Source organism: Rhizobium leguminosarum, assembly GCF_019798305.1.
Classification (GTDB): Bacteria; Pseudomonadota; Alphaproteobacteria; order Rhizobiales; family Rhizobiaceae; genus Rhizobium; species Rhizobium leguminosarum_U.
Map to the genome: position 1 here is coordinate 338820 of NZ_JAAXDD010000001.1, position 56146 is coordinate 394965.

57 protein-coding genes and 1 tRNA gene are annotated in these 56146 nt (G+C 61.3%); 25 read left to right on the top strand and 33 right to left on the bottom strand.

The window, feature by feature from the left end:
• Window positions 1–145 precede the first annotated feature (145 nt).
• Window positions 146–664, top strand: coding sequence for a DUF2937 family protein (locus tag HFO99_RS01585; RefSeq protein WP_222358740.1), 519 nt, complete (start codon window positions 146–148; stop codon window positions 662–664).
• A 157-nt stretch (window positions 665–821) separates the two neighbouring features.
• On the opposite strand, the gene eat is transcribed toward HFO99_RS01585, so the two are convergent.
• The 5 genes from eat to HFO99_RS01610 form a co-directional block, all read right to left on the bottom strand.
• The gene (gene eat, locus HFO99_RS01590) at window positions 822–2186 is read right to left on the bottom strand and encodes an ethanolamine permease (RefSeq protein WP_222358744.1); all 1365 of its coding nucleotides are present in this window, start codon (window positions 2184–2186) and stop codon (window positions 822–824) included.
• Window positions 2187–2216: 30 nt separating this feature from the next.
• Entirely contained in the window at window positions 2217–2963 is a 747-nt protein-coding gene (eutC, locus tag HFO99_RS01595; protein WP_222358746.1) for an ethanolamine ammonia-lyase subunit EutC, read from the bottom strand.
• Window positions 2960–4408, bottom strand: coding sequence for an ethanolamine ammonia-lyase subunit EutB (locus tag HFO99_RS01600; protein ID WP_222358749.1), 1449 nt, complete (start codon window positions 4406–4408; stop codon window positions 2960–2962). The genes eutC and HFO99_RS01600 overlap by 4 nt, the downstream gene beginning before the upstream one ends.
• 564 nt (window positions 4409–4972) lie before the next feature.
• Window positions 4973–5049: transfer RNA gene (locus HFO99_RS01605), tRNA-Arg, on the bottom strand.
• 54 nt (window positions 5050–5103) lie between these two features.
• Complete coding sequence (locus HFO99_RS01610; RefSeq protein WP_222358753.1) at window positions 5104–6267, bottom strand: M20 aminoacylase family protein; 1164 nt, start codon at window positions 6265–6267, stop codon at window positions 5104–5106.
• A 157-nt stretch (window positions 6268–6424) separates the two neighbouring features.
• Between HFO99_RS01610 and HFO99_RS01615 the strand changes: the two genes are divergently transcribed.
• Together HFO99_RS01615 and HFO99_RS01620 are read left to right on the top strand one after the other, a co-directional pair.
• Window positions 6425–7558 (top strand): D-alanyl-D-alanine carboxypeptidase family protein, encoded by a 1134-nt coding sequence (locus HFO99_RS01615; protein ID WP_222358756.1) that lies wholly within the window; start codon window positions 6425–6427, stop codon window positions 7556–7558.
• Between the two features lie 18 nt (window positions 7559–7576).
• Complete coding sequence (locus HFO99_RS01620; RefSeq protein WP_222358759.1) at window positions 7577–8782, top strand: CobW family GTP-binding protein; 1206 nt, start codon at window positions 7577–7579, stop codon at window positions 8780–8782.
• A gap of 31 nt (window positions 8783–8813) precedes the next feature.
• Here the strand turns inward: HFO99_RS01620 and HFO99_RS01625 are convergent, their stop codons facing one another.
• The 9 genes from HFO99_RS01625 to HFO99_RS01665 form a co-directional block, all read right to left on the bottom strand.
• The gene (locus HFO99_RS01625; RefSeq protein ID WP_222336207.1) at window positions 8814–9587 is read right to left on the bottom strand and encodes a FadR/GntR family transcriptional regulator; all 774 of its coding nucleotides are present in this window, start codon (window positions 9585–9587) and stop codon (window positions 8814–8816) included.
• Between the two features lie 9 nt (window positions 9588–9596).
• Window positions 9597–10877, bottom strand: coding sequence for a TRAP transporter large permease (locus tag HFO99_RS01630; RefSeq protein ID WP_222310048.1), 1281 nt, complete (start codon window positions 10875–10877; stop codon window positions 9597–9599).
• 4 nt (window positions 10878–10881) lie between these two features.
• Window positions 10882–11460 (bottom strand): TRAP transporter small permease, encoded by a 579-nt coding sequence (locus HFO99_RS01635; RefSeq protein ID WP_064647636.1) that lies wholly within the window; start codon window positions 11458–11460, stop codon window positions 10882–10884.
• A 146-nt stretch (window positions 11461–11606) separates the two neighbouring features.
• On the bottom strand, window positions 11607–12584 hold the full coding sequence (locus HFO99_RS01640) for a TRAP transporter substrate-binding protein (RefSeq protein ID WP_222336208.1): 978 nt from the start codon (window positions 12582–12584) through the stop codon (window positions 11607–11609).
• A 518-nt stretch (window positions 12585–13102) separates the two neighbouring features.
• Window positions 13103–13327, bottom strand: a complete 225-nt coding sequence (locus HFO99_RS01645; RefSeq protein ID WP_018482755.1) for a sulfurtransferase TusA family protein — start codon at window positions 13325–13327, stop codon at window positions 13103–13105.
• Window positions 13328–13332: 5 nt separating this feature from the next.
• On the bottom strand, window positions 13333–14553 hold the full coding sequence (locus HFO99_RS01650; protein WP_222248832.1) for a murein L,D-transpeptidase family protein: 1221 nt from the start codon (window positions 14551–14553) through the stop codon (window positions 13333–13335).
• 195 nt (window positions 14554–14748) lie between these two features.
• A complete protein-coding gene (locus HFO99_RS01655) occupies window positions 14749–15702 on the bottom strand; it encodes an acetyl-CoA carboxylase carboxyltransferase subunit alpha (RefSeq protein WP_151518078.1) in 954 nt (317 codons plus the stop codon).
• Window positions 15703–15764: 62 nt separating this feature from the next.
• Complete coding sequence (xerD, locus tag HFO99_RS01660; protein ID WP_222336209.1) at window positions 15765–16718, bottom strand: site-specific tyrosine recombinase XerD; 954 nt, start codon at window positions 16716–16718, stop codon at window positions 15765–15767.
• A 5-nt stretch (window positions 16719–16723) separates the two neighbouring features.
• On the bottom strand, window positions 16724–16900 hold the full coding sequence (locus HFO99_RS01665; RefSeq protein ID WP_003543363.1) for a hypothetical protein: 177 nt from the start codon (window positions 16898–16900) through the stop codon (window positions 16724–16726).
• 148 nt (window positions 16901–17048) lie between these two features.
• Here HFO99_RS01665 and HFO99_RS01670 point away from each other — a divergent pair, with 148 nt between their 5' ends.
• The 3 genes from HFO99_RS01670 to HFO99_RS01680 are packed head-to-tail and all read left to right on the top strand — an operon-like array spanning window position 17049 to window position 20076.
• The gene (locus HFO99_RS01670; RefSeq protein WP_018482758.1) at window positions 17049–17639 is read left to right on the top strand and encodes a shikimate kinase; all 591 of its coding nucleotides are present in this window, start codon (window positions 17049–17051) and stop codon (window positions 17637–17639) included.
• On the top strand, window positions 17636–18766 hold the full coding sequence (aroB, locus tag HFO99_RS01675) for a 3-dehydroquinate synthase (protein WP_222358761.1): 1131 nt from the start codon (window positions 17636–17638) through the stop codon (window positions 18764–18766). Before HFO99_RS01670 ends, aroB begins: the two co-directional genes overlap by 4 nt.
• The gene (locus tag HFO99_RS01680) at window positions 18766–20076 is read left to right on the top strand and encodes an HlyC/CorC family transporter (RefSeq protein WP_222248825.1); all 1311 of its coding nucleotides are present in this window, start codon (window positions 18766–18768) and stop codon (window positions 20074–20076) included. Before aroB ends, HFO99_RS01680 begins: the two co-directional genes overlap by 1 nt.
• Before the next feature lie 48 nt (window positions 20077–20124).
• On the opposite strand, the gene HFO99_RS01685 is transcribed toward HFO99_RS01680, so the two are convergent.
• A complete protein-coding gene (locus HFO99_RS01685) occupies window positions 20125–20409 on the bottom strand; it encodes a BolA family protein (RefSeq protein WP_017966329.1) in 285 nt (94 codons plus the stop codon).
• Window positions 20410–20510: 101 nt separating this feature from the next.
• On the opposite strand from HFO99_RS01685, the gene HFO99_RS01690 reads away from it, so the two are divergent.
• The 5 genes from HFO99_RS01690 (at window position 20511) to HFO99_RS01710 (ending at window position 26003) form a co-directional block, all read left to right on the top strand.
• Window positions 20511–21128, top strand: coding sequence for a J domain-containing protein (locus tag HFO99_RS01690; protein WP_222358764.1), 618 nt, complete (start codon window positions 20511–20513; stop codon window positions 21126–21128).
• A 310-nt stretch (window positions 21129–21438) separates the two neighbouring features.
• Entirely contained in the window at window positions 21439–22431 is a 993-nt protein-coding gene (gene cobS, locus HFO99_RS01695) for a cobaltochelatase subunit CobS (RefSeq protein WP_011653731.1), read from the top strand.
• Window positions 22432–22443: 12 nt separating this feature from the next.
• Entirely contained in the window at window positions 22444–24345 is a 1902-nt protein-coding gene (cobT, locus tag HFO99_RS01700) for a cobaltochelatase subunit CobT (RefSeq protein WP_222358767.1), read from the top strand.
• A gap of 13 nt (window positions 24346–24358) precedes the next feature.
• A complete protein-coding gene (locus HFO99_RS01705) occupies window positions 24359–25378 on the top strand; it encodes an esterase-like activity of phytase family protein (protein ID WP_222358770.1) in 1020 nt (339 codons plus the stop codon).
• 58 nt (window positions 25379–25436) lie between these two features.
• Entirely contained in the window at window positions 25437–26003 is a 567-nt protein-coding gene (locus tag HFO99_RS01710; RefSeq protein WP_222336213.1) for an adenylate kinase, read from the top strand.
• Between the two features lie 108 nt (window positions 26004–26111).
• Here HFO99_RS01710 and HFO99_RS01715 read toward each other — a convergent pair whose 3' ends face one another.
• Together HFO99_RS01715 and rpmB are read right to left on the bottom strand one after the other, a co-directional pair.
• Window positions 26112–26747: a VUT family protein gene (locus tag HFO99_RS01715; protein WP_222358773.1), complete on the bottom strand. Its 636-nt coding sequence runs from the start codon at window positions 26745–26747 to the stop codon at window positions 26112–26114.
• 112 nt (window positions 26748–26859) lie between these two features.
• Window positions 26860–27156, bottom strand: a complete 297-nt coding sequence (gene rpmB / locus HFO99_RS01720) for a 50S ribosomal protein L28 (RefSeq protein ID WP_003543341.1) — start codon at window positions 27154–27156, stop codon at window positions 26860–26862.
• A gap of 242 nt (window positions 27157–27398) precedes the next feature.
• On the opposite strand from rpmB, the gene HFO99_RS01725 reads away from it, so the two are divergent.
• Window positions 27399–28181 (top strand): DUF3108 domain-containing protein, encoded by a 783-nt coding sequence (locus tag HFO99_RS01725; protein ID WP_222358776.1) that lies wholly within the window; start codon window positions 27399–27401, stop codon window positions 28179–28181.
• A 30-nt stretch (window positions 28182–28211) separates the two neighbouring features.
• On the top strand, window positions 28212–29102 hold the full coding sequence (locus HFO99_RS01730; protein ID WP_222336216.1) for a DMT family transporter: 891 nt from the start codon (window positions 28212–28214) through the stop codon (window positions 29100–29102).
• Window positions 29103–29215: 113 nt separating this feature from the next.
• On the opposite strand, the gene HFO99_RS01735 is transcribed toward HFO99_RS01730, so the two are convergent.
• Both HFO99_RS01735 and gloB read right to left on the bottom strand, forming a co-directional pair.
• Entirely contained in the window at window positions 29216–29638 is a 423-nt protein-coding gene (locus HFO99_RS01735; RefSeq protein WP_222336217.1) for a cupin domain-containing protein, read from the bottom strand.
• On the bottom strand, window positions 29638–30408 hold the full coding sequence (gene gloB / locus HFO99_RS01740) for a hydroxyacylglutathione hydrolase (protein WP_222358779.1): 771 nt from the start codon (window positions 30406–30408) through the stop codon (window positions 29638–29640). Before gloB ends, HFO99_RS01735 begins: the two co-directional genes overlap by 1 nt.
• 53 nt (window positions 30409–30461) lie before the next feature.
• Between gloB and HFO99_RS01745 the strand changes: the two genes are divergently transcribed.
• The 4 genes from HFO99_RS01745 to HFO99_RS01760 all read left to right on the top strand — a co-directional run bounded on the left by HFO99_RS01745 (window position 30462) and on the right by HFO99_RS01760 (window position 33922).
• The gene (locus HFO99_RS01745) at window positions 30462–31274 is read left to right on the top strand and encodes a class I SAM-dependent methyltransferase (RefSeq protein ID WP_222358782.1); all 813 of its coding nucleotides are present in this window, start codon (window positions 30462–30464) and stop codon (window positions 31272–31274) included.
• A gap of 202 nt (window positions 31275–31476) precedes the next feature.
• Complete coding sequence (hisC, locus tag HFO99_RS01750; RefSeq protein WP_222358784.1) at window positions 31477–32574, top strand: histidinol-phosphate transaminase; 1098 nt, start codon at window positions 31477–31479, stop codon at window positions 32572–32574.
• A complete protein-coding gene (locus HFO99_RS01755; protein WP_018482773.1) occupies window positions 32571–33494 on the top strand; it encodes a prephenate/arogenate dehydrogenase family protein in 924 nt (307 codons plus the stop codon). The genes hisC and HFO99_RS01755 overlap by 4 nt, the downstream gene beginning before the upstream one ends.
• A gap of 8 nt (window positions 33495–33502) precedes the next feature.
• Window positions 33503–33922, top strand: a complete 420-nt coding sequence (locus HFO99_RS01760) for a GNAT family N-acetyltransferase (RefSeq protein ID WP_222358786.1) — start codon at window positions 33503–33505, stop codon at window positions 33920–33922.
• Window positions 33923–34021: 99 nt separating this feature from the next.
• Here the strand turns inward: HFO99_RS01760 and HFO99_RS01765 are convergent, their stop codons facing one another.
• A complete protein-coding gene (locus HFO99_RS01765) occupies window positions 34022–35038 on the bottom strand; it encodes a DUF2125 domain-containing protein (RefSeq protein ID WP_222358788.1) in 1017 nt (338 codons plus the stop codon).
• Window positions 35039–35088: 50 nt separating this feature from the next.
• Between HFO99_RS01765 and HFO99_RS01770 the strand changes: the two genes are divergently transcribed.
• Window positions 35089–35619: a gamma-glutamylcyclotransferase gene (locus tag HFO99_RS01770; RefSeq protein WP_222358790.1), complete on the top strand. Its 531-nt coding sequence runs from the start codon at window positions 35089–35091 to the stop codon at window positions 35617–35619.
• A 2-nt stretch (window positions 35620–35621) separates the two neighbouring features.
• Here the strand turns inward: HFO99_RS01770 and HFO99_RS01775 are convergent, their stop codons facing one another.
• The 4 genes from HFO99_RS01775 to ftsE form a co-directional block, all read right to left on the bottom strand.
• Window positions 35622–36419 (bottom strand): lysophospholipid acyltransferase family protein, encoded by a 798-nt coding sequence (locus HFO99_RS01775; RefSeq protein ID WP_222358793.1) that lies wholly within the window; start codon window positions 36417–36419, stop codon window positions 35622–35624.
• Between the two features lie 88 nt (window positions 36420–36507).
• Window positions 36508–37218: a YdcF family protein gene (locus HFO99_RS01780; RefSeq protein WP_222359235.1), complete on the bottom strand. Its 711-nt coding sequence runs from the start codon at window positions 37216–37218 to the stop codon at window positions 36508–36510.
• A gap of 73 nt (window positions 37219–37291) precedes the next feature.
• Window positions 37292–38305, bottom strand: a complete 1014-nt coding sequence (locus tag HFO99_RS01785; RefSeq protein ID WP_064247704.1) for a cell division protein FtsX — start codon at window positions 38303–38305, stop codon at window positions 37292–37294.
• The gene (ftsE, locus tag HFO99_RS01790) at window positions 38298–38957 is read right to left on the bottom strand and encodes a cell division ATP-binding protein FtsE (RefSeq protein WP_003543317.1); all 660 of its coding nucleotides are present in this window, start codon (window positions 38955–38957) and stop codon (window positions 38298–38300) included. The genes HFO99_RS01785 and ftsE overlap by 8 nt, the downstream gene beginning before the upstream one ends.
• Window positions 38958–39162: 205 nt before the next feature.
• Between ftsE and HFO99_RS01795 the strand changes: the two genes are divergently transcribed.
• The 3 genes from HFO99_RS01795 to HFO99_RS01805 all read left to right on the top strand — a co-directional run bounded on the left by HFO99_RS01795 (window position 39163) and on the right by HFO99_RS01805 (window position 41068).
• A complete protein-coding gene (locus HFO99_RS01795; protein WP_222359237.1) occupies window positions 39163–39813 on the top strand; it encodes a hypothetical protein in 651 nt (216 codons plus the stop codon).
• 133 nt (window positions 39814–39946) lie between these two features.
• Window positions 39947–40489, top strand: a complete 543-nt coding sequence (gene hpt, locus HFO99_RS01800) for a hypoxanthine phosphoribosyltransferase (protein ID WP_003543314.1) — start codon at window positions 39947–39949, stop codon at window positions 40487–40489.
• Between the two features lie 219 nt (window positions 40490–40708).
• Complete coding sequence (locus tag HFO99_RS01805; RefSeq protein ID WP_003543311.1) at window positions 40709–41068, top strand: response regulator; 360 nt, start codon at window positions 40709–40711, stop codon at window positions 41066–41068.
• Window positions 41069–41202: 134 nt separating this feature from the next.
• Here HFO99_RS01805 and HFO99_RS01810 read toward each other — a convergent pair whose 3' ends face one another.
• From HFO99_RS01810 to argH, 4 genes are all read right to left on the bottom strand, one after another.
• On the bottom strand, window positions 41203–43857 hold the full coding sequence (locus tag HFO99_RS01810; RefSeq protein WP_222358795.1) for a TIGR02302 family protein: 2655 nt from the start codon (window positions 43855–43857) through the stop codon (window positions 41203–41205).
• 165 nt (window positions 43858–44022) lie between these two features.
• Window positions 44023–45291, bottom strand: a complete 1269-nt coding sequence (gene lysA / locus HFO99_RS01815) for a diaminopimelate decarboxylase (RefSeq protein WP_222358797.1) — start codon at window positions 45289–45291, stop codon at window positions 44023–44025.
• A gap of 11 nt (window positions 45292–45302) precedes the next feature.
• Window positions 45303–45515, bottom strand: coding sequence for an LPS translocon maturation chaperone LptM (lptM, locus tag HFO99_RS01820; RefSeq protein WP_064247706.1), 213 nt, complete (start codon window positions 45513–45515; stop codon window positions 45303–45305).
• 112 nt (window positions 45516–45627) lie between these two features.
• A complete protein-coding gene (gene argH, locus HFO99_RS01825) occupies window positions 45628–47031 on the bottom strand; it encodes an argininosuccinate lyase (RefSeq protein ID WP_222336227.1) in 1404 nt (467 codons plus the stop codon).
• 39 nt (window positions 47032–47070) lie between these two features.
• Between argH and tlpA the strand changes: the two genes are divergently transcribed.
• On the top strand, window positions 47071–47730 hold the full coding sequence (gene tlpA, locus HFO99_RS01830; protein WP_222358799.1) for a thiol:disulfide interchange protein TlpA: 660 nt from the start codon (window positions 47071–47073) through the stop codon (window positions 47728–47730).
• A 178-nt stretch (window positions 47731–47908) separates the two neighbouring features.
• Here the strand turns inward: tlpA and HFO99_RS01835 are convergent, their stop codons facing one another.
• The 5 genes from HFO99_RS01835 to HFO99_RS01855 form a co-directional block, all read right to left on the bottom strand.
• The gene (locus HFO99_RS01835) at window positions 47909–48790 is read right to left on the bottom strand and encodes a 3-hydroxybutyryl-CoA dehydrogenase (protein WP_222253629.1); all 882 of its coding nucleotides are present in this window, start codon (window positions 48788–48790) and stop codon (window positions 47909–47911) included.
• A gap of 148 nt (window positions 48791–48938) precedes the next feature.
• Window positions 48939–49868, bottom strand: a complete 930-nt coding sequence (locus tag HFO99_RS01840; RefSeq protein ID WP_222358801.1) for an electron transfer flavoprotein subunit alpha/FixB family protein — start codon at window positions 49866–49868, stop codon at window positions 48939–48941.
• A gap of 25 nt (window positions 49869–49893) precedes the next feature.
• Complete coding sequence (locus HFO99_RS01845; protein WP_222358803.1) at window positions 49894–50655, bottom strand: electron transfer flavoprotein subunit beta/FixA family protein; 762 nt, start codon at window positions 50653–50655, stop codon at window positions 49894–49896.
• Window positions 50656–50672: 17 nt separating this feature from the next.
• Entirely contained in the window at window positions 50673–51278 is a 606-nt protein-coding gene (locus HFO99_RS01850) for a dimethylsulfoniopropionate lyase (protein ID WP_222358805.1), read from the bottom strand.
• A gap of 48 nt (window positions 51279–51326) precedes the next feature.
• A complete protein-coding gene (locus HFO99_RS01855) occupies window positions 51327–53363 on the bottom strand; it encodes an NADH:flavin oxidoreductase (RefSeq protein WP_222358807.1) in 2037 nt (678 codons plus the stop codon).
• Window positions 53364–53509: 146 nt separating this feature from the next.
• On the opposite strand from HFO99_RS01855, the gene HFO99_RS01860 reads away from it, so the two are divergent.
• The 3 genes from HFO99_RS01860 to HFO99_RS01870 all read left to right on the top strand — a co-directional run bounded on the left by HFO99_RS01860 (window position 53510) and on the right by HFO99_RS01870 (window position 56014).
• Window positions 53510–54139, top strand: coding sequence for a TetR/AcrR family transcriptional regulator (locus HFO99_RS01860; RefSeq protein ID WP_222301692.1), 630 nt, complete (start codon window positions 53510–53512; stop codon window positions 54137–54139).
• Between the two features lie 11 nt (window positions 54140–54150).
• Window positions 54151–54945: a pyrroline-5-carboxylate reductase family protein gene (locus HFO99_RS01865; RefSeq protein ID WP_222247444.1), complete on the top strand. Its 795-nt coding sequence runs from the start codon at window positions 54151–54153 to the stop codon at window positions 54943–54945.
• A 67-nt stretch (window positions 54946–55012) separates the two neighbouring features.
• Window positions 55013–56014: an ABC transporter substrate-binding protein gene (locus HFO99_RS01870; protein ID WP_222358809.1), complete on the top strand. Its 1002-nt coding sequence runs from the start codon at window positions 55013–55015 to the stop codon at window positions 56012–56014.
• Window positions 56015–56146: the final 132 nt, after the last annotated feature.

The window sequence follows — 56146 nt, forward strand, 5'->3', positions numbered from 1 at the left end:
CTGAATTGGTCAGGGCATCAACTCGCCGGAAGCGACGCTGGTTCAATCACATAGGGTTACCGATTGTGTCGACGGCAGAAACCTTTGCGGCTGCGGATCGTTAGCGCTGGGGATAGCCGGAGGCATCAATGGGACTGATGGGATCATGGGACCGATTGTAAGGATCATCGCCATTGTGGCCGGGCTTGCCGGCGGCACGATTTTTTCGCAGGCGCCGGAATTTGCGCAGCAATACCGCCAGCGGATCGGCGGAGCGATCGACGAATTGCGGGTCATCGTCGAGGATTTCAACCGCCAAGCCGCCGAGCACCATCTCGATCGCCAGCAGGCGCTGAGCGCCTATGCCCAATCATCCGACGATTTCCTGCGCGACCGCGGCGTCTCGATGCAGAGCACGATCACGCGCTACGAAACGCTGCTCTCCCAGCAGCTCCACCTCGGCACCGCCGCCCCAGTCGCCAAACCCTTTGTTCTGCTGGGGAATGCCGATGACGTCGTTTTCGCCAATACCTGGCGCGACTTCGTGCCCGGCGTCCCCGTCAGCTTTGCGGGTCTCGTCTGGGGCGCGATTGGTTTTCTCGGTGGCTGGGCCGTGGCGGCGTTGCTGGGATTGGGGGCGCGGCGGGTCACGAGGACACGGCGCGTCCATCGTCAGGTGCGGTGAACCAATCGGTGGCGAACGTGGCACTGGCCCCGGAACGTGATGATATCAGTCAAGCTTTGCGCTGAAATGACCCCCGCCACACTTCGCGGGGGTCGTCGATATTGATCGGAACCGGTTCGTCCGGTTGCCTTCCTGGTGATCGGGTCAGAGAGCCTTCTTACGTGGACGCTGCCGCTTCCTTGATGATGCCACCTGAAAGCAAACGCCAAATGCCGAATGCCACCACGCCCATCGCGAGGAAGATCAAAAAGATCAGAAAGTTGTAGTAGATCATTGCCGCCAGCGCGACGAGGGCGAGCCCGAGGGCAATGGCTGGCACCACGGGATAACCCCAGGCCCTGAAGGGTCGGGCGAGTTCAGGTTCGGCCTGACGCAGCTTGAACAGCGACGCCATCGAGACGATGTACATGATGATCGCGCCGAACACCGACATGGTGACAATATTGGCGGTCAGCGGCAAACCGCCGATCTGGATCAGGCTGTCGGAAAAGATGGCTGCGATGCCGACGGCGCCACCTGCAAGGACTGCGAGATAAGGTGTGCGGAATTTCGGATGGATTTTTGCAAGGACTTCCGGGAGGTAGCCGGCGCGGCCCAGCGCAAAAATCTGCCTGGAATAGCCCATGATGATGCCGTGAAAGGAAGCAATCAGGCCGAACAGGCCGATCCAGACCAGCATATGCAGCCAACCGGAGGATTCGCCCACCACTGCCTTCATCGCCTGCGGTAGCGGATCGTTGATGTTGGACAGCGTGCGCCAATCGCCGACGCCACCGGCGAAGATCATGGTGCCGAAGGCGAGGAAGACGAGTGTCAGAATACCCGCAATATAGGCAATGGGAACGGTGCGGGTGGGGTTCTTGGTCTCCTCAGCTGCCATCGCCGCGCCTTCGATCGCCAGGAAAAACCAGATGGCAAATGGAATGGCGGCAAAGATGCCTCCAATGGCACCGACCGAGAAATCAGGGGCGCCAGCCCAGCCATTGGCCGCGAAATTGGCAAAAGAGAAGCCTGGCGCGACGACACCCATAAAGATCAGCAGTTCGGCAATCGCCAGAATGGTGATGAAGAGTTCGAAGGTTGCCGCGATGGTGACTCCGACGATATTGAGCGCCATGAAAATGATATAGGCGCCGACAGCTGCCACTTTCGGATCGAGCCCCGGGAACTGCACATTGAGATAGGCGCCGATGGCCAGCGCGATGGCCGGAGGGGCGAAGACGAATTCAACCAATGTCGCAAAGCCCGCAACGAAACCGCCGAGCGGGCCGAAAGCTCTGAGCGCATAGGCAAAAGGGCCGCCGGCATGGGGGATGGCCGTCGTCAATTCCGTGAAGGAAAAGATAAAGGTGGTGTACATCACTGCGATCAGGATCGTGGTGATCAAGAAGCCGAGCGTGCCAGCGGCCGCCCAGCCATAGCTCCAGCCGAAATATTCGCCGGAGATGACGAGGCCGACGGCAAGCCCCCATAAGTGCAGCCCAGTCAGGCTCTTGGCGAGCGTCGGTTGAGAATTTGACATGATTGTTCCCCTTTTTTTGTAGATTGAACTTTATGGTTCTTGGTGCGGCAGCGCTTCTATGGCGCCTTCGGCATTTTCCTTGAGATCGACACCGGTCAGCTGCAAGCGAAGCGCCTCCCGGACGATCCAAACGATCTTGTCCGCTGCGACCTCGTAGCTGAGCCCGTCGGCATGAATATTCGAAATGCAGTTGCGCTCGCTGTCGCGCCGTCCCGATTGCGGGCGGAACGTGATGTAGGCGCCGAGGCTGTCAGGCACGCTTAGTCCCGGCCTCTCGCCGATCAGCACGATGGCAACTTCCGCACCAAACGCTGCCGCTGCCTCATCACCAAATGCCACCCGCGCCTGCTCGCCCAATATCACCGGGGCGACGCTGAAGTCGCCGAGACGCTTCATGCATGCGTTAAACAGCGGCACCGCGTGGTGCTCGACTGCCGAGGCCGAAAGTCCGTCTGCGATGATGAAGGCGATATCATAACGATCGCCTGGGCCTGGCAGATCGGCCGCGTTGGTCTGACGGCCGAGATCCGGGCGCGCCAGATAGATCGTACGATCTTTGGCGCGAGACCGAATCCGGACCGTCGGCACGGGAGCAAGCTGCTTGGCAAGGGCGACAAAATCCACCTGCCCATGCACGGCATCCCGCGCCCGGGCATGGGCAAGCTGGAAGTCGAGAATTGCCGATGTCGGCAAGGCGTCGCCCGCCCTGCCAAGCCCGATCCGGGCGCGTGTGGCGTTGCGGAACCGCGCAAACGGATCTCGTTCGAAGGGAGTCATGCCGATGCCTTATAGCTCAGAAGATTGCGGGAGAAGGCGCCCGAGGCGCTGGCCGGTGCAAGACGTCCCGTGTGATCAAGCATGCCCATGCGATGGAGCCAGGCTTCGAATTCTGGGGCGGGCGGACGATTGAACTGGTGCCTGAGGCCGACAATATCGTGGTAGGAAAGGCTCTGATAATTGAGCATGACGTCATCGGCGCCAGGCACCGCGATGAGAAAACTGACGCCCGCGACAGTCAGCAACACCATCAGATTGTCCATATCGTCCTGGTCGGCTTCCGCATGGTTGGTGTAGCAAACGTCGACCCCCATCGGCACACCAAGCAGTTTGCCGCAGAAATGATCTTCGAGCCCGGCGCGGATAATTTGCTTGGCGTCGAAAAGATATTCGGGGCCAATGAAACCAACGACTGTATTGACGAGCAACGGATTGAGTTCACGTGCAACGGCATAGGCCCGCGTCTCAATCGTCTGTTCGTCGACACCGTGATGGGCGTCGGCCGAGAGTGCGCTGCCCTGGCCGGTCTCCAGATACATGACATTGTTTCCGACCGTGCCGCGCTTCATGGAAAGTGCTGCCTGCTGGCCTTCCCTGAGGACGGCGAGATCGACGCCGAAACCCTTGTTGGCAGCCTCCGAGCCGGCGATTGACTGGAACACCAGATCGAGCGGCGCTCCAGCTTCGATCGCCTTGATCGACGTCGTGACATGGGTCAACACGCAGGATTGGGTCGGGATCTCGAACCGTTCGCGCAGTCGGTCGAAAAGAACCATCAACCTTGTGCAGGCCTCGATATTGTCGGTCGCCGGGTTGATGCCGATCACCGCATCGCCGATCCCATAAAGAAGTCCGTCGAGTGTCGAGCCGGCGACGCCTTCAGGATCATCGGTGGGATGATTGGGCTGAAGGCGGCTCGACAGTCGGCCGGGCAGACCGATCGTGGAACGAAAGGCGGTGACCACCCTGCATTTGCCGGCGACGGTGATCAGATCATGGTTGCGCATGATCTTGGAGACCGCCGCGACCATTTCGGGGGTGAGGCCTGGTGCAATGGCAAGCAGTTTTTCGGAGGTCGCGTCATAAGAGAGAAGCCAATCGCGAAACTCACCGACCGTCATATGAGAGACCGACGCGAATGCCATCCAATCATGGCGGTCGACGATCAACCGACTGACCTCGTCGGTCTCGTATGGGATGACGAGGTCCTCCAGGAAAGCCTTGAGAGGCATATCCGCGAGCAGATAGCGGGCGGCCACCCGCCGCTCGTTGGTTGACGCTGCGATCCCGGCCAGCACGTCACCTGATTTCAGCGGCGATGCGCAAGCCAATACCGATTTCAGATCCTGAAAGACATGGCGTTCGCGTCCTAGAACGATCGAATATGTTGTCATCTGCTCCTGGCCGCCGATCAGCCTATTCCAAATGTCCGAGAACTCATCCACCTTCCGGTTGTGAGCATTTGTTGGCTTCCGCCGAGTATGCTCGGCTCTACGCCAAGCAACGCAAGAAGCGTGCCATTCTTTTTAGGCTGGGATGCCGGGGCAGCCGTGCCAAAGACTTCGCATGGCTGGACCATGACGGCCTACGCTACGCGGCCATCGCAGAGATCATTTTCAACTAGGGATAGATAACAGTCGGAGCTGTTTATCCACTTTGCGACGGCATGCGCCGATATGCGCACATTTGCGTCGAGCGCACACTGATCGCGAAGAAATTCGTTGACCGTTCCTGATCTAGTGGTTCTGGCCGACTGCCTTTTCGGTGGGGCAGTCTGTGCTGAGACGCGATCGTCGACGTTGAGCGAACTGACTGTGGATCGACCCCGATGTTGAAAAACTAGCCAGTTGAACGGACCCAATTGATCGTCAATTTCTTCGGCCCGAAGAGCTTGGTCGTGCGGCCTCGCTACTGCCAGTCAAAGGCCAGTTTCTGATGACATCATTATTTCGTTCTTGCATCTCTGCAGGAACGTACGTTCGGTCGACGGAGATAACCATCTGATTGACTGGTGATCCCGGCGCGATTCGAACGCGCGACCCCCAGATTAGGAATCTGGTGCTCTATCCTGCTGAGCTACGGGACCACTTAAGTGCCATGCATACAAAAGGCTTGGCGGGAAGCCAAGCCTTAATTGTTGTCAGAGACCAAGGCGTTGTTCGGCGAGACGGACCCAATAGGAGATGCCGTGGGCGATGGCTTCATCGTTGAAGTCGTAGGCCGGGTTATGGAGGCCGGCGCTGTCGCCGTTGCCGATGAAAATGAAGGCGCCGGGGCGGGCGTTCAGCATATAGGAGAAATCCTCACCGCCCATCATCGGGTCGATTTCCGCGTTGACGTTGCCTTCGCCGGCAATGGCGCTTGCGGTTGCGACCGCATGCTCGGTCTCATCCGGGTGATTGACGGTGACGGGATAGTTGCGATGGAAGCTGATGTCGGCCTCGGCGCCGTGGGCAGCGACCAAGCCCTCGATGATCTGCCGGAACCTCGTCTCGGCGAGCGTGCGCACCTCGGGGTCGAGGGTACGAACCGTACCGGCGAAGGTCGCGTCGTTCGGAATGACGTTATGGGCGAAACCGGCATTGAATTTGGTCACAGAGACGACGACCGAGCGCAGCGGATCGGCGGTGCGCGAGGCGATCATCTGCAGGTTGGCGATGATCTGGGCGCCGATGGCGATCGGATCGATCGTCTTGTGCGGCTGGGCGGCGTGACCGCCACGGCCCTTGACGGTGACGGTGAATTCGTCGGTCGCCGCCATGATCGCGCCCTTGCGGGTGGCGAACTGGCCGACCGGCAGGCCCGGCAGATTGTGCATGCCGTAGACCTCTTCGATAGCGAAGCGCTCCATCATGCCGTCCTTGACCATCAGATTGCCGCCGCCGCCGCCTTCTTCGGCGGGCTGGAAGATGACGGCGACATTGCCGTTGAAGTTGCGGGTCTCGGCCAGGTATTTCGCGGCGCCGAGCAGCATGGCGGTGTGGCCGTCATGGCCGCAGGCGTGCATCTTGCCCGGCGTCTTCGAAGCCCAGGGCTTGCCGGTGATTTCCGTGAGCGGCAGGGCGTCCATGTCGGCGCGCAGGCCGACCGTGCGGCGGCCTTCGCCCTTGCCCCTGATCAGGCCGACGACGCCGGTGCGGCCGATACCGGTGACGATCTCGTCGACGCCGAATTCCTTGAGTTTTTCGGCGACGAAGGCAGCCGTGTTTTCCACCGCGAAGAGGAGTTCGGGCCGGGCGTGGATGTGGCGGCGCCATTCGGCGACCTCGTCCTGCAACTCCGCGGCTCTGTTCAAAATCGGCATATCGGCGTTCCTGTTATGAAATCTCGACAATCTTTCATCGCATCACAAGGGTGTGAGGCTGTGGAAATTACTTAGTCAATGACCTTTGCCATGTCATAGCCATATAGGCTAAATAGGGGAAGATTTCGAGATTTTCCTGATATCTGAAGGACGAACCGTGTCGACGAGCCACTACCGTTTGTTTGCTGCCTTGCGGCCGCTTTCTTTCGTATCAGCGGCGACGGCCGTTTTTCTGGCCTCGGTTCCGCTGGCCCAGGCCAATCCGCACATTCTCGTCGACGTTCAGACCGGCCGCGTACTGGAGCATGAGGAAGCCTTCCGTAAATGGTATCCGGCCTCGCTCACCAAGCTGATGACTGTCTATACCGTGTTCGACGCGATCCGCGCCGGCCACATCAACCTCGATACGCCCATCGTCATCAGCAAGCGCGCCGCCGCGCAGCCTGCCGCCAAGATGTATTTTAAACCGGGCCAGAAGCTGACGCTCGACAGCGCGCTGAAGATCCTGATGGTGAAATCGGCCAACGACATCGCGGTCGCGGTCGCCGAAGCCATCGGCGGCACGCAGGAAGGCTTCGTGACGCGGATGAACGGCGAGGCGCTGAAGCTCGGCATGACGGATTCGCATTTCGTCAATCCGAACGGCCTGCCCGGCAAGGGGCAGTATACGACGGCGCGCGACCTTGCGGTGCTGACGGTGGCGCTGCGCCGCGATTTTCCGCAATATGCCGGCTATTTCTCGCTGGAGGGCTTTACCACCGGCCAGCAGAACGTGCCGAGCCTCAACATGCTGATCGGCCGTTTCGCCGGCGCCGACGGCATGAAGACCGGCTTCATCTGCGCCTCGGGCTTCAACCAGATCGGTTCGGCGACGCGCAACGGCCATACGCTGATCTCGGTCGTGCTCGGCACCGACAGCCTTGCAGCGCGCGCCGATGCGACGGCGAACCTTTTGCAGAAGGGCTTTACCGCGCAGTTTCCCGGCAACGACACGCTGGGTTCGCTGAGGCCCTACGGCCCGGGACAGGACCAGGTAGCCGACATCACCGCCGATATCTGCAGCGCCAAGGGCGCCAAGGTGCGCAGCGAAACGCGGGACGAAGTCGGCCGCATGCGGGTGCAGTCGCCCTACATCCAGCCGATGGACCACGATCCGCAATTCGTCTTTGCCGGCCTCATTCCGGGCCAGGACCCGCAGCCGGCTGCGCAGCCGGAAAAAATGGCGCGGGGCGATACCGCGGGAGCGATCGCCAACGTGCCGGTGCCGATGCCGCGGCCGACATCCTTTTAAGCTTTTAAGGTAGATGACATGAGTGCGCTCAACGACAGGATTCCGGTCACCATCCTGACCGGCTTTCTCGGCGCCGGCAAATCGACGCTGCTCAACCGCATCCTCAAAGATCCCGTGATGAAGGATGCGGCCGTCATCATCAACGAATTCGGTGATGTCGGCATTGACCACCTCCTGGTCGAAAGTTCCGGCGATTCGATCATCGAACTATCAGACGGGTGCCTTTGCTGCACCGTGCGCGGCGAGCTTGTGGATACGCTGGCGAACCTGATGGATGCGGTGCAGACGGGCCGCGTCAAGCCGGTGAAACGCGTCGTCATCGAGACGACGGGCCTTGCCGATCCTTCACCGGTCATGCAGGCGATCATGGGCAATCCCGTCATCGCCACGAATTTCGAGCTCGACGGCGTCGTCACCGTCATCGACGCGGTGAATGGGCTGCAGACGCTCGACAATCACGAGGAAGCGCGCAAGCAGGCGGCGGTCGCCGACCGGCTGATCGTCTCGAAAACGGCGATGGCCGAGGCAACGAACGGGCTGGAAAAGCGCCTGCGGGCGCTCAATCCGCGTGCCGTGATAATGGATGCCGACAGCGCCGAGGCGGGCACTGCCGCGGTGCTGGTCAACGGGCTCTACGATCCGGCGACGAAGATCGCCGATGTCGGCCGCTGGCTGCAGGACGAGGATGCACACGAGGCGCATCACAATCACGACCACGGTCGTGATGGACATCACGATCATGATCATCATGATCATGATCATCATGATCATGATCGTGATCACCACGGCCACCACCACCATGATCATCATGGTCATGCGGATCAGGATCCGCACGACGTCAATCGTCACGATGCTTCGATCCGCTCATTCTCGATCATCGAGGAAAAGCCGATCGATCCGATGGCGCTCGAGATGTTCATCGATCTTCTGCGTTCGGCCCATGGCGAGAAGCTGTTGAGGATGAAGGCGATCGTGTCCGTTTCCGACCGGCCGGATCGGCCGCTGGTGCTGCATGGGGTGCAGAGCATCTTCCATCCGCCGGTGCGGCTTCCCGCCTGGCCGGGGGAAGACCGGCGCACGCGCATGGTGCTGATCACCCGGGATCTGCCGGAAGCCTTCGTGAAGGATCTCTTCGACGCCTTCCTCGGCAAGCCGCGCATCGATATGCCCGATCGTGCGGCGCTGTCGGACAATCCGCTCGCCATCCCCGGCATGCGGATTTAAACCGGTGATTTTTGTTGTTACGCGATCTTCTTCAAGTCTTGCGTTTGAGGATACTTGAAAGCCACATGGCCTGCTGGCCGCTGAGAAGGCTGCGATAGCGCTCCTGGCTTGCCGCCAGATGGGCGCGCATGGCGGCGCGGGCGGCTTCCGGGTCCCCGGCAGAAATCGCCTTCAAAATCGCCAAATGTTCGCGCTGCAGGCCTTCCTGATAGTCACGCGACAGCGTGCTATCTGTACCCCAAGGCGAGGCGACGTCGCAGGGGATGGCCCGCATGCCAAGCGCATCGAGAACTTCGATATAATATGAATTATTGGTGGCAGCCGCGATTTCTCGGTGGAAAGCGAAGTCGCTCTTGCCGGTTGCTTCGCCGCGCTCGAGCAGCCTGTCGAATTCGAAGAATGCTTCCTGAATCTGCGCTTCCTGAGCCGCATTGCGCCGTAGCGCTGCAAGCCCTGCGCTCTCGATTTCCAGCCCCATGCGCACCTCGATGATGTTGAGTGCATGCGAAACCTTGTTGCCGACATCGGCGCTGATCGAACCGAAGGTAATCGTCGGATGGTTCTTGACGAAGACGCCGGCGCCTTGCCGCGCCTCGACGAGGCCGTCGGCGGCAAGGGTTGCAATCGCCTCACGGACAACGGTGCGGCTGACGCCGAAGAGTTCGCCCATCCGGGTCTCCGTCGGCAGCTTCTGGCCGGGCGCATACACCCCGGACACGACCTGAGAGCGGATGGCCGAAACGACGCCTTCGGAGAGTTTCGGCTTTCGCTCGACCCTGAAATCTACCGCTGTGTCGGTCGCCATGTCGCACTCCTATTTGAACACGCTCGGCAGCCACAGCGAAATCGCCGGGATGTAAGTCACCAGCCCGAGCACCACGATGCCCGCACCGTAGAACGGCCAGATCGAGCGCATGGCCTCCCAGACGGAGATCTTGCCGACTGCACAAGCCACGAATTGAACCGCGCCGACAGGAGGCGTGTTCAGACCTATGCCGAAATTCAGGATCATGATCACGCCGAAATGCACCGGGTCGACACCGTAAGCCTGCGCAACCGGCAGGAAGATCGGCGTGCAGATAATGATGGTCGGCCCCATGTCCATAAACGTGCCGAGCACAAGCATGAGGACATTGAGCAGGAGCAGCACCGTCAGCGGATCGTCGGCGACGCTCTTCATCCAGATCACCAGCGAGGCAGGCACCTTCAGGAAGGCCATCAACCAGGAGAAGGCGGCGGCTGTGCCGATAATCAAAAGCACCATTGCCGTCGTGCGCACGGCCCCCTGCGTGGCGTGAACGAAGTCTCTCCAGCTCATCTGCCGGTAGACCAGGAGGGTTATCAGCAATGCGTAGAGCACCGCGATGCAAGAGCTTTCCGTCGCAGTGAAGATGCCGGACCTCACCCCGCCGAAGATGATGGCGATCAGCAGCAGCCCTGGCAGTGCGACAGCGAGCAAATGAGCCACCATGGCAAAGCCGGGAAAGGGCTCCGTCGGATAGCCGCGCGAGCGCGCAACGATGTAGGCCGTCACCATGAGCGCGACCGCAAGCAATATTCCAGGCAATACGCCGGCGGTGAACAGGTCGGCGATGGAGATCTTGCCGCCGGCAGAGATCGAATAGATGATCATGTTGTGGGAGGGCGGCAGGAGCAGCGCGATCAGCGCTGCCATGGACGTGACGTTCACCGCATAATCGGCGCCATAGCCGCGCTGCTTCATCTGCGGGATCATCAGGCCGCCGACGGCTGCTGCTTCTGCCACCGCCGAACCGGAGATGCCGCCGAACAGCGTGGCGGTGACGATGTTGACCTGGCCGAGGCCGCCGCGCACGTGGCCGACCAGTGATGCGGCGAAGGCGACGATGCGGCTGGCAATGCCGCCGCGCACCATCAGGTCGCCGGCGTAGATGAAAAAGGGGATGGCGAGGAGCGAAAATACGCTCATGCCGGAATTCAGCCGCTGGAAGATGACCAGCGGCGGCAGGCCCATGTAGAGCACCGTGGCGAAGCTGGCGACGCCGAGGCAGAAGGCGATCGGCGTGCCTATCAGCATCAAGGTGGTGAAAACACCGAACAGGATCCAGAGTTCCATCGCGCTACACCTTCAATTTGACGTTCGGATCGGCATTGATGTTTTCGATCTCGACGGCGATTTCCGCCGGCAGAATTTCATCCAGCGCATCGTCGATCGGCTCGCCAGCGAGGCGGAGCACGATGCGCTCCAGCGAGAAGATCACGGCAAGCACGCCGCCGCCTGCGAGCGGCAGATAGTCGAACGCGCCGGAAATACCCAGCGACGGCAAGGTCGTGTTCCAGGTCAGGCTCATGAGCGCGCCGCCGTACCAGACCATGCCGGCGCCGAAGGCGAGAATGACGACGTCCGAGATCATGCGCAGAACGCGCTTGCCGGATTTCGGCAGCACATAAAGCAGCACGTCGAAACCAAGATGATTATTCTCCCGGATGCCGACGGCAGCGCCGAGGAAGATGAACCAGCTCATCAGCATGACCGAGCCCGGCTCCGTCCAACTCGGCGAGTCGTTCAGCACATAGCGGCAAAATACCTGCCAGGCGACAAAGACCGTCATCAGCACCAAGCCGGTGCCCGCGAGCCAAAGGGCGGCGTTGCTCAGGCGTGTCAGAAAATTGACGACGGGTGTCAGGTTGTTCGACATCAGGGCCTCGTCGAAATTGGGCGCTCACTCTCCCTTGGCGGGAGGAAACGAGAAAGATGTGCACGAAACGGCGGGTGAACCGGGGTGGCGATAACTGTCCACCCCGTTACCGACGCCGCTTTCGCAAAAAGGAAGGCAAGCTATGGCTATTGCACAGCCTTCACATCCTCGACCATCTTCTTCAGCACGTCGTCTTTCACGTGCTTTTCGTAAACCGGGGCCATGGCGTCGATGAACCCCTGTTTGTCCGGCGTGGTGATCTGGGCGCCGAGCTTTTCGACATTGGTGCGCGACTCAGCGACCTTGGCTGACCACAGCTCGCGCTGCTTGGCGACGCTGTCCTTGGCTGCCTGTTTGAAGACCGCCTGATCCTCCGGCGTCAGCTTGTCGAACGCCGCCTTGTTCATGACGAACACCTCCGGCAGGATCGTATGCTCGTCGAGCGAGTAGTTCTTCGCCACTTCGGCGTGCTTGGCGGTGTCGTAGCTCGGGAAGTTGTTTTCCGCGCCGTCGATAACGCCCGTTTCGATCCCCGAGTAGACCTCTCCATAGGGCATCGGCGTGGCATTGGCGCCGAGGGCCGCCACCATGTCGACGAAGATATCGGACTGGATAACGCGGAACTTCAGACCTTTCATATCGGCAACCGAATTGATCGGCTTCGTTTTGTTGTAGAACGAGCGCGCGCCAGCATCGTAGAAGGCAAGCACCACGAGACCGGCCGGCTCGAACGCCTTCTTGATCTGGTCGCCGATGGCGCCGTCCATGACCTTGTGCATGTGCTCTTCCGAACGGAAGATGTAGGGCAGAGCCGGAACGATCGATTCCTTCACAGTGCCGTTGAAGGGCGCCATTGACACACGGTTGAGCTCGATTACGCCGGAGCGCACCTGCTCGATCGTGTCTTTCTCCTCGCCGAGTTGGGCGGAATGATAGACTTCGAGGGAATAGCGACCCTGCGTGCGCTCCTTCAACAGCTCGCCAAAATATTTGACGCCCTCGACTGTCGGATAGCCGTCCGGATGCGTATCCGACGATTTCAGCACCGTTTGAGCGCTGGCCGCGCCGCTCATGAATGAAGCGGCAACCATAAGACCGGCCGCCAGTTTAACAAAGTTCTTCATGCTCTCCTCCCGTTTTGCATGACGATGAATTCTCAGAGTCGGTATCCCGGCTTTGCGACTTAGAGGAAGGTCCTCTGCACGCTTCGCCTCCTTCCAGCGATATTTCCACGCTCGGGCACTGATGGTCCGGCCCGAAAGGTTGCGCGCGTTGGAAGTGTCTCATCGAGACAACCAACATGGCTCAGCATGCCCATCGGCTCCGATAAGCAGCTGCTGACCTTACACGCGAACATTGTCGCTCTTCTTGTGGAACAGAAGACTTAGATCGATAGCCTCCTCTATTCTTGCCGTTCCTCCGACCGGCTCACTATGGCTAGAACCTGCAAAGTATAATGTCAACATACAAAAGCTGTGTAGTTGTATGATGAATTTTCGCCGCCGCTTGGTCTCCGACCGACAGCTGTGGAAGCGCGGAGCAGGCAAGGTTGGAGACGCGGGCGACAGCCTTACGGTGGAGGCGTGCGCTTCGTAAGAACCCTCAGGCTCATTCAATTAGTTTCAGTTTTGCGCGACGCGCTTTAGCGCTTTCGAATCAGGAAGCGGTGGCCGTTTTCGGTCTTTTCCGTCTCGACCAGTTCGTGGCCATCCTCATTGCAGAAATGCGGCATATCGATCACAGCAAGCGGATCGGTGGTGTCGACGCGAATGAGCGTGCCGCTCGCCATGGCGGCAAGCTTCTTGCGCGTCTTGATCACGGGGAATGGGCATTTCAGGCCGCGAAGATCGTAGAGAACGGGGTTCAAGCCGTTCAGTTCCTCGCCCAGAATTTCCAGAACGGCTTCTTTGCCGTGGCTTCCGCCGTTTCCTGCGGTTCGGGCGCCGCAAAGGCCAGCGGGTTCTGCATCGGCACCGGCACGACAGCAGGTGCCGCGGCAGCGACGGCTTGCGGCTGGGCAGGTGCGACAGGCGTGGCGCCCGGTGCCGTCTTGGCGGCGAGGCCCAGCGCGGTGCGCTTGGCCATCAGGTCTTCGAGTTCGGCGACCTTGACCAAGCGGCCGGCTTCCAGCGAAGTGCCCGTCGGGGCGTAAGCGAGTTCACGGCCCTTGCGCGTCTTGGCGACCACTGCCTTGCGTTCGGCTTCGGACGGGTCGTACCAGGCCATGCCGTCAAATTTGCTCATCGCCTTGGCATAATCGGCATCGTAGGTCTTGCCGTAGGAGGCAAGTGCGGCCGTCAGCGCCGGCGGCGTCGACATAGCAGGGCACTTGCCTGCGGCATTGAAGGCGCTGCCGTCGGTTGCCTGCTGGTTGAAGACGTATTTCTTCTCGCAGACGTTCACCTCAGGTGGGCGCTTCGTCACTTCGAAATTGTCGTAGCCGACCTTCAGCATCTTCCAGAAGTCGTAACTGCTGTCGAGGCGATGCTTCACCATATTTTCCGCCGTCATGCGGAAGGGGAAAGCTTGCAGCTGCACGGTCGACTGGCCGCCCTTGAAGGCGTCGCGGGCGAAGGCGTAGATCTCCAGCACCTGCTGGTCGGTCATCGAATAGCAGCCGGAGGACGAGCAGGCGCCGTGGATCATCAGATCGGAGCCGGTGCGGCCGTTCGCCGCGTCGTAGCGGTTCGGGAAGCCGGTGTTGATCGCCAGATAATATTTCGAATTGGGGTTCAGGTTGGCGCGCGTCAGGTCGTAGAAACCTTCCGGCGCCTGCCGGTCGCCGGTCTTTACCTTCGGGCCGAGACGGCCGGACCAGGCGCAGATCTTATAATCGGCGATCTTGTCGAAACGGTTGTCGGTCTTCGCCTTCCAGATCTCCATGGCACCTTCTTCCTTGAAGATGCGGATCATGATCGGCGAATTGCGGTCCATGCCCTTGGCGGACATCTGAGCGAGGATATGGCTGGGAAGCGGCTGCTCGACCTTGTTCTTGACCTTGGAAAGATCGACCTGCGCGGTTTCCAACGCATCATTGCAGCCGGACAGAGCCAGCGCCATGAGGGAAATATAGGCAAAATGACGTATGCGCATCCCAACTAGCCCATAAAGATAAAGCGACCCGGTCCGCCCATGGAGTCCGGACATCAAACGGAATCATAGACGGCTTATACTTTATAAGTCCTTACCAGCCTATGACGTGCCTGGAACATCCCCGCAAGCGCAATGCTACAGATAACATCAATGTGGCCAAGATTTGGCCCCAATCGGTGAAGAGCCGAATGTCCGCTAGAGATTGCGGCCCATGGCGAGGAATTTCTGGCGGCGGTCGTTGCGCAGCTGCTCGCCGGAGCGGGGTGCCATTTCGGCCAGAGCATTGGCGATCACGTCGCCGGTTGCTGCTATCACGCTGTCGGGATCGCGATGCGCGCCGCCGAGCGGCTCGGAAATGATGCCGTCGATGACGCCGAGCGATTTCAGGTCTTCGGCGGTGATCTTCATGTTGGTCGCCGCTTCACGGGCGCGGGTGGAATCGCGCCAGAGGATGGAGGCTGCCCCTTCCGGCGAGATGACGCTGTAGATCGAATGCTCGAGCATATAGACCTTGTTGCCGGTGGCGATGGCGATCGCGCCGCCCGAGCCGCCTTCGCCGATGACGACGGAGACGAGGGGAACCTTGACGCCCAGGCACATTTCCGTGGAGCGGGCGATCGCCTCGGCCTGACCGCGCTCTTCGGCGCCGACGCCGGGATAGGCGCCTGCCGTGTCCACCAGCGAAATCACCGGCAGACCGAAACGGTCGGCCATTTCAAGGATGCGGATCGCCTTGCGGTAGCCTTCCGGCCGGGGGCTGCCGAAATTGTGCTTCAGGCGGCTCTTGGTGTCATTGCCTTTTTCCTGGCCGATCACGGCGACGGGCTGGCCGCGGAAACGGGCAAGGCCCGCCTGGATTGCGGCATCCTCGGAAAATTTGCGGTCGCCGGCAAGCGGCGTGAATTCCTGGAACAGCGTCTTGGCGTAATCGACGAAATGCGGGCGCTGCGGATGGCGGGCGACCTGCGTCTTTTGCCAGGGATTGAGCTTGGAATAGATTTCGACGATGGCATCGCGGACGCGAACCTCCAGCCGGCCGATCTCATCGGTGGTGTCGATGCTCTCGTCTTCCGTTGCGAGCTTCTTCAGCTCGATGATCTTGCCTTCGAGGTCGGAGATCGGCTTTTCGAAGTCGAGATAATTGTGCATGAGGTGCGTTTCCGTTCCTTGTGCCCGGGGCGTTTTCCTGGCTCCGCCCCTTGTCGCCGGTCCTATTCGTGCTTTTTCGCCTGTTTGGCAAGGGGGTGATGCGTCTGGACAAGCTGCTGCAGCCTCTCTTCGAGGACATGTGTGTAAATCTGCGTGGTCGAAATGTCTGAATGGCCGAGGAGTTCCTGTACGACGCGCAGATCGGCGCCGTTGGCAAGCAGGTGGCTGGCAAAGGCGTGGCGCATGACGTGCGGCGAGATCAGCGACGGCGTCAGGCCGGCGCGGATCGCCAGGTTCTTGAGGTCGCGGGCGAAAACCTGGCGCGGCAGATATCCCTCCTTCGAGGCGGAGGGAAACAGCCAGGGGCTTTCCTGCGGGTCCTTCACTGCTGCATTTTCGGCCGCCAGCCGGCGCCCGTAGGATTTCAGGGCTGATATCGCCGATTGCGACAGCGGCACCAGCCGTTCCTTGTTGCCCTTGCCGCGGATCATCAGGAAACGGCCTTCCTGATCGAGCACACGGGCAGGAAGCGAGACGAGTTCACTGACCCGCATTCCGGTGGCATAGAGCAGCTCCAGCAGTGCCAGCATGCGCAGGCGCTGCAGCTGGCCCGGAGCCGCATCGTCGGCTTCGGCCTCTGCCTGCGAAAGCAATCTGCCGACCTCCTCGACGCCCATCGTCTTCGGCAGCGGACGGCCCTTCTTCGGCGCGTCGAGAATGCCTGTGGGGTCGTCGGTCCTCAGGCCCTCGGCGTAGAGAAACTTATAGAACTGCCGCATGGCGGCAAGCCGGCGCGCCTGGGACGAGGGTTTGAAGCCCTTTCGGGCGAGCGAGGAGAGATAGGCGGCGAGATCGGCGGAGGCGGCTTCGGTCAGCCGTATGCTGCGCTCCGTTAGGAACGAGCGGACGTCGTCGAGATCGCGTTCATAGGATTGCAGCGTGTTGGCGGCAGCACCCCGTTCGGCGCTCATCATCTCCAGGAAGGATTCCACATGGACGCGGCCGAGATCCACCATGCCGGTCACTTCCTGGTCGTGTCGATCGCGCCCGTTGCGGGCGGATTGACCCGCTCGGACGGAATGCGGATCGTCACGTCGCGCGGCTCGGGCTCCACGAAGGTCACAAGCGCCAGCATCGCTCCGTAGACCGTCCCGGCGAGGATCGCGCAGACGAACAGGAAACGGAACAGGGTCGGCATCCAGCAACTCCTTCATGCTCTGCTTCTGTTATAAGAAGCCTATCTGCAAGTGCAAGAAGCGGTATTCAAGCCATGATTCCCTTGTCCGCGACTTGACGCTCCATCTGCATTTGTCGATACCGTTTGCAAACAAAGTGTGAATGGACCGATGAGTGAACAACTGCTGACCGTTGCTGACAGCTTGAAAGACAGAGCTCGCGCCGCGCTCGGTTCACGCAATCTGATCCTTGTCGGCCTGATGGGCGCCGGAAAATCCTCCGTCGGGCGCATCGTCGCCAGCCAACTCGCCATTCCCTTCATCGACAGCGATCTCGAGATCGAGCGGGTTTCGCGCATGACGATCGCCGAGCTTTTCGCCGCCTATGGCGAGCAGGAGTTCCGGGCGCTGGAAGCGCGGGTGATGAAGCGGCTGCTGAAGAGCGGGCCGCGCGTCGTCTCCACCGGAGGCGGCGCCTTCATCAACGACCGGACGCGCAAACATATCAAGAAAGGCGGCCTTTCCGTCTGGCTGAAGGCCGATCTCGACGTGCTCTGGGACCGGGTCGCCAAGCGCGACACGCGGCCGCTGCTCAAGACCGAAAATCCGAAGCAGACGCTCGAGGGCCTGATGAATGCGCGTTATCCGATCTATGCGCAGGCAGATGTCACCGTGCTCTCGCGCGACGTGCGCAAGGAAATCATGGCCGACGAAGTCTTACAGGCCGTGATCGAAGCTCAGAAGGAAAGTGCAGCGTCATGAATGCGATAACCTCCGCCCCCGCCATCCGAACGGTGCATGTGCCGCTCGGCGAGCGCGCCTACGACATTCTGATCGGGCCGGGGTTGATTGCGCGGGCCGGCGCCGAGATCGCCTCGCGGCTCAAGGGCCGCAAGGCGGCTGTCGTCACCGACGAAAATGTCGCGCCTCTCTATCTCAAGGCCCTCGTCGCAAGTCTTGATGAAGCGGGTATCGCCTCGGCTGAGGTCGTCCTGCCGGCCGGCGAGAAGACCAAGAGCTTCGAGCATCTGATCACGGTCTGCGACAAGGTGCTGGAGGCGCGCGTCGAGCGCAACGATTACGTCATCGCGCTCGGTGGCGGCGTCATCGGCGATCTTTCGGGATTTGCGGCCGGCATCGTCCGTCGCGGCGTGCGCTTCGTGCAGGTGCCGACCTCGCTCTTGTCGCAGGTCGATTCCTCCGTCGGCGGCAAGACCGGGATCAATTCCCGTCACGGCAAGAATCTGATCGGCGTCTTCCACCAGCCGGACCTGGTTCTGGCCGATACGGATGTGCTGAATTCGCTGAGCGAGCGCGAATTCCGCGCAGGCTACGCCGAGGTCGCGAAATACGGGCTGATCGACAAGCCGAAATTCTTTGCCTGGCTGGAAGCGAACTGGAAGGCGGTTTTTACAGGCGGCTCCGCGCGCATCGAGGCGATTGCCGCGAGCTGCCAGGCGAAGGCCGACGTCGTCGTTGCCGACGAGCGCGAGAACGGTCCGCGGGCGCTGCTCAATCTCGGCCATACCTTCGGCCACGCGCTGGAAGCGGCGACTGCTTATGACAGCTCCCGCCTCGTGCATGGCGAGGGCGTTTCGATCGGCATGGTGCTGGCGCACGAATTCTCCGCACGAATGAACCTTGCAAGCCCGGACGATGCGCAGCGTGTCGAGCAACATCTGAAGGAGGTCGGCCTGCCGACCCGCATGTCCGACATTCCGGGCGACCTGCCGCCAGCCGAAACGCTGATGGACGCGATCGCCCAGGACAAAAAGGTCAAGAGCGGTAAGCTCACCTTCATCCTGACGCGGGGCATCGGCCAGTCCTTCGTCGCCGACGATGTTCCGGCGTCCGAAGTGATCAGCTTCCTCCGGGAAAAACACGCCTGATGACGGTCGAAGGCGCTCTGGCATTTCTCGCGACATACTGGCCGGAGATCCTTTCGATCACGGCGCTGGTGCTCATGTCCGCCTTCTTTTCCGGTTCCGAGACCGCGCTCACCGCCGTTTCGCGCAGCCGTATCCATACGCTCGAGGTCAATGGCGACGAACGTGCTGGTCTCGTTCGGCAATTGATCGAGCGGCGCGACCGGCTGATCGGCGCGCTGCTCATCGGCAATAATCTCGCCAATATCCTGTCCTCCTCGATCGCCACCAGCCTCTTCCTCGGGCTGTTCGGCAGTTCCGGCGTGGCGCTGGCGACGCTCGCGATGACCGTCATCCTGGTCATCTTCGCCGAAGTGCTGCCGAAGAGCTGGGCGATTTCAGCGCCTGAGCGCTTCGCACTCGCCATCGCACTGCCGGCCAAGCTCTTCGTCACCGTCGTCGGCCCGGTTTCCTCCTTCGTCAATGCGATCGTGCGGCAGATTCTTTCGCTGTTCGGCATCAATCTCTCACGCGAGATATCGATGCTGACGGCGCACGAGGAGCTGCGCGGCGCCGTCGATCTGCTGCACCGCGAGGGATCGGTGGTGAAGGCCGACCGCGACCGCCTCGGCGGCGTGCTCGATCTCGGTGAGCTGGAACTCTCCGACATCATGGTCCACCGCACCGCGATGCGGGCGATCAACGCCGACGATCCGCCGGAAGCGGTGGTGCGCGTCATCCTCGAAAGTCCCTATACGCGCATGCCGTTGTGGCGCGGCACGATCGACAACATCATCGGCGTCGTCCACGCCAAGGATCTGCTGCGGGCGCTTGCCGAGCCGAACATGGAGCCGCAGAACCTCGATATCGTAAAGATCGCGCAGAAGCCGTGGTTCGTGCCCGACAGCACCAACCTCGAGGACCAGCTCAACGCCTTCCTGCGGCGCAAGCAGCATTTCGCCGTCGTCGTCGACGAATATGGCGAGGTGCAGGGCATCGTCACGCTGGAGGATATTCTCGAGGAAATCGTCGGCGACATTTCCGACGAGCACGACATCGAGATACAGGGCGTGCGTCAGGAGGCCGACGGTTCCGTCGTCGTCGATGGCGGTGTGCCGATCCGCGACCTGAACCGGGCGCTCGACTGGAATCTGCCCGACGAGGAGGCGACGACGATCGCCGGCCTCGTCATCCACGAATCAATGACCATCCCGGAAGAGCGCCAAGCCTTCACCTTCTACGGCAAGCGTTTCGTCGTCATGAAGCGGGAAAAGAATCGCATCACCAAGCTGCGCATCCGCCCGGCCGGAGAAGACGGCGCAAAGCCAGGCTGATTCCGCTTGGATCTTGGACGGCCAACGCCTATATGGGCTTGCGTGCCGCTACCAGCGGGTCGGTTCATCAGGTGCAGCCGGTTCGACGGCCAGCGCATGCAGGCCGGCATCGAGCTCCGGTTTCAACAGGTCGGTGATTGCCCGGTGGCGCGCCAGCCGCGACATGCCGGCGAATTTTCCGGAAACGATCCTCACCCGCATATGGGTTTCGCCGGTGCCCGTGATATCAGGCTGGTGGCCGGCATGCAGATGGCTTTCGTCGATGACGCTCAGGCGTTCGGGCGCGAAGGCTTTGATAAGTTTTTCTTCGATGCGGGTTCGCAGGGTCATCATCCGGTCTTGCTGGTTCGCGAAAAGGGTTCCTACCAAGCCTGCAACATTCCCGTTTGTCAATTCTTGTTGTCGCTTCGCGACAGCCCCATAATTAGCCCGTCATGAGACTTGATTCCAAATATTTCGATCGCATCCGAACACGCCGCAAACGCGAGCCGGAGACAGAGCAGGCGCCGCCTACCTGTCAATGGGACGGGTGCGACAAGAAGGGGGCGCATCGCGCTCCGGTCGGCCGCAATGCGGAAGGCCAGTTCTTCTTGTTCTGCTTCGAGCACGTCAAGGAATACAACAAGGGCTACAATTATTTCTCCGGTCTTTCGGACGGCGAGATCGCGCGATACCAGAAAGAGGCGATCACCGGCCACCGGCCGACATGGACGGTCGGCGTCAACAAGGCGGCGAAGGACAGTCCGCTGCATTCGGAGATCCGCTCCGGCGCCTATACGCGTGTTCGCGATCCCTTCGGCTTCGTCAAGGAAGGCGGCAAGGGCAGCGGACCGCGTTTTCCCCAGGCGCGCAAGCTGAAAACGCTGGAGACCAAGGCCTTCGAAACGATGGGCCTCGACGCCAATGCGACATCGGCGGAGATCAAGAGCCGCTACAAGGAACTGGTGAAGAAACACCATCCGGATGCCAATGGCGGCGATCGCGGCTCGGAGGAGCGTTTCCGCGCCGTCATCCAGGCCTATCAATTGTTGAAGCAGAACGGTTTTTGTTAATTCCCGTCCTTGCTCTTAAGCTTCAATCGGGTATGGTCCAACTCGGCTGAGGCCGCAGGCAAACGCGGCTCATATTTGTGCGTTTTCCCGACATCGCCTCCGCCGACCTTCCGGACGCGGCGTTTCTTGTCCGGGACTCTTTCAAAAATGCTCGCACGCGGTCATTTTCCCGCCGAGGTTTCGTTTCAGTCCCGGAGAAGCATCGCCGACGTTCCGACCCGGACGGGCGCGGAATAAAAAACGCGGCGTCTGGGTTGCGACATGGCCTGAGACAGTATGGTCGGGTGGCAGCACCCGCCTTGGAGACATGATGAGCAAGATCGACCTGGATATATCAGAACTGCCCGATACCACCGTTTCGGTCCGCGAGGCCTTCGGTATCGATTCCGACATCCGCGTTCCCGCCTACAGCAAGGGCGACGCCTATGTGCCGGATCTCGATACGGACTACCTTTTCGACCGCGACACGACGCTCGCCATTCTCGCAGGCTTCGCCCATAACCGCCGCGTGATGATCTCCGGCTATCACGGCACGGGCAAGTCGTCGCATATCGAGCAGGTGGCGGCGCGCCTCAACTGGCCCTGCGTGCGCATCAACCTCGACAGCCATGTCAGCCGTATCGATCTGGTCGGCAAGGATGCGATCGTCGTCAAGGACGGGCTGCAGGTCACCGAATTCAAGGACGGCATCCTGCCCTGGGCCTATCAGCACAATGTCGCGCTCGTCTTCGACGAATATGATGCCGGCCGTCCCGATGTGATGTTCGTCATCCAGCGCGTGCTCGAATCCTCCGGCCGCCTGACGCTGCTCGATCAGAGCCGCGTCATCCGGCCGCACCCGGCCTTCCGCCTGTTTGCGACCGCCAATACGATCGGCCTCGGCGACACGACCGGCCTCTATCACGGCACGCAGCAGATCAACCAGGCGCAGATGGACCGCTGGTCGATCGTCACGACGCTGAATTACCTGCCGCATGATCACGAAGTGAATATCGTCGCCGCCAAGGTGAAGAGCTTCGGCAAGGACAAGGGCGGCCGTGAGACGGTTTCGAAGATGGTTCGCGTCGCCGACCTGACGCGCGCCGCCTTCATGAACGGCGATCTTTCGACGGTCATGAGCCCGCGCACGGTCATCACCTGGGCCGAAAACGCCGAGATCTTCGGCGATCTCGCCTTCGCCTTCCGCGTCACCTTCCTCAACAAGTGCGACGAGCTGGAACGCCCGTTGGTCGCCGAGCACTATCAGCGCGCCTTCGGCGTCGAGCTGAAGGAAAGTGCCGCCAACATCGTTCTCGGAGCTTGAGACCGACCGATCATGGCAGCTCGCGGTGACAATTCGAAAGCAAAACCCGGCGCGCCTGTCGACGTCGAGCCACTGCGCCGGGCGATAACCGGCTGCGTGCGCTCGATCGCCGGCGACGGTGATGTCGAGGTGACCTTCGCCAATGAACGGCCGGGGATGACCGGCGAGCGCATCCGGCTGCCGGAACTTTCCAAGCGGCCGACGGCGCATGAGCTGGCGGTCACCCGCGGTCTCGGCGATTCGATGGCGCTGCGCCTTGCCTGCCATGACGAGAAGGTGCATGCGACGATGGCGCCGCAGGGCTCGGACGCCCGGGCGATCTTCGATGTGGTCGAGCAGGCGCGTGTCGAATCGATCGGCGCGTTGCGCATGGAGGGTATGGCGTCGAACCTGCGCTCCATGACGGAGGAGAAATATTCCAAGGCGAATTTCACCGGCATCGAGCGTCAGGAAGACGCACCGGTCGGCGAAGCCGTTGCGATGATGGTGCGCGAGAAGCTGACCGGCCAGCGCCCGCCGGCCTCCGCCGGCAAGGTGCTCGACCTCTGGCGCGACTTTATCGAGGACAAGGCAGGGTCCGAACTCGACAACCTGTCGAACGCGATCAACGACCAGCAGGCCTTCGCCAAGGTCATCCGCAACATGCTGTCGGCCATGGAAATGGCCGAGGAATACGGCGACGACGACAGCGATGCCGACAATGACGACCAGTCGGAGCAGGAAGACCAGTCGAGCGGCGACGAGCAGGACCAGGACGAGGTCGACGAGGATGCCGGCACGGATGCCGCCCCCGTCGAGGACAGCGAGGTCGCCGACGAGCAGATGGAGGACGGCGAGACCGAAGGCGCCGAAATCTCCGACGACGATATGATGGAAGAAGGCGAGGATGATTCGGAAACGCCGGGCGAGACCCGCCGTCCAAACACGCCCTTCGCCGATTTCAACGAGAAGGTCGACTATCACGTCTTTACCGAAGAGTTCGACGAGATCATCACCGCCGAGGAACTTTGCGACGCTGCCGAGCTGGAGCGCCTGCGCGCCTTCCTCGACAAGCAGCTGGCGCATCTGCAGGGCGCGGTCGGCCGTCTTGCCAACCGGCTGCAGCGCCGCCTGATGGCGCAGCAGAACCGCTCCTGGGATTTCGATCTGGAAGAGGGCTATCTCGATCCGGCCCGGCTGCAGCGCATCATCATCGATCCGATGCAGGCGCTTTCCTTCAAGATGGAACGCGACACCCAGTTCCGCGACACCGTCGTCACCCTGCTCATCGACAATTCCGGGTCGATGCGCGGCCGGCCGATCACGGTTGCCGCCACCTGCGCCGACATTCTCGCCCGCACGCTGGAACGCTGCGGCGTCAAGGTCGAGATCCTAGGTTTTACGACGAAAGCCTGGAAGGGCGGGCAGGCGCGTGAAAACTGGCTTGCCGGCGGCAAGCCGCAGACGCCGGGACGCCTCAACGACTTGCGCCACATCATCTATAAGTCGGCCGACGCGCCGTGGCGGCGCGCGCGCGCCAATCTCGGGCTGATGATGCGCGAGGGTCTGCTCAAGGAAAATATCGACGGCGAGGCGCTGATCTGGGCGCATAATCGCCTGCTCGCGCGCCGCGAGCAGCGCCGCATCCTGATGATGATCTCGGACGGCGCGCCGGTCGACGATTCGACACTGTCGGTCAATCCGGGCAATTATCTGGAGCGGCACCTGCGCGCCGTCATCGAGCAGATCGAGACGCGTTCGCCTGTGGAGTTGCTTGCAATCGGCATCGGTCACGACGTGACGCGCTACTATCGCCGCGCCGTGACGATCGTCGATGCGGACGAGCTTGCCGGTGCGATGACCGAGCAGCTTGCCTCGCTGTTCGAGGACCAATCCGTCCAGCCGCGCGGCGGCCGGATACGCCGTGCCGGCTGACGCCGCTGGAAGAATGACGGTCAAGCGCCTCTGCCGTGCGGCGTCGATCGTTCTCGGCATCGCAGCCGGCGCTTCCTCGTCATGGGCCGGCGACGTGCCGGTCATTAGCCGGCAAATCTCCGATTTCAGGATCGGCTCTTCGGAGACCAAATTCGGATCGCTGGAATTTCTCGGCGGGCTGGAGATGGTTTACAGCAGAGCACTGTTCGGCTCGCTCTCCGCTATCCGTTTCCGGCAGGACCAGAAACATTTCGTCGTCGTGCTCGATACCGGCCAGTGGCTGACTGGCAGCATCGAACGTGACGTCAAGGGCAGGCTTTCGGGTCTCTCGGATGTCGAGATCACGCCAATGAAGAACGGCGACGGGCGTAGCTTCGAGGGCAAGGGACATATGGATGCCGAGGGCCTGACGCTCGATGGCGACCGGATCCTGGTCTCCTTCGAGCAGGATCATCGTGTCGATGTCTATTCCGATCCTGGCTTCGCCGATTCGGGAGCGATCGCCACCCTGCCGATCCTCATCCCGCGGGATATGCTGAGCTACAACCGCGGCATCGAGACCATCACCGTGGCGCCGGCATCGAGCCCACTCAAGGGTGGGGTGGTCATCGTCTCCGAGCGCGGTCTCGACAGCGATGGCAACCGGTTGGCGGCCATTCTCAGCGGACCGCTGAAAGGGCGCTTCTCGGTCGAGCGGGACGGCAGCTTCGACATCACCGATGGTGCTTTCCTGCCGAACGGCGACCTGTTGCTGCTGGAGCGCCGCTTCAACATGGCCGAAGGCATCGGCATGCGTCTTCGGCGCATCAAGGGTGCCGATATCAGGCCCGGCGCCATTGTTGACGGCGAATTGCTGCTGGAAGGCAATTTCAACTCGCAGATCGACAATATGGAAGGGCTCGATGCCTTTCAGGCCGCCGACGGCACGACCCATATCATCCTGGTGTCGGACGACAATCATTCGATCCTGCAGCGCAATCTGATGCTGGAGTTCCGGCTTTCCGAACAGGCCGAACACAAGGCGTCAAACTGATGTCATAGGTTTCGGCTATCCCGCCCGCGGCATCGGTGGCTGGCCTGCGGAGGAAATCATGGTGCATATTCATGTCATGGGCGCGTCCGGTTCCGGCACGACATCGCTCGGCCTTGTGCTCGCCGAGAAGCTCGATATTGCCCATCTCGACACCGACGATTTCTTCTGGCTGCCGACCGATCCGCCGTTCACGACGCCGAGGGATGCCGACGACCGCATCAGGCTGCTGCTCGATGAGGTCGCGCGGCATGAAGGTTGGGTTCTCTCCGGATCGGCACTGAAATGGGGAAGGCCGATTGAGCCGTTCTACGATCTGATCGTGTTCCTCAGGATCGATCCGGAGCTTAGAATGACGCGCATCCTTGCGCGGGAGATTGCGCGATACGGAAAAAGAATCAGGCCCGGCGGCGACATGGCCGTCAAGAGCGGGGAGTTTCTGGAATGGGCGGCGAGCTATGACACGGCCGGTCCCGAACGCCGCAGCCTTGCGGCACATGAGCAATGGCTGGAAACGCAGACTGTGCCGGTGCTGCGGCTCGATTCATCGCTAGGTATTGACGATCTGGCGGCAGAGGTGCTGCTTCATCCGGTCATTGCCGCCAGAGCGGTCCGGCGGCGTCGGTAACTTCAGCTAGAGCGGTTCAGCTTTTAACGGAAACGCAGGACCGCTCTAGCCTTTTGTTTTTACGCAATTCCGGACGGAAAACCGCTTCGCACTTTTCCTGGAATTGCTCTAGCTGGCGCGAGCGGCCTGCATCGGCCGCAGCACGTTCATCAGCGCGCCATAGGGTAGCAGCATGACGAGGCCGACGATCATCTTCACGGCGAAATCGCCGATCGCCCAGGAAATCCAGCGCGGAGCCTCCGCGGCAAAGATGCCGAGGACCGGGGCTGCTTCGAGCGCAAAGGGATCGTTGGGGCCGAGGAAGACAAAAAACGCGGCGAAGGACAACGAAAAGAACATCACCGTATCGAGCGCCGAGCCGATCAGCGAACCGACCAACGGCGCGCGCCACCAGGCCTGACGGCGAAGGCGGTTGAAGACGGCGATATCGAGCAGCTGGCCGGCGAGATAGGCCGAGCCGGAAGCGATGGCGATGCGCGGCACCGAAGTGAAGAAGGAGAGCGTCACGCCGACGACGAAGCCGGCAAAGACGACCTTGCGGGCTGCCCGCGGGCCGAACTGACGATTGGTCAGATCGGTGATCAGGAAAGCGATCGGATAGGAGAAGGCGCCCCAGGTCAGGATGTCGGCGAGGTTGATGCCGGCAACTTCGGCGTTCAGCGGAAACTGGACGAGGAAGTTCGAGGCGACGACGACGAGCGTCATCAGCGCGACGTAGGCAATGGTATAGCGGGTCTTCAGCATTTTTTTATCCTGGGTGATGCCACCAGTTGGAGAGACGGACCGGCAAAGCAAAAGGCTTGTCCGGTATTATCCGTTCAAGCCTTTTGAAGCCGTATGAAAGAAGGGCAGAAGCTTACGCAGCAGCGGCTTCAGCGGTCTTCTTGGCGATCTGACGGCGCAGCAGGCGGGCGCGCATCGACAGTTCGTTTTCGCTGGCCTTCAGCAGGAAGGCATCGAGGCCGCCACGATGCTCGACGGTGCGAAGAGCGGCAGCCGACACACGAAGACGGTAACGCTGGTTGAGAGCGTCGGAAATCAGCGTTACCTGGCACAGGTTCGGCAGGAACCGGCGCTTGGTCTTGTTGTTGGCATGGCTGACATTGTTACCAGTCAGGACGGCTTTGCCGGTCAGTTCGCACACGCGGGACATGGAACACCTATTCTTGTTTTTCTCGGGCCATCGAATTGCCATTCCCGGCAAAGCCAGGCGCGCAATCCAACGGGCATGATTGGAAAGTTGCGGTTCTATAGTCAGACAGGTTGCTCGCGTCAAGCCAAACCTTGGCCTTTCCCGCAATTCTGTCAAAAAGCTGCTGTTTTCTTCCCTTCGCGGCAGGAGTATAGAGCGCTTAACAAGAGCTGCCAGCGCGCGACAAGACAAGGCTTTTTTCCATGGCTCATTCGGGCAGACGGATTTTCATTTCGGGCATTGCCGCGCTCCTTGCCATACCGGCATCGGCGGCCGAAATCCAGCATCGAACGGAATACCGGGTGGCGCTCGCCGGCCTGCCGATCGCGCGCGCCGCGTTCCTGACGCAGATCGAGGACGATCACAGTTACAAGATAGCTGGCGACATCAACTCCGCCGGTCTTGCCGATCTCGTCACCAGGATTTCGGCGAAGACCAGCGTCACCGGTGTCGTGCGCAAGAACAGGCTGCAGGCGCAGAAATATTCGCTCTACTACAAGAGCGGCAAGAAGAAGGCCCGCGTCTACGAGGTCAGCTACCGCAACGGCAACATCATCTCGGCGACGACGACACCGGCGCCGAAGCATCCGAAGAACTGGATCGACGTCACGCCGCGCGACATGCGCTCGGTGCTCGATCCGATCTCGGGCCTGGTGTTCACCGGCGATACAAAGGTCTGCTCGCAGACGCTGCCGATCTTCGACGGCGAGACGCGTATGGATCTGGTGCTGTCGCCGAAGGGCGACGAGGATTTTTCCACCAACGGCTTCAAGGGCAAGGCGATCGTCTGCAGCGTGCGCTTCGTGCCGCGCTCGGGCTACAAGAAGGGCCGCAAGGACATCGACTATCTCAGCAAGAGCAACCGGATGGAAATCTGGTTTGCCAAGTCGGACGCGGCAAATGTATACGCTCCTGTCTACGTGCGCATTCCAACCGAATATGGAATGGTGACGATCACTGCCGTCAAATACGGTAGCAACAGTTGACGGGGCTTCTGCTTCCGTGAAGGGGGACAGGTGAAGCTTCGCGCGACGTTGATCGGTTTTACGGCCATTCTGATGTGGTCGTTCCTGGCGTTGTTCACCGCGGCCTCCGGCAAGATGCCGCCGTTCCAGCTTTCGACCATCTGCTTTGCGATCGGCAGCATTCCCGGTCTCGTCGTGCTTATCCTCAAGCCTTCGCGGCTGGCGCTGCTGAAGCAGCCGGCCAAGGTCTGGATTACAGGCATTGTGGGGCTGTTCGGCTATCATTTCCTCTATTTCACCGCGCTCCGGAACGCGCCGGCGGTGGAGGCGGGACTGGTCGCCTATCTCTGGCCGCTGTTGATCGTCGTCGGTTCGGCACTGCTGCCGGGCGAACGGCTGCGCTGGTATCATGTGGCAGGTGCGATTGCCGGGCTTTGCGGCACCTTCCTGATCGTCGGCCGCAACGGCATCGATTTCGACGGCGCCTATGCCATCGGTTACGGTGCTGCCTTTCTCTGCGCCTTCACATGGTCCGGCTATTCGCTGCTCACGCGGCGCTTCGACGCCGTCTCCACGGATGTCGTCACCGGCTTCTGCCTTGCGACCTCCATCCTGTCGCTCTTCTGCCATCTCGGCCTTGAGACGACCGTCTGGCCAGAAACGGTTTTCGAATGGGTCGCCATCGCCGGGCTCGGGCTCTTTCCGGTCGGTGCCGCCTTCTACGCCTGGGATTACGGCGTCAAGAACGGCGATATCCAGATCCTCGGCGCGGCAAGTTATGCAGCACCTCTGCTTTCGACGCTGATTTTGGTGCTGTTCGGATTTGCCGAGCCGAGCTGGCGCATTGCTCTCGCCTGCCTGCTCGTCACCGGCGGGGCGGTGCTGGCCGCCCAGGAGATGTTCCGCCGCAAGATTCCGGCGCAGTCTGCTGCAGCAGAGTAGGTCTTAGAACAGGATGATTTTAGGCCTGGTCGGCCTAAAATCATCCTGTTCTAAATTAGATAGTTTGAGCATGATGTTGCCCGAAAGCTGCTCACACTTTTCGGCATCATGCTCTAGCCGCCGGGCTTCCAACCGGGTGGCGCCATCTCGAAGCTCGAAAATTCGAAGCCCGGCGAGACGGTGCAGCCGACCAGGGTGAAATCGCCGAGGGTTTCGGCCGATTGCCACCAATTGGCGGGAATGAACGCCTGCGGCCGTTCGCCGGCGGACAAGTTCGTTCCGAGCGTCAGGGTCTCGCTTGCCGTTCCGTCTTCCGAGCGGTGCAGCGAGAGCGGCGAGCCGGCGTAATAATGCCAGACCTCCGCCGCGTCATGGACGCGATGCCAGTGCGAACGCTGTCCCCTGGTCAGCAGATAATAGATCGCCGTCGAATGGCCGCGTTCTCCGCCCGCCGTATCGCGAAATGTCTGCACGTACCAGCCACCTTCAGGATGCGGCTGCATGCCGAGTTCGCGGACGATGTCCTCGGGCGACATCAGAAATTGTCCTTGCGCTTGCGGATCTCGGCAAAGACTTCCTCATTCGTCTTGCCTTCCATCAGCAGATTGCGGCGGATCGCCGGATCGGCGGCGCGCAGGAACGGGTTGGTTTCCTTTTCCAGCCCCAATGTCGTCGGGATGGTGAATTTGCCATCGGCGCGCAAGGCCTCGATCTCGGCGGCGCGGCTCTTGAGGCGCTCATTGTCCGGATCGACGGTCAGTGCGAAACGGGCATTGGACAATGTGTATTCATGGCCGAAATAAACGGCGGTTTGATCGGGCAGCACGGCGAGTTTCTGCAGGGAATGCCACATGTCGGCTGCCGGGCGTTCGAACAGCCGGCCGCAGCCGAGCGCAAACAGCGTGTCGGCGGCAAACAGCAGCTTATCGTCGACGAAGTGATAGCAGATGTGGCCGGCGGTGTGGCCGGGCGTCTCGATCACGTTGACCGTGTGATCGCCGAAAAGGAAGCTGTCGCCATCGGCCATCGCCCGATCGAGGCCGGGAATGGCGATGGCCTCGTTGATCGGGCCGATGATCTCGCAGCCGAACTGCTCCTTCAGCGCCAGGTTGGCAGTGACATGGTCGGTGTGATGATGCGTGGTGAAGATATGGGTGATCTTCCAGCCGCGACGTGTCGCCGCTTCCAGGATCGGCGCCTCCTCCGGTGCATCGATCGCCGCAGTAAAGCCTGTCTCCGGATCATGCACGAGAACGCCGAAATTATCGGTGCGGCAGAGAAAAACGTCTAATTCCAAAGGTTTCATCGTTCAATAATCCCTTATCCCAGGAGTCTCGCGGAAATGTAGAGGTTCCGGCCTTGAAGTCCAACCGCCCGCTGATAACATTTGTCGCAATGCACGCCGATATCGTCGACTTACGCCAATTCTATCATTCCGAACTCGGACGTCTTGCCGAGCAGTCGATCGCCATGGCGCTGTCCTCGCTCTGGGTGCGGCTGCCGCAGGAGCGTCTGGTCGGCCTCGGTTATGCCGTGCCCTTCCTCGACCGCTTCCAGGCCGATACCGAGCGTACCTTCGCCTTCATGCCGGCCGGGCAGGGCGCGGTGAACTGGCCGATGGGCTCGCTCTCGACGACGGCGCTGATTTTCGACGAGGAGCTGCCGCTGCCGGATTCCTCGATCGACCGGGTGCTGATGGTGCATTCGCTGGAATTCGCCGAAAGCCCGCGCGAGACGCTGAAGGAGCTCTGGCGGGTGCTGGCGCCGGGCGGACGGCTGGTCATCGTCGTGCCGAACCGGCGCGGCGTCTGGGCACGGATGGAACATACGCCCTTCGGTTCGGGCCGGCCCTATTCCCGCGGTCAGCTGACAAGTCTGCTGCGCGAGACGAATTTCACGCCGGGCGCGACGGCTGAAGCGCTTTTCTTCCCGCCCTCGAAGCTCAGGACCATATTGCGCCTTCGCCGCGCCTTCGAGCGGATCGGCCGAACGCTATGGCCGGCCTTCTCAGGCGTCATTATCGTCGAGGCGCAGAAGCGGCTTTATCAGGGGCTGCCGGTTGCGGCGCGGGCCTCCCGCCGCGTCTTCGTGCCGGTTCTCGCACCGCATGGTGTTCCGACCACACGCACGACAGCGCCGCGCGTCTTTTCAGACGCGCAAAGGACGCTGTAGCACTTTGAATGCTGCATAATTTTATCCTTAAATCGATTCCGATTTAAGGAATTATGCAGGAGCTGACGCCGCTCCCGGCGTTCCCCAACTGCTCGTGTCACGCCCATGGCTCTCGACAACAATCGCATTCCGCTTTAATGCCACTTGGTGTTTTTCAGCCCGGATTTCCGGCAATTCCAAGGTCGAACCCATGAGCGTTGAGATGAGCAAGCCCGTTCCGCGTCCCGGTATTCTCGATATCGCCGCCTATGTGCCGGGCAAGGAACATGCGCCGGGCGTCGCCCGCGTCTACAAGCTTTCGTCCAACGAAACGCCGCTCGGCGCCAGCCCAAAGGCGATCGAAGCCTTCAAGGCGGTTGCCGACAATCTGGGACGTTACCCTGACGGGCAGGCGATCGAGCTGCGCGAGGCAATCGCCGCCGTGCACGGTCTCAATCCGGCAAACATCCTCTGCGGCAACGGTTCCGACGAACTGCTCGGCCTGCTCTGCCATGTCTATCTCGCCGCCGGCGACGAGGGCATCATCACCGAGCACGGCTTCCTCGTCTACAAGATCCAGATCCTCGGCGCGGGCGCCACGCCTGTCGTCGTCAAGGAGAAGGACTATACCGTCGACGTCGATGCGATCCTTGCCGCGGTGACGGAGAAGACGAAGATCGTCTTCATCGCCAATCCCGGCAACCCCACAGGCACCTATGTTTCCGTCAGCGAGATCCGCCGCCTGCAGGCCGGATTGCCGAAACATGTCGTCCTCGTGCTCGATGCCGCCTATGCCGAATATGTGCGCCGCAACGATTATGAAGCCGGCATCGAGATCGTATCTTCCAATGCCAACGTGGTGATGACCCGCACCTTCTCGAAGGCCTATGGTCTTGCGGCGCTGCGCGTCGGCTGGATGTATGCGCCCGCCGAGATCGTCGACGCGCTGAACCGCGTGCGCGCACCATTCAACTTGAACGCGCCGGCCATCGCCGCCGCTGCCGCTGCCATTCGCGACCAGGCCTTCATCCAGCAGGCCGTCTCCTTCAACCAGATGTGGGTGGAGACGCTGACCCAGGCGCTCGAAACGATCGGGCTGAAGGTGACGCCGTCCGTCGCCAATTTCGTCCTCATCCATTTCCCCGAGATCGACGGCAAGCGCGCCGCGGATGCCGACGATTTCCTGACGAGCCGCGGCTACATCCTGCGCGCCGTGCGCGGCTATGGCTTCGCCAACGCGTTGCGCATGAGCGTCGGTCCCGAAGAGGCCAACCGCGGCGTGATTGCCGCACTCGGCGAATTCATGGGACATCAGGCATGAGTGTGCAGTTCGATCGGATCGCGCTGATCGGCATCGGCCTGATCGGCTCTTCGCTTGCCTACGACATCAGGCGGCTTGGTCTTGCAAGGGAGATCGTCGTCGCCACGCGCAGCCCCGATACGCTGAAGCGTGCGGAAGAGCTCGGCCTCGGCGACCGATACACGACATCTTCGCAGGATGCCGTCAAGGATGCCGATCTGGTGATCGTCTCGGTGCCCGTCGGCGCTTCGGAAAGTGTGGCGAAGGAGATCTCGGGAAGCTTGAAGCCCGGGGCTGTTGTCACTGATGTCGGTTCGACCAAGGCGTCGGTCATTGCGCAGATGCTGCCGCATATGCCTGATAATGTGCATTTCATCCCCGGCCATCCGCTGGCCGGCACGGAGAAATCCGGCCCGGATGCCGGCTTCCCCGGCCTCTTCGAAGGCCGCTGGTGCATCTTCACGCCGGTCGCGGATACCGATGAGACAGCGTTGAAGCGGCTGCGCAGCTTCTGGGAAGCGCTGGGCTCGAAGGTCGACGAAATGGATGCCGAGCATCACGACAAGGTGCTCGCCATCGTCTCGCACCTGCCGCATATCATCGCTTACAATATCGTGGGCACAGCCGACGATCTAGAAACGGTGACGGAGTCTGAGGTCATCAAATATTCCGCCTCTGGCTTTCGCGATTTCACCCGCCTCGCTGCCTCCGACCCGACCATGTGGCGCGACGTCTGCCTGCACAACCGCGATGCGATCCTCGAAATGCTGGCGCGCTTCTCGGAGGACCTCGCCTATCTGCAGCGCGCCATCCGCTGGGGCGAGGGCGACAAGATTTTCGAACTCTTCACCCGCACACGCGCCATCCGCCGTTCGATCGTCCAGGCCGGCCAGGATGTCGACGCGCCGGATTTCGGCCGCCACGCGCTGGACAAGAAGTAGCCGCCGCGGTGGTGGAGGTGGCACGAGCCGGCCCGGCGGATATCGACTGGCTGGTGTGCGAGGATGCCAGCGCCGGTAAGGCGTGGGTATCGCGCTGCGTGGCGCTCGGCGAATATCTGGTTGCCAGGGAGGCCGGCGAGATCGTCGGCTTCCTGCGCTTCTCCCATTTCTGGGGCAGGGTTCCCTATATGGAAATGATCCGCGTCCTGCCCGGCCACCGCCGGTCGGGCGTTGGAACGGCGCTGTTTCTCGCCTGGGAAGACGCCATGCGCGGCGACGGCGCCCGTATGCTGATGACGTCGAGTGAATGCGACGAAAGCCGACCCCAGGACTGGCATCGCCGCAACGGTTTTTCCGAAACCGGCGCGATCGAGTTGCCTGGTCTGCAATCGGTGCCGGAAGTCTTCTTCATCAAGCGAATCGCCTGAAGCGCATCGCGTCGAGTGAATCATGCGCGCTTCTGGCCTTTTCTATTTCCTATGCATCCCGTTGTCCCAAAACCACTGGACACTTTTGGGCGAGATGCATCAGATCGGCGGAATCCGGCCGAGCGGGATGAAACCGCTGACGGTGGCATTGCCGCGATCGACGACGAGATCGACAGAGACCTTGTCGCCGCCGCCGGCAAGCGCCTTCAAGAGCTTCGTTGCCGTGTTGACGGTCGAGGCGATATCCGGAAAGGCCTGTTTCAGACTGTCCCCCCAGGGGCCGAGCTGTTCGATCTCCAGCTTGAATTTTCCCGAGAGGAAGCCCTGCTCGTCGAAGGAGAAGGGGCCGGTGAGCGTCATCACCTTGCCGTCGCCGATGTCGGCGACGATGCGGCGCAGGTCGCCGGTGGCACCATTGAGGCCGTTCCGGTCACTGCCGTCGATCAGGCCGGCCTTGCCGGCGACGGTCAGGTCGATGCTGGCAGACAATTTCGGGAAGATCTGCGGCCAGTCCTTGATCGCCGTATTGGCGTCCTGCACGGAGATCGCTCCGTCGAGATCAGCACCATTCTGGCGCAGATGGATTTCGGTGCGAGCGGCGTCGAAGCTCATGGTCTGGCCGCTGTAGGAGGAGACGGCCATCGCCTTCAGACCCTCGATGACGGTCGAGCTGCGGTCGACGCCCTGCAGCCTGGTCGCAAGACTCGCCTGCAGGTTCGTCCATTGGGCCGAGATCGAAAGGCCGTTGGTGGTGCGGATTTCGGCCGGCGAATCGAGTTCCCAGACGATATTGCCGGGCGCATAGACCTGTGCTGCCGAGCGTAACGCGCCGAAGGTGGCGGAGACGCCGTTGACATTGTCGTCGACGTCGATCTTGGAGCAGAACAGGCCGATACGGAAGGGATAGCCGCGGAATTCGATATCGGAGCATTCACCGCTGACGCCTGCCTGGTCGCGGGGCGCGATCGCCTTCAGCACCGTGGTCTTCAACGCCGACGCCGCATAGAACCAGCCGCCGGTATAAAGCGCGATCGCCAGGAGGACGCCTCCACCCAGCAACCAGAATTTCTTGCCGTTGCCGGATTGGCTGCTGCCGGATTGGCTTGACGCTGCCATGATGTTCTCCAATGGTGAATCGCAAATGTGATTCCGGTCTGGCGTGCGATATGGACGAATTTTGGGTATTTGGCTACGGTTCGCTGATGTGGAATCCGGGCTTCCAGTTCATGGAGCGGGCAGAGGCCCTGGTCTACGGCTACAGGCGTTCGCTCTGCGTCCGCTCCTTTGTCCATCGTGGCACACGCGACAATCCGGGCCTGGTTCTCGGCCTCGACAGGGGTGGCGCCTGCCGCGGCATGGCTTTCCGCATTTCGCCTGAAAAATGGGATGAGGTGATCGATTATCTCCGCGCCCGCGAGTTGGTCACCAATGTCTACCTGGAGCGCCGGGTGCGGCTGCAGCTTGCCGGCCGGCGCCGGGTGGAAGCGGTCGCCTACATCATCGACCGCGAGCATGAGCAATATGCCGGCGCGCTCGATGCGCTTGCCGCGGCACGGGTGGTGAACGAAGCAAAAGGCCAGTCTGGTCCGAATGATGCCTATGTCTTCAACACCCTGACGCATCTGAAGCAGATGGGCATTCGTGACCATTGGCTGGAGCAGGTCGTCAACGAAGTGGAGCGGCTGCGCGCCGCCTGATCTCAGCCAGTTGCCGCGTTCAACTTGCGCAACTCGACCAGTCTTTCGACCGCCGTTGGCGGCAGCGGCAGATGCGGATTTTGCGCGACGGTTTCGAGCAGAAGCTCGTCGCTTGCCCGCTCCGATACCTCGATCAGATGGGAGAAAAAGGCGTCCGGATCCATTCCCGGCATGATCGGCGGCAGGATCTTCACCTTGAAATGGCCGGGATAACGACGAATGCTCCGCCGCGGCCAGAACAGACCGGGATGCATGGCGACCGGAACGACGGGGAGGTGAAGATCGCGGTACATGCGGGCTATGCCGTATTTATAGACCGGCTCTGCGCCTGGCGGGCGGCGGGTGCCCTCGGGATAGATGATGAGCTGGCGGCCGGTCGACAGTTCTTCCTTCGTGCGTTTCAGCACTTCCACCATCACCTTGCCGCGGGCGCCGCGATCGACCGGGATCATGCGCTGCTTCTTCGCATACCAGCCGAAGAACGGAATCCACATCAGTTCGCGTTTCAGGATGTAGACCGGATCCTTCAACCAGGGCAGCAGCGCGTAGGTATCCCAGAAGGACTGGTGCTTCGGCGCCAGGATGTAACTGCCATCAGGCAGGTTCTCCAGGCCCTCGATCTCGAAGGTGGTGCCGACGATCACCCGCATCAGCCAGTGGTTGGAGCGCGCCCAGTTCTTCGGAATCGCATAGGCGATCTTGCGCGGCACCACGAAATAATAGGGCGAGAGCACGATCATCCGGATGATGAGGTTGGCGTAGAAGATCGTGTTGAAGAGAACGGAACGCAGGGCGATCATGAAACTTTCCCGAGGCATGCTCACGCGACCGGCCTACACGATATTGCCCGTCATAAAAAGCGTTTGATGCTGCCTTGATGTAAAAGCTTCAGCCTTGGCCGGACGCATTTGCCGAGCGCAGCCCGGTGTGGCGGCCGAAGCCGGTAATGTTGCGGGCGCCGGTCAGCAGCACTTTCACATATTCGGCAAGCATGACGCGCATCGCATTCGGGTCGGTGAACCAGTTGCGGCTCTTCAAATCCGAGTTGACCACGGGATAAGCGATGAACTCGATGTCCGGATCGACATAGGAGAGTTCGGCGAGGCTTCGCGGCATGTGGTAATTGTTGGTGACGATCAGAACGCTCCGGTATCCCTTGGCGTGGATCCAGTTCGAAGCCTCCTCGGCATTGCCGATCGTGTCGATCGCATCGTAGCCGATATCGACACAGCAGGAGAAGAGATCGGCCGAACCCTGCGTCATCTTGCGGATCTGCGCCGGCGTCGTCGTCGGGTGGACGCCGGAAATCAGCAAACGTTTGCCGGCGCCCTTCTGCAGCAGCTCCACGGCCTGGTCGATGCGCTGGTAGCCACCCGTCAGGACCACGATCGCATCCGCCTTCGGCTCGGCCGGCGGCCTGAGTGTCGTCACCGAATCAGCGAAACGCAGAAAACCGCCGAACACCAGGGCGATTATCAGCAGGCAGCCAAAGCCGCCCCAGCGCAGCAGGCGGCGGATTGGCCCGCGCCGCGGCGGCAGACCCGCCGAGCGATCAAGCTCCGGGTCCTGATGAATCGGGTTGGGTGTCGTATGTCCCATGGTCATGAATCGTGATTATACGCTGATTGCGGCGCGGAACAGACGCTTTCATGGCAAAACGGCACGGTCAGGATCAACTTCCGATGCCGTCGGTGCGTGTCGGGTCCGAGCGTAGTGTATCGATTTCGTAGATCGTCCGCATGACGGTTAGCCGCGCGGTGAAGGTGGTGAGGAGCGCGATGACGATCATCGTTGCGAAGATGCCGGCATAACCAAGCACGCCGACGGAGAAGGTGCCGAAGAGCGCGGTCGCCTGATCCGTTTCCGGGGTGGCGAGGGTGCGGCTTTGCCAGAAACCGGCGGTGGCGAAGAAGAGAGCGGCAAGCGCGCTGCCGATCGCCGAACCCTTGAGGCTGATCTTCAGGAAATGCTTCTGGAATTCGGTGGCGACGAAGGAGCTCTCGGCGCCGACGAAATGCAGCACTTCGACGACATGACGGTTGCCCGACAGCGCGCCGCGCGTGGCGAAGACGACGGTGAGCACCATCGCCGTGAAAACCAGGAGCAGGATGCCGGTGCCGATCATGACCGTCGTGTGCGCCATGGACACCAGCCGGTCGACCCAGGTGCGGTGATCGTCGAGGCTGGCTTGCGGGATACTGTCCTTCAGCAGCGCCCGCATCGAATCGAAATCCGGCGGATTGCTCTCGTCGATGGTGATGATGACTAGGCGGGGAACGGGCAGATCCTTGAGATCGAGACCGGGGCCGAGCCAGGGTTCGAGCAGGCGAGCGGTCGCCGCTTCGTCGACGATCTGGCCGCTCTTGGTGCCGACGAAGGTCAGCGCCAGGTCGCGTGCCTGGGTCAGCGCCTTTTCCATGTCGAGATTGTCGTCCGGCTTGATCTGAATGGTGATCTCGCGAGAAATCTGGCTCTCCCAGCTGGCCGCCGTCGAGCGCACCATGCTGACGCCGCCGAGCGTCAGGCAGGCGAGAAAGGCCATGATCGATATCACCACCATCAACGCACTGCCCTGGATGTTGGAAGGCGGCAGGATCGGCGCGGTCGGACGCACGCGCAATTCCGGCCGCTTCTGCTGGATCTTGGCAGCCGCCTTCTCAGGGCTTCTGGACGGGGGCTCAGTCATAGATATCGAGATGCCCCTCTGAGAGGATCATGCGACGGGCTTCCACCTGTTCCATCAGCGCCAGGTCATGGGTGGCGATCACGACCGCCGTGCCGAGGCGGTTCAGCTCGAGGAAAAGATTGAGCAGGCGCTTGGCCATCGGCGGGTCGACATTGCCTGTGGGTTCGTCGGCCAGCAGCACTTCCGGCCGGTCCATCAACGCCCGGGCGATTGCGGCGCGCTGCTTCTCTCCGCCGGAGAGCACGGGTGGCAGCACGTTGATGCGTTCACCGAGGCCGACCCATTTCAACAGCTCCAGCACGTCGGTCTTGTAGGAGCTCTCATCCTTGCCGCGCACCCGTAGGGGCAAAGCGACATTCTCATAGGTGGTGAGATGGTCGAGCAGGCGGAAATCCTGGAAGACGATGCCGACGCGGCGGCGCAGAAGCGGCAGTTCGGGGCGGGGGATTTCGGAAATGTCGCGCCCGAACATGCGGATCAGGCCGCGTGTCGGCTGCAGCGACATGAAAAGCATCCGCAGCAGCGACGTCTTGCCGGCGCCCGATGGGCCTGTCAGAAACTGAAAGGATTTCTTCGGGATATCGAAGGTCAGGTCCCGGAGGATTTCCGGGCCCATGCCATAGCGCAAACCGACATTCTCGAAGTGGATCAACGGGCAGCTCAGTCTGTTGTGGGTTTCACCGCACGACTTGTTAACCAACACCGTTAACAGCCGGTAAATTTTGCTGGAAAGACGCCCGTTTGATGGCGATCTTTGCGAAGCATTAACCATTAAAATTTACGACTGAGCAGGATTCGTTTCAATGCCAGATTTCTCCTGGCAACGAAACCATGTGGACATCTGCGAGGCAGCCACCATGGAAGCATCCTCCTTCAGTCGCCGGACGCCGGGCCAGGCCTATGATTTCCTGCCGCCGGAACCCGCCAACCGTCGATACCGCTCGGCGCGTCCTGCCGATATCTCCGACGCTGAATTCGTTACCCTCGGCAACGTGCGGCCCAGGGAGTTCAGCTCAAGGATGTATAACGACAACCGCAAGCGCATGGCTGCCGCACACGCCGCGCCGCCACCCATGCCGGCAATGGCTGCTTCCGTTCTGCAGACCATGGAATCCTGGCTGCAGCGCGCGTCGATGCGGAGCTTCGCAGCGTTGGTGCTGGCGCTCGTCGTGCTCGTCTTCGGGCTTGCGGGTGGTTTTTCCGGCCTTACCGGCGAGCGCGCCACTTCCGGAGCGCCGCTGCATTTCACCCACGTAACGGTGACGCCGCGTGATGCAAACGGCATGCGCGTGCTCGTTATCAACGGCATCATCGAAAACGACAGCGGCACGACGCAGACGGGGCATCCGATCCGTGCCGATCTCGTGACCGACGAGCGGCTGACTGCAAGCATCGTCATCGACCCGCCGGCCGATGTCATCTATGGCGGCCAAAGCCGGGGCTTCTCGGCTCGCGTCCAGCATGCCGGCGGAAAGATGCCGGAGGTCCGGCTCTCCTTCCTGCCATAGATGTAACGGACATGGAATGGCCGACTTTCTCGCCATAGGTTGGGCCAATCCCGTTAATTTCATGGCCAGCGAGGCTGTTTCAGGCTCGCATATGTGCTAACGGCTTACCCTTCTTTTCATGGAGCAAGCCCTTATGCCTGTCGTGCGCGGAAAAAACATCGAGCCGCTCTTCACCGCCGAGCAGATCGCCGAGCGCAATCATTCGATGGCGCGGGAGATCGCCAGTGGCCCGACCAAGGACCTGCTCGTCATCGCCGTGCTCAAGGGCTCATTCATTTTCGCCGCCGACCTGATCCGCGCCCTGCATGATAGCGGGCTTGCCCCGGAGGTCGAGTTCATCACACTGTCGAGCTACGGCATCGGCACGGTTTCGCAGGGCGTACGCATCGTCAAGGATATCGACAGCGACGTGCATGGCCGCGACGTCCTGTTGATCGACGATATCCTCGAATCCGGCCGGACACTGCTCTTTGCCAAGGAACTGCTGTTCGAGCGTGGCGCGCGCAACGTCACAATCGCCGTGCTGCTCGACAAGCGCGTCAAGCGCAAGGAAAAGCTGGAGGCCGACTATGTCGGCTTCGAATGCCCTGACTATTTTGTCGTCGGCTACGGCATGGATGTCGCCTATGCCTTTCGTGAACTGCCCTTTGTCGGCGTGGTGACCGGGGACGCCTGAGCTACTGCATAATTCGTTAAATCGGAATCGATTTAAGGATAAGATTATGCAGCAATTAAAAGTGTTACAGCGTCCTTTGCGCGTCTTAAAGACGCGCGGCGCTGTAATGCCTTCGAGACGGGTTGTTAACCATCTCGCCCATCGCTTCGTCATCTTTACCGATCGAAAAGGAAAGTCTGGTGATTTCCGTCGCGGGGCTGACGACGGAGCGATGCACATATGGCAAGAATTCTGATTACGGAAGATGAGGACTCCCTGCGGTCCTTCGTAGCCCGGGCCCTGCGGCTCGATGGCCACGAGACCGATGAGGCCGCTGATGGGGCCGAGGGGCTGGAAAAGCTCAAGGACGGTGTCTACGATCTGCTGCTTTCAGACATCCGCATGCCGGTGATGGACGGCATTGAACTCGCCCATCAGGCAAAAGACGCTTTTCCTGGCTTGAAAATCCTGCTGATGACCGGCTATGCCGAACAGCGCGAACGGGCCGACGATCTTGCCGAAAAGATCATCGACGTCGTCGCCAAGCCATTCGCGCTTCCCGATATCCGCAAGGCGGTCGCCCGGGCGCTTGTCGCTTAGAGCCAAGGATGCCGAAAAGTGTCAGTGCTTTTCGGTCGGCATCCCGCTCTATTTCCAGGTTCAGGTTCTAGGCCGATCCGGTCTAGAATCATTCTTTCCAGTGCGCGTCCTGTCATTGCGCGGAGGCGTAAGGCCTACTGGATGTCCAACAACCGTTCGAGATACCGCCGTTCCATTTCCTGCGGTGGATTGTTGCCAAGCTTTTCGCGAATCGCGTCGAGGATTTCTCGAGCCCGCTGAACGTCGATTTCGTCAGGCACCTTCACGCTGTTATCGCCGAAATCCGGCCCCTGGGGCCGGCGCGGCCGGCCGAGCGGGTCGCGGCCGTTCTGGTCGCCTTGGCCTACCTGGCCGTTCGGACCTTGACCCTGCTGGCCCTGCTGCGCCTGCATCATCTGGTTCATCATGTCGCGGGCGCCCTGGCGAAGCGCTTCCAACGCGCGGCCCTGACCCTCGACGGCCGGTTGCCCGCGGCCCTGGCCGAGTTCACGGCCGGCGCCTTCCATTTCGCGTTGCGCCTGGCCAAAGCCCGGGCCGGGCTTCATTCCCATCTCGCCGAGGCTCTTCTGCAATTCGCCGAGCTGCTTGCCCAGCGCATCCTGCTGGGCGCGCAGCTGTTTCAGCGCCTCACGCAGCTGCTCGGCCGTCATCTGGTCGGAGGGCTGCTGTCCATCCTTGCCTTGCTGGCCCTGCTGCTGATCCTGCGGCTCGCCGTTCTCTCCGGGGTTCATCTCGTCGAGCAGCGGATCGTTCTCGCCCAAGTCGGGCTCGCCGCGCTGCATGCGGTCCCTGAGTTGCTGGTCGAGACGGAAGGTCTGCTCCATCAGCTTTTGCTGGTCGCGCAGGATCTCGCCGAGCTTGTCGATCTGCTTGCGGGCCTCGCTGTTTTCCTGGCTCTGCTGGCTGCGCTGCGGCCGGCCGGCCTGCAGGTTGTTCATCATCCGCTGCAATTCCGACAGCATCTGCTGAGCCGCGTCACGATTGCCGGAGCGGGCGAGATTTTCGATCTGATCCATCATCCGTTCCAGATCCTGCTGGCGCAGAATGTTCTGCGCGTTCTGGTTCGGCTGCATCGGCGCGTTCTGCATGCGTTGGGCGAGCTCGGTCATATAGTCCTGCATCGCCTTGCGCAGCTCGTCCATCAGCTTCTTGATCTCCGCGTCCGGGGCGTTGCGGTCCAACGCGTCGGCGAGGTTCTGCTGGGCCTCGCGCAGCTTGCGCTCAGCCAGAGAAAGATCGCCGTCCTCCATGCCGAGGGCGATCTCCCACAGATATTGAGCCGTATCCTTCAGCGCATCCTCGCCCTTTGCGAGCTTCATACGCGTCAAGGCGGATTCCAAGAGCAGGTAGTTGGTGAGCTTCGGGATGGTCTCCTCGGGGCGGATGGTCAGCGCCTCGTTCAGGGCGATTGCCTGCGGCATCTTGCGCGTATCGAGCGCGAAAACCTGCCGTTCCTCGGCGACGGCCGCGGCAAGCGGTTCATTGAAGGGGCGTGACGGCAGCGTCATCTCATGCGGCGGGCTGCGACCGGTCTGGCCGGCGGCATCCTTGGCGACGAGCGTGATGCGCACACGTTTGCCGGCAAGCGGATGTTCGGTCAGGTTCCGGCTGGTTACAGCCTTGGCGTCGCGGGCGTTGCGGCGGGGAATATCCAGCCGATATTCCGGCAGTGGATAGAGCGGCGTTGCCGTCGGATCGTTTTCCAGAGGAACGATCTCCGCATGCGCCTCCTGGACCCCGTAATCGTCCTTGACGGTGAAGGCGATTTCAAGCGCGCCGTTGACGCTGGGCTTCGGCAGGCCGTCGAAGGCAATCTCTGGCGCCTTATCGGGGAGCACGTCGAAGCTCCAGCGGCGGCCGTTGACCTCAAGTGCACCGTTCTCCTGGAGCTTCATCATATGCGTCTGCGCGACGAGAGCCTGGCTGGTCGGTGCCGTCGTCTGCTGCTCGCTGCCTGATGCCGCCGCCTGCTGCGGCTTGGTATCGGCCTGCACGGCGATATCCTGCGCCTCGCCGTTCGCCTTGCGGAACACGACCTTTTCGGCCGTCTTTCCGCCGCTGACGCGCACGGTGAGGCTTGAAAACTGCGGAATGCCGATCGGCGCCTGCTCGCTCCCGTCAGTCGTCAGGTAAACCGGGGCGCGGCCGGTATAGGAAGGCGGCGTTACCCAGGCGTCGATGCGCACCGCCGGATCGCTGACCACCTGCGCGGGCGCCGCCTGCAACGCGTCGCGGATCGAGCCGCCGTTGATCGACAGCGAATAACCGAAGGCCGTGACGAGCAGCAGCGCCGGGACGGCGCGCAGGGCGAAACGATCATGCGCGGCGATATCAGGTCGTGGCAGTCCGGCATCGAGCGCTGCGATCTTTTCAGCCATGCGCGTCTGGTGCTCGCGCCAGAGCGCCCGGCCGAAGGGCGTATCGAAGGCCGGCTCGTCTTCCTGGACGGTGACCGGCTGGTGCGGCAGTCCGTTGCGCTCTTCCAGCATGCGGTCGGCTTCAGCGATCCTCGGCCAGCGCAAGGTGCGGAAGGGGAGGAGCGAGACGAGAAAAGCGGCAGCAAAGGCGATGAGCAGCAGGATGCGCAGCCAGTCCGGCACGCTACGGAAGAGGCCGAACCAGGAGGCGGAGAGATAAAAGGCGATGACGGACAGTACCGGCATCAGAGGCGGCAGCAACTGCTCGAAAAAGAGCACGATGCGCGCCAGCAGGCGTTTTGTCGTCACCAGCCGGGCAAGCGAGGGACGGAAGGCAAATGCACCTTTCTTCTGCCTCGAGGGGCTTGTCATCGGTCCGGTCTCCGCGATCTGGCGTTCTGGAACAGAGGGCGCTTCCGGCGATTGCGGGGCAATACGCTCATGAACGAAAGGATAACACTCTTTGTGGCGAAGGCGAGGGCGAGCGGCCGGTAATACCGGCTTTTCACGTTTATTCGCCAAAAAGTGATGGCTTGTTCAGTCGAGCCAAGCCGGAACGGAATCGAGGCTGATCAGCTCGGCATAGGTTCTGCGCGGTCGAATCGTATGGAAATCGCTGCCCCTGACCAGAACTTCGGGCACCAGCAGGCGGCTGTTATAAGTGCCGGCCTGGACCGCGCCATAGGCGCCGGCAGTGCTGACGGCCATCAGGTCGCTGGGCTTCGGCATCGCCATCTCGCGGTCGAGCGCCAGATAATCGCCGGTCTCGCAGACGGGGCCGACGACATCGGCGCGGATGCGCGGCGCGTTGGCCGCCGAAATCGTTACCGGGCGAATCTCGTGATAGGCCTCGTAGAGCGTCGGGCGGATGAGATCGTTCATCGCGCCGTCGACGATGACGAAGGTCTTTTCGCCGCCATCCTTCACATAGAGGACCTCGGTCACCAGGATGCCGGCATTGCCGACGATCAGGCGGCCGGGCTCGGTGATGATCTTGCAGTCCAGGCCGCGCAGCTGGTTCTTGACGATTGCCGCATAGGCATCCGGCAGCGGCGGCGGATTGTTATCGTCCTTGTAGGGGATGCCGAGGCCGCCGCCGATATCGACGTGGTGGATAGTGTGGCCGTCGGCGCGGAGCGTCGCGACAAGGTCGTGCAGCAGCTTAAAGGCGTCGTCGAAGGGCTGCAGCTCGGTGATCTGGCTGCCGATATGCATGTCGATGCCGGTGACCTCAATGCCGGGTAACTTTGCGGCATGGGCATAGATGGCGCGGGCGCGCTCCCAGGAGATGCCGAACTTGTTTTCCTTCTTGCCGGTCGAGATCTTGGAATGCGTCTTTGCATCGACATCCGGGTTGATGCGGAATGAGACCGGCGCTTTCTTGCCCGCGCTCACGGCGCGCTGGTTGAGGATCTCGAGTTCGGGCTCGGATTCGACGTTGAAGCAGTAGATGCCGGCCTCAAGCGCGAAATCCATCTCGGACGGCGTCTTGCCGACACCTGAGAACATGATGCGGCTCGCCGGAATGTCGGCAGCAAGCGCGCGGCGCAGTTCGCCTTCAGAGACGACGTCGATGCCGGCACCGAGGCGGCCCAGCGTCTTCAGCACTGCCTGGTTCGAATTCGCCTTCATCGCATAGCAGACCATGGAGTCCACGTCAGCGAAAGCTTCCGAAAAGACGCGGTAATGACGCTCCAGCGTCGCGGTGGAATAGACGTAGAAAGGTGTGCCGACCGCCTTGGCGATCTCGGGAACGGGAACGTTCTCGGCATGAAGGACGCCGTCGCGGTACTCGAAATGGTTCACGGGCTTATGCCTTAAAGAAGAGGATCGAGAAGGAAGGGCTTGTCGACGGTTCCCGGCTGTTTCGTCGGCTTGGAAACGTCGCCTTGCTTGGTTGCCGCAGCGCTCGGCGGATCGAGGTCGCCCTTACGTCCGCATCCGGCAACGGCAAGGCCGATGACGGCGAGAACCGCCGTCAGGCGGACGAGGTGCGGCAAGCTCTTCATGGATATCCTCTTCTGCGGCATTTGATGGACATCTTCATAGCGAAGTTATCCGCCTTGTGCACCCTGATTGTTGGCGGTCTTTGCGCGCCCCGCAGGCAGGGCGCGGCGGCTTTTTCGCCACGCCTGCTATCTCTCAGTTGCGATCGCGCCAGAAGGCGATCTGCCTGCGCACTTCGGACGGCGCCGTGCCGCCGAAGCTCTTGCGGCTGGCGACCGAGGCCTCGACGGTCAGCACATCATAGACCTTGTCGGTGATGTCCGGATGGATCGCCTGCAGATCGGAGAGCGGCAGTTCGGCAAGGTCGCAGCCCTTGCTTTCGGCGAGTGCCACGGCGCGGCCGGTGACGTGATGGGCGTCGCGGAAGGGGAGGCCCGCTTCGCGCACCAGCCAGTCGGCAAGATCGGTCGCCGTCGAATAGCCGGAGCCGGCCGCCGCCTTCATGCGCGCGGTGTTGACAGTCATGTCGCGCACCATGCCGGTCATGGCGGCGATTGCCAGTTCCAGGCTCTCGGCGGCGTCGAAGACCTGTTCCTTGTCTTCCTGCATATCCTTGGAATAGGCGAGCGGCAGACCCTTCATGATCGTCAGCAGCGCCACCAGCGAGCCATTGATGCGGCCGGTCTTGGCGCGCACCAGTTCGGCGGCGTCCGGGTTCTTCTTCTGCGGCATGATCGACGAGCCGGTCGAGAAGGCGTCGGACAGGCGCACGAAACCGAATTGCGGGGTCGACCAGATGACGATCTCCTCCGCCAGACGCGACAGATGCATGCCCGCAATCGCCGCGATCGACAGGAATTCGATGGCGAAATCGCGGTCGGAGACCGTATCGATGGAGTTGCGGGTCGGCTCGCGGAAACCGAGCGCCTTGGCCGTCATGTGGCGGTCGATCGGATAGCCGGTGCCGGCAAGGGCGGCGGCACCGATCGGGCTTTCATCCAGATGCTCGATGGCGTGGCGCACGCGCGAGCGGTCGCGGCCGAACATTTCGACATAGGCCATGCAGTGATGGCCGAAGGTAACGGGCTGGGCGGTCTGCAGATGGGTGAAGCCCGGCATGACGCTTTCGGCATGTTCTTCGGCGCGGTCGAGGAAGGCCGCGATCAGGCCGGTCAGCATCAGCTCGGTTTTCTCAAGCTCTTCCTTCACCCAGAGACGGAAGTCGAGCGCCACCTGATCATTGCGCGAGCGGGCGGTGTGAAGACGGCCGGCGGCCGGTCCGATCAGCGTCGCCAGGCGTGCCTCGACATTCATGTGGATGTCTTCGAGCTGGCGCGAGAATTCGAAATTGCCGCTTTCGATTTCTGACAGGATCGTGTTTAGCCCGTGAACGATCTTGTCCTTATCTTCGGCGGAAATGATCCCCTGATGGGCAAGCATCGTCGCATGGGCGATCGAACCGCGGATATCCTGCGCGAATAGCTTCTTGTCGAAACCGATCGAGGCATTTATCTCCTCCATGATTGCGTCCGGGCCGGAGGCGAAGCGGCCGCCCCACATCTGGTTGGAAGATTTGGTGTCCGTGGTGTCGTCGGCCATGAAGGTGCCCGCCTTGAAATGCATGTCCTGGAGAATGAAATGACGACAAGAAAACCCCTCGGGCTACCATCGCTGAAATGGATTGCGATGGCCGCCGTTGCGGGTGTCGTTGCCGGTGCGGCAGCGGTATACGTGAAGGAGACGGGGATTGGCAATGGCGGTGAAACGGCATCGGCCGAATGCAAGCTCGCTAAAGACCGCATCGCCGGCATTACGCCGCTGATGAGGGGACAGGTGGCCGCCATGGTCGCCGCCAATGAGCCGCGTAGGCTGACCGCCATTTCCTTCAACGGACCGGACGGCAAACCGCTGACCCTCGATCATTTCGCCGGCAAGACCGTGCTTCTCAATCTTTGGGCGACATGGTGCGTCCCCTGCCGCGAGGAGATGCCGGCACTGAATGCGCTCGAGAAGGAAATGGGCAGCGACCGGTTCCAGGTCGTGCCGGTCAATATCGATACCGGCGACGACGAGAAGCCGAAGACTTTCCTCACCGAGATCGGCGTCGATGCGCTGCAGCTCTATCGCGACAATACGATTTCGGTGTTCAACAGCCTGAAGAAGGAAGGCCTCGCTTTCGGGCTGCCGGTGACGCTGCTGATCGATGACAAGGGATGCCTGATCTCCGCCATGAACGGCCCTGCCGCCTGGAACAGCGAGGATGCCAGGGCGCTGATCAAAGGTGCGATCGGGTCGTAAGAACGCCGGTCAGGAGTCTCCGTCTCCTTTTATGAGGAACACACCCGCAAGTCCGATAAGCACGAAGCATTGCAGCAGGAACATCGGAGTTTCGGTCGACATTGCGTTTCCTCGCGTTCACGGCAAGGAAAGCATTTCGCGGGCGCTCGGTCCATTCAGCCTTTCTGATGATGTCTGCTTAGCGCGTCGGGACCGGCACTTCACCGCGATAGTCATAGAAGCCGCGTCCGGACTTGCGCCCAAGCCAGCCGGCCTCGACATACTTCACCAGCAGCGGGCAGGGACGATATTTCGAATCCGCCAAGCCGTCATGCAGGACCTGCATGATCGAGAGGCAGGTGTCGAGGCCGATGAAATCGGCAAGCTGCAACGGTCCCATCGGATGGTTGGCGCCGAGCTTCATCGCCGTATCAATGGCGTCGACGGTGCCGACGCCTTCATAGAGCGTGTAGATCGCTTCGTTGATCATCGGCAGCAGGATGCGGTTGACGATGAAGGCCGGGAAATCTTCGGCGACGGTGATGGTCTTTTCCAGGGTGCCGACGAATTCCTTGGCGGCGGAGAAAGTCTTTTCGTCGGTGGCGATGCCGCGCACCAGTTCGACCAGCTTCATCACCGGCACCGGGTTCATGAAATGTATGCCCATGAAGTGTTCGGGGCGGTCGGTGGCGGCAGCAAGCCGGGTGATGGAAAGCGAAGAGGTATTGGTGGCAAGCAGCGCTTCTGGCTTCAGGACCGGACAGACCTGCGCGTAGATCTTGCGCTTGACCGTTTCATCCTCGGTGGCGGCCTCGATGACGAGATCGGAGGGGGCGAGATCATTGACATCGGACGAGCCAGTGATGAGCGACAAGGTCGACTTGCGTTCCTCTTCGGTCATCTTGCCGTTCGTCACCAGGCGGGCCAGGTTGCCGTTGATGGTGGCAAGGCCGGATTCGATGCGGTCCTGCGAGAGATCATAGATGTGAACCCTGTAACCTGCGGCGGCCGAAACATGTGCGATGCCGCAGCCCATCTGGCCGGCACCGATAATACCAATATTCTTCAACACCGCATTCATCTCCAACCCCCCGCACGGCATTCGCCCCCGCGCCGCCGCACTTTTCTAACAATACTGCCGGACGAAGGATCGCCCGGCAGCAGTAGTAGCCCGATAAAAGATAATTTTCCAGTCATTCGCAAGTGCGAAAGAAAAGCATTTGACGCGGTTAGAGCGCCTTTTCTAATTCCGGCAGGGCGTCGAAGAGATCGGCGACCAATCCATAGTCGGCGACCTGGAAGATCGGCGCCTCCTCGTCCTTGTTGATGGCGACGATCACCTTCGAATCCTTCATGCCGGCCAGATGCTGGATGGCGCCTGAAATGCCGCAGGCAATGTAGAGATCAGGCGCCACCACCTTGCCGGTCTGGCCGACCTGCCAGTCGTTGGGCGCATAACCGGCATCGACGGCGGCTCTGGATGCGCCGACGGCAGCCCCGAGCTTGTCGGCGAGCGGCAGGATGACTTCCCTGAACTTTTCCGCCGAACCGAGTGCACGGCCGCCGGAGATGATGATCTTGGCAGAGGTCAGTTCCGGACGGTCTGAGGCCGACAGCGCATCGCCGACGAAGGTCGAAAGCCCCGGATCGGAAACCGCCGAGATCGCCTCGATCGTTGCCGAGCCACCCTCCGGCGCGGAGGCGAAGGAAGCGGTGCGCACGGTGATCACCTTCTTGGCATCGCTCGCCTGCACCGTCTGGATGGCATTGCCGGCATAGATCGGCCGCTTGAAGGTATCGGACGAGATCACCTCGATGATCTCGGAGACCTGGGCGACATCGAGAAGAGCCGCCACCCGCGGCAGCACATTCTTGCCGACCGAGGTCGCGGCGGCAATGATTGTGTCGTAGCTGGCGGAGAGCGAGACGATCAGGTCGGCCAGCGGTTCGGCCAGATTGTTGGCGAGTTCGTCGCTTTCGGCCAGCAGCACCTTGGAGACGCCGGCAAGCTTGGCGGCGGCATCGGCAGCGGGCTTGGCAGCCTTGCCGGCGACGAGCACATGAATATCGCTGGCGATCTTTGCGGCTGCCGTCAGCGCCTTGGCGGTCTGGTCGGACAGGCTGGCATTGTCGTGGTCAGCCAGAAGAAGAATGGTCATGATGATGGCTCCTGTTCCAAGCTGATTACAGCACGCCGGCTTCGTTTTTGAGCTTGTCGATCAGTTCGGCGACCGACTTGACCTTGACGCCGGCCTTGCGGCCCGACGGTTCCTCGGTCTTCAACACCTTGAGGCGCGGTGTTGTGGACACGCCGAGGTCGCCGGGCGTCTTCTTGTCGAGCGGCTTCTTCTTCGCCTTCATGATATTCGGCAGCGAGGCATAACGCGGTTCGTTCAAGCGCAGATCGGTGGTCACAACCGCCGGCAGCTTGATCTCGATCGTCTGCAGGCCGCCGTCGACTTCACGGGTGACGGTTGCTTTGCCCCCAGGACCAGAGGCTTCGATCTCGATCTTCGAGGCGAAGGTCGCTTGGGCAATTCCCATCAGTGCTGCCAGCATCTGGCCGGTCTGGTTGCTGTCGTCGTCGATCGCCTGCTTGCCTGATATGATCAGCCCCGGCTGTTCGGCATCGGCGACAGCCTTCAAGATCTTGGCAACCGTAAGCGGCTCGATCTGATCGTCGGTCTCGACCAGGATCGCCCGGTCGGCACCCATGGCAAGGGCGGTCCTCAGCGTCTCCTCGGCCTTGGCCGGACCGATCGAGACGACCACCACTTCCTCGCACTTGCCGGCTTCCTTCAGCCGCAGCGCCTCTTCCACCGAGATCTCGTCGAACGGGTTCATCGACATCTTCACATTGGCAAGCTCGACACCAGTGCCGTCCGGCTTCACCCGGATCTTCACGTTGTAGTCGACAACCCGTTTGACTGGGACGAGTATCTTCATGGGCAACCCCTTTATTTCTAAACTGCTGGCCGTTCGGCAAGTAATACCCAGAAGGCGAAGAGCGGCGCGTCGAGCGACCTCATGGCGTGTCTGATACCAGGGATATTGTAGAACGATCCGCCGATACCCGGCGAGAACCAGTCCCCCTCCCCCTGCTGGAACTCTCCCTCGGAAAGCACGAGATAGACTTCCTCAGGCGCATGATCGTGATCCGGATAGCGCACGTGAGGCGCCATCAAGGTCACACCGATCCACAGGTCGCCCCGCTCTTCCAATCCTCCCGGGCCGATAATCATGGCATTGGCATGCCCATCGACAAAATTGTCGCTGGCCGTGTGGTCATACTTGCTGCGCCGATGCCATTCAAGCATTGGCTCGATGCCTTTGAACCCCTCGATCAAACGCGTCAGTGAAGGATAGGACGTATCGAAGGAAAGCGCCACATCAAGCTGAGCACACACGGGCAACCGACTTCCCGGCCCCGCACGCGCAAGCCCCGGGCGCTCCAGCGCCGCGAAAATCTGACGGACCGAGCGGCGGGCTTCCGGGGCCTTGGCGAACTCGTCGAAAGCCGCGAACGTTGCATCCAGGAAGATCTGGAGGCTTTCATTTCGTAAACTCATGTCATCACCTCCCGAGACGATCAGCCGGCCAGCGGTCCACTCTTGCGATCAGATATCTTTCGCGATGCGCAACCCGTCATAGACGGCTGCATGCGTGTTGCGTGCGGCGACCGCATCGCCGATCCGGAACAGCTGGAACTTGCCATCAGGATTGCGAATGACGGACTGAGGTTCTCCGGAAAGAAGCTGGTCGTGCGACATCTCGCCGAGATTGCTCGAGCTGGGCTTCAGTTCGAAATAGAGCTCGTCGAGCGGAATGGTTCCATGATTGACTACGATCTGGTCGAAGCTCTGCTGCCTGGCAATCCCGCCGTAATCGCTGCCGACATGGGCAACGAGCTGGTTGCCGCTCTTCTCGACGGCTTCGAGACGGTAAGTGACGGTGAAGGTCACGTCATGCTTTTGGAGGGACCGCATATAGGGCACGAGATTCATGGCCATGACCTCGGGCGCAAAGGAGCGGTCCGGCGTCATGATCTCGACCTTGGCGCCGGCCTTGGCGAGAAACTCGGCTGCCTGAAGGCCGGCATGGTCGCCGGCATCGTCGAAGATCAACACGTTGGTTCCAGGCTTCACGTCGCCGGAGATGATGTCCCATGAAGAGACCACCAGCTCGTTGCCGCTGGCGAGAACCTCGGTATGCGGCAAGCCGCCGGTCGCGATGATAACGACATCGGGGTTCTCGGCCCCGATGGTATCGGCTTCCGCCCAGGTGTTGAAGTGGAAGGTGACGTCGTATTTCTCGCACTGGCTCATGCGCCAGTCGATGATGCTGATCATCTCCCTGCGGCGCTCGCTTTGGGCGGTGAGCCGGATCTGACCGCCGGGATTGTTCGCCGCTTCGAAAACCACGACCTGGTGGCCGCGCTCTCCGGCGACGCGCGCCGCTTCCAGACCGGCCGGGCCGGCGCCGACGATGACGACCTTTTTCTTGGCGTCGGCCTTTGCCACGATATGCGGCATGGTCAGTTCGCGGCCGGTGGCGGCGTTATGGATACAGAAGGCGGCCCCGCCCTGGTAGATGCGATCGAGACAGTAATTGGCGCCGACGCAGGGACGAATATCGTCCTCCCGCTTTTCAATGATCTTGCGGACGATATGGGGGTCGGTCATGTGGGCGCGGGTCATGCCGATCATGTCGACCTTGCCGGAGGCGATCGCGTGGCGCGCGGTGGCGACGTCAGGGATTTTCGCCGCGTGGAAGGTCGGGAAATCGGTTGCGGCACGAATTTCGCCGGCGAAATCGAGATGCGGCGAATTCGCCATGCCCTGGATCGGGATCACGTCGGTCAGACCCGCATCGGTATCGATGTGACCGCGGATCACGTTGAGGTAATCGATCAGGCCGCTTGCCTTCAGGCGCCTGGAGATTTCCAAGCCTTCGGCCTTGCCGGTACCGCCGGGAAGACATTCGTCGGCGGTATAGCGCACGCCCAGAATGAAGTCGTTCCCCACCCTTTGCCGGATCGCCTTGAAGACGTCGAGACAGAAGCGCAAACGATTATCGAGCGAGCCACCGTAGGGACCGTCGAGTTCGTTGGTGAGCGGAGACGTGAACTGGTCGATCAGATGGCCGTAGGCTTCGAGCTCGACGCCGTCCATGCCGCCCGCCTTCATGCGCTCGGCAGCGTCGGCAAAATCCTTGATGATGCGCTCGATATCCCAATCTTCCAGCTTCTTCGGGAAGGCGCGATGGGAAGCCTCGCGCTGATGCGATGGCGCCACGACCGGCAGCCAGTCGCCCTTGTCCCACCGCGTGCGCCGGCCGAGATGGGTGAGCTGGATCATGATCGCCGCCCCCTCTTCATGCACGGCGTCGGTCATTTCCCTGATCCAGGGGACGATCTCGTCCTTGTAGGCGAGCAGGTTGTTAAAGACCGGCGGACTGTCCCTGGAAACCGCGGCCGAGCCGGCGGTCATCGTCAAGGCCACGCCGCCCTTTGCCCGCTCCACCGTATAGGCGCGATACCTCTCTTTCGGCATGCCGTCTTCCGGATAAGCCGGCTCGTGGGAGGTCACGATGATACGGTTGCGCAGCGTCAAATGCTTGAGCTGATAGGGCTGAAGAAGGGGATCGTTCGACATGGGCCGTGGTTCCGGATTAAAACGTCAGAGGAGACGCTAAGCACAATGTACATATGTGTCAATATTGAAAACAGCTTGGTCGTCGATTTAGACACTGATGTACATTTTTCTTGTGCGCGGCTTGATAATCTGATAGGAGATCATCCATGGATCAGGCTCTGAATGACACAGGCTGGCGCGGATCACAGGAGGGATGGCTGGAAGCAGCGTACCATTCCCTGCTGGATTCCGGCGTGGATTCGGTGAAAATTCTGCCGCTGGCGAAGAAGCTCAACCTCTCGCGAACGAGCTTCTACTGGTTCTTCAAGGACCGGGAGGAACTGCTGGCCGGGCTCGTGGCGCGGTGGCGCGAGAAAAACACCGGCAACATCGTCAAGCAGTCCGAAGCCTACGCGGAATCGCTCGCCGAGGCGATGCTCAACGTCTTCGATTGCTGGCTCAACAATGATCTGTTCGACGCCAGGTTCGAATTCGCCGTGCGCAGCTGGGCGCTGCAGTCCGACGAGATTCTCGCCGAGGTCCGGCAAGCCGATCAGCTCCGGCTTGATGCGCTCAAGCGGATGTTTATTCGGTTCGGGCTACCAGAAGCGACATCAGATGTCCGAGCGCGAACAACTTACCTCGTGCAGATCGGATACATCTCTATGCAAGCTAAGGAGGAACTCGCCGTCCGCATGAAACGGATTCCCGAATATATCGCGATCTACACCGGCGAAGTGCCGCAGCAGAGGGAGCTCGATCGCTTCTTCTCCCGGCATGGCTATAGGCCGGGTTAGGGAAGGCCGGGATGAGCGTTTCCTTGAGGATCGGGATCATTGGCGGCGGTGGTTGGCTTGGCGGAGCAATCGCCGGCTCGATCCTTGGTGCCGGCCTGGTCGAACCTCGAAACCTCTCCCTCTCTTATCGCAGTGAGCAGCCGCGCCGCTTCCCGAATTCTTTCCTGACCACCGACAATCAGGCGCTTGCCGACCGTTCGGACGTGATCCTTCTTTCCGTCCGTCCTGATGACTGGCATGCTCTTGATGTCGATGCCGGTGGCAAGCTGGTTATCTCGGTCATGGCGGGCATCCGCCTGGACGCACTTTCCGAGCGCCACAACACCGGCCGCGTCGTCCGCGCTTTGCCGAATGCCGCCGCCGAAGTGGCCAAATCCTATACGCCGTGGATTGGCGCGAGCGCTGTCACCGAAGACGACCGGGCGCTCGTCCGCGCGATTTTTCAGGCATGCGGATCTGAGGACGAGGTCGCAAGGGAAAGCGACATCGATTACCTCACCGGCCTTTCCGGGTCCGGGCCGGCTTTCCCGGCGCTGCTTGCCGCCGCCATGATGTGCGACGCCGTCGCAAACGGCCTGCCGGCGGAGATTGCGCGCCGCGCCGTCAACACGGTGATCACGGGCGCCGGCCGCCTGCTGGAGCGCCGTGACGAATGTCCTGACGACGTCGTTCAAACCTTTGTCGGCTATCGCGGCACCACTGCAGCGGCCATCGAAGGCATGCGCGCTGCCGGGTTCGACGCTTCGGTCGCGAAGGGACTATCGGCGGCATTCAAGAAATCGGTGAGTATGGGAGAGGCTTCCTGACAACCGTTGGAGCGGGTCCTGCGGCGCCCCGCTTAGCAAAACCGGCCGCTAAACAGAGGGAACGAGAATGAAAAAACTACTCGCATCGACATGTCTGACGTTCGGCCTGATTGGCGGGGCGTCTTTCGCCAGCGCCGCCGAATGCGGCACTGTCACCATCGCCAGCATGAACTGGCAGAGTGCGGAGGTTCTCTCCAACCTCGACAAGTTCATCCTGAACGAAGGTTATGGCTGCCAAGCGGAAATCACCGTCGGCGATACCGTTCCGACGATTACCTCGATGGCCGAAAAGGGCCAGCCTGATATCGCGCCGGAAGCCTGGATCGACCTGCTGCCGGATGTCGTCAAGAAGGGAACGGAAGAAGGCCGGATCGTCCAGGTCGGCTCGCCGTTACCCGATGGCGGCGTCCAAGGCTGGTGGATTCCCAAATATCTGGCCGATGCCCATCCCGACATCAAAACCATCGGCGACGTGCTGAAGCATCCAGAACTCTTCCCCGCTCCCGAGGATCCGAAGAAGGGCGCGATCTACAACGGACCGCAGGGCTGGGGCGGCACCGTGGTGACCACGCAGCTCTACAAGGCCTTCGAAGCCGACAAGGCTGGCTTCACCCTCGTCGATACCGGCTCGGCTGCCGGCCTCGACGGTTCGATCTCCAAGGCTTACGAACGCAAGGAAGGCTGGGCCGGCTACTACTGGGCGCCGACCGCGCTGCTCGGCAAGTATCAGATGGTCAAGCTGGAAGCCGGCGTGCCGAACGACGCCGCCGAATGGAAGCGCTGCAATACCGTTGCCGATTGCCCTGATCCGAAGCCGAACGCGTGGCCGGTCGACAAGATCGTCACCCTCGTTGCAAAGCCTTTCTCGGAAAAGGCCGGGCCGGAGGTCATGGACTACCTGACGAAGCGCTCCTGGAGCAACGACACGGTCAACAAGCTGATGGCCTGGATGACCGACAACCAGGCGACCGGCGAGGACGGCGCCAAGCACTTCCTCAAGGAAAACAAGGACCTCTGGACCAAGTGGGTCTCGCCTGAGGCAGCCACGAAGGTCGAAGCTGCTCTTTAGAACAGGATGATTTTAGGCCTGTTCGGCCTAAAATCTGAATGCTGTTCTAAATTAAATAGTCAGAGCATGATGTCGTCCGAAGACCGCTCACACTTTTCGGCATCATGCTCTAACGCCGACAACTGCGGTGCG

Coding starts and splice junctions, on each gene's coding strand:
- HFO99_RS01585 (WP_222358740.1), top strand. CDS start 146: ATGGGACCGATTGTAAGGATCATCGCCATTGTGGCCGGGCTTGCCGGC.
- eat (WP_222358744.1), bottom strand. CDS start 2,186: ATGTCAAATTCTCAACCGACGCTCGCCAAGAGCCTGACTGGGCTGCAC.
- eutC (WP_222358746.1), bottom strand. CDS start 2,963: ATGACTCCCTTCGAACGAGATCCGTTTGCGCGGTTCCGCAACGCCACA.
- HFO99_RS01610 (WP_222358753.1), bottom strand. CDS start 6,267: ATGCCGATTTTGAACAGAGCCGCGGAGTTGCAGGACGAGGTCGCCGAA.
- HFO99_RS01620 (WP_222358759.1), top strand. CDS start 7,577: ATGAGTGCGCTCAACGACAGGATTCCGGTCACCATCCTGACCGGCTTT.
- HFO99_RS01625 (WP_222336207.1), bottom strand. CDS start 9,587: ATGGCGACCGACACAGCGGTAGATTTCAGGGTCGAGCGAAAGCCGAAA.
- HFO99_RS01630 (WP_222310048.1), bottom strand. CDS start 10,877: ATGGAACTCTGGATCCTGTTCGGTGTTTTCACCACCTTGATGCTGATA.
- HFO99_RS01635 (WP_064647636.1), bottom strand. CDS start 11,460: ATGTCGAACAACCTGACACCCGTCGTCAATTTTCTGACACGCCTGAGC.
- HFO99_RS01640 (WP_222336208.1), bottom strand. CDS start 12,584: ATGAAGAACTTTGTTAAACTGGCGGCCGGTCTTATGGTTGCCGCTTCA.
- HFO99_RS01650 (WP_222248832.1), bottom strand. CDS start 14,553: ATGCGCATACGTCATTTTGCCTATATTTCCCTCATGGCGCTGGCTCTG.
- HFO99_RS01655 (WP_151518078.1), bottom strand. CDS start 15,702: ATGCACAATTATCTCGACTTCGAAAAGCCGATCTCCGACCTCGAAGGC.
- xerD (WP_222336209.1), bottom strand. CDS start 16,718: ATGGTGGATCTCGGCCGCGTCCATGTGGAATCCTTCCTGGAGATGATG.
- HFO99_RS01665 (WP_003543363.1), bottom strand. CDS start 16,900: ATGCCGACCCTGTTCCGTTTCCTGTTCGTCTGCGCGATCCTCGCCGGG.
- HFO99_RS01670 (WP_018482758.1), top strand. CDS start 17,049: ATGAGTGAACAACTGCTGACCGTTGCTGACAGCTTGAAAGACAGAGCT.
- aroB (WP_222358761.1), top strand. CDS start 17,636: ATGAATGCGATAACCTCCGCCCCCGCCATCCGAACGGTGCATGTGCCG.
- HFO99_RS01680 (WP_222248825.1), top strand. CDS start 18,766: ATGACGGTCGAAGGCGCTCTGGCATTTCTCGCGACATACTGGCCGGAG.
- HFO99_RS01685 (WP_017966329.1), bottom strand. CDS start 20,409: ATGATGACCCTGCGAACCCGCATCGAAGAAAAACTTATCAAAGCCTTC.
- HFO99_RS01690 (WP_222358764.1), top strand. CDS start 20,511: ATGAGACTTGATTCCAAATATTTCGATCGCATCCGAACACGCCGCAAA.
- cobS (WP_011653731.1), top strand. CDS start 21,439: ATGAGCAAGATCGACCTGGATATATCAGAACTGCCCGATACCACCGTT.
- cobT (WP_222358767.1), top strand. CDS start 22,444: ATGGCAGCTCGCGGTGACAATTCGAAAGCAAAACCCGGCGCGCCTGTC.
- HFO99_RS01705 (WP_222358770.1), top strand. CDS start 24,359: ATGACGGTCAAGCGCCTCTGCCGTGCGGCGTCGATCGTTCTCGGCATC.
- HFO99_RS01710 (WP_222336213.1), top strand. CDS start 25,437: ATGGTGCATATTCATGTCATGGGCGCGTCCGGTTCCGGCACGACATCG.
- HFO99_RS01715 (WP_222358773.1), bottom strand. CDS start 26,747: ATGCTGAAGACCCGCTATACCATTGCCTACGTCGCGCTGATGACGCTC.
- rpmB (WP_003543341.1), bottom strand. CDS start 27,156: ATGTCCCGCGTGTGCGAACTGACCGGCAAAGCCGTCCTGACTGGTAAC.
- HFO99_RS01725 (WP_222358776.1), top strand. CDS start 27,399: ATGGCTCATTCGGGCAGACGGATTTTCATTTCGGGCATTGCCGCGCTC.
- HFO99_RS01735 (WP_222336217.1), bottom strand. CDS start 29,638: ATGTCGCCCGAGGACATCGTCCGCGAACTCGGCATGCAGCCGCATCCT.
- gloB (WP_222358779.1), bottom strand. CDS start 30,408: ATGAAACCTTTGGAATTAGACGTTTTTCTCTGCCGCACCGATAATTTC.
- hisC (WP_222358784.1), top strand. CDS start 31,477: ATGAGCAAGCCCGTTCCGCGTCCCGGTATTCTCGATATCGCCGCCTAT.
- HFO99_RS01755 (WP_018482773.1), top strand. CDS start 32,571: ATGAGTGTGCAGTTCGATCGGATCGCGCTGATCGGCATCGGCCTGATC.
- HFO99_RS01765 (WP_222358788.1), bottom strand. CDS start 35,038: ATGGCAGCGTCAAGCCAATCCGGCAGCAGCCAATCCGGCAACGGCAAG.
- HFO99_RS01770 (WP_222358790.1), top strand. CDS start 35,089: ATGGACGAATTTTGGGTATTTGGCTACGGTTCGCTGATGTGGAATCCG.
- HFO99_RS01775 (WP_222358793.1), bottom strand. CDS start 36,419: ATGATCGCCCTGCGTTCCGTTCTCTTCAACACGATCTTCTACGCCAAC.
- HFO99_RS01780 (WP_222359235.1), bottom strand. CDS start 37,218: ATGGGACATACGACACCCAACCCGATTCATCAGGACCCGGAGCTTGAT.
- HFO99_RS01785 (WP_064247704.1), bottom strand. CDS start 38,305: ATGACTGAGCCCCCGTCCAGAAGCCCTGAGAAGGCGGCTGCCAAGATC.
- HFO99_RS01795 (WP_222359237.1), top strand. CDS start 39,163: ATGGAAGCATCCTCCTTCAGTCGCCGGACGCCGGGCCAGGCCTATGAT.
- hpt (WP_003543314.1), top strand. CDS start 39,947: ATGCCTGTCGTGCGCGGAAAAAACATCGAGCCGCTCTTCACCGCCGAG.
- HFO99_RS01805 (WP_003543311.1), top strand. CDS start 40,709: ATGGCAAGAATTCTGATTACGGAAGATGAGGACTCCCTGCGGTCCTTC.
- HFO99_RS01810 (WP_222358795.1), bottom strand. CDS start 43,857: ATGACAAGCCCCTCGAGGCAGAAGAAAGGTGCATTTGCCTTCCGTCCC.
- lptM (WP_064247706.1), bottom strand. CDS start 45,515: ATGCCGCAGAAGAGGATATCCATGAAGAGCTTGCCGCACCTCGTCCGC.
- argH (WP_222336227.1), bottom strand. CDS start 47,031: ATGGCCGACGACACCACGGACACCAAATCTTCCAACCAGATGTGGGGC.
- tlpA (WP_222358799.1), top strand. CDS start 47,071: ATGACGACAAGAAAACCCCTCGGGCTACCATCGCTGAAATGGATTGCG.
- HFO99_RS01835 (WP_222253629.1), bottom strand. CDS start 48,790: ATGAATGCGGTGTTGAAGAATATTGGTATTATCGGTGCCGGCCAGATG.
- HFO99_RS01840 (WP_222358801.1), bottom strand. CDS start 49,868: ATGACCATTCTTCTTCTGGCTGACCACGACAATGCCAGCCTGTCCGAC.
- HFO99_RS01845 (WP_222358803.1), bottom strand. CDS start 50,655: ATGAAGATACTCGTCCCAGTCAAACGGGTTGTCGACTACAACGTGAAG.
- HFO99_RS01850 (WP_222358805.1), bottom strand. CDS start 51,278: ATGAGTTTACGAAATGAAAGCCTCCAGATCTTCCTGGATGCAACGTTC.
- HFO99_RS01855 (WP_222358807.1), bottom strand. CDS start 53,363: ATGTCGAACGATCCCCTTCTTCAGCCCTATCAGCTCAAGCATTTGACG.
- HFO99_RS01860 (WP_222301692.1), top strand. CDS start 53,510: ATGGATCAGGCTCTGAATGACACAGGCTGGCGCGGATCACAGGAGGGA.
- HFO99_RS01865 (WP_222247444.1), top strand. CDS start 54,151: ATGAGCGTTTCCTTGAGGATCGGGATCATTGGCGGCGGTGGTTGGCTT.
- HFO99_RS01870 (WP_222358809.1), top strand. CDS start 55,013: ATGAAAAAACTACTCGCATCGACATGTCTGACGTTCGGCCTGATTGGC.